Source organism: Collinsella sp. CLA-ER-H10, from assembly GCF_040092475.1.
GTDB lineage: Bacteria > Actinomycetota > Coriobacteriia > Coriobacteriales > Coriobacteriaceae > Collinsella.
Window position 1 is genome coordinate 1 of sequence record NZ_JBBNLM010000008.1, and the last position, 57,671, is coordinate 57,671.

49 protein-coding genes, 7 tRNA genes and 1 rRNA gene (1 of these 57 running past the window's edge) are annotated in these 57,671 nt (G+C 58.2%); 28 read left to right on the forward strand and 29 right to left on the reverse strand.

The features are described 5' to 3' along the window. From AAAX36_RS05120 to AAAX36_RS05175, 12 genes are all read right to left on the reverse strand, one after another. Positions 1 to 95: ribosomal RNA gene (locus AAAX36_RS05120) — 16S ribosomal RNA — on the reverse strand; the annotation flags it as partial. Between the two features lie 885 nt (positions 96 to 980). Beyond that, positions 981 to 1,778 carry a TraX family protein gene (locus tag AAAX36_RS05125; protein WP_349074403.1) on the reverse strand — a complete coding sequence of 266 codons (798 nt, stop codon included), beginning with the start codon at positions 1,776 to 1,778 and terminating at the stop codon, positions 981 to 983. Between the two features lie 193 nt (positions 1,779 to 1,971). Then, positions 1,972 to 2,047, reverse strand: a tRNA-Lys gene (locus AAAX36_RS05130). Positions 2,048 to 2,075: 28 nt separating this feature from the next. After that, positions 2,076 to 3,356: an aminopeptidase gene (locus AAAX36_RS05135; RefSeq protein WP_349074406.1), complete on the reverse strand. Its 1,281-nt coding sequence runs from the start codon at positions 3,354 to 3,356 to the stop codon at positions 2,076 to 2,078. An 88-nt stretch (positions 3,357 to 3,444) separates the two neighbouring features. After that, positions 3,445 to 4,020 carry a hypothetical protein gene (locus AAAX36_RS05140; RefSeq protein WP_349074407.1) on the reverse strand — a complete coding sequence of 192 codons (576 nt, stop codon included), beginning with the start codon at positions 4,018 to 4,020 and terminating at the stop codon, positions 3,445 to 3,447. Beyond that, positions 4,021 to 4,899: a phosphoribosylaminoimidazolesuccinocarboxamide synthase gene (locus AAAX36_RS05145; protein ID WP_349074458.1), complete on the reverse strand. Its 879-nt coding sequence runs from the start codon at positions 4,897 to 4,899 to the stop codon at positions 4,021 to 4,023. It lies immediately after the preceding gene. A 118-nt stretch (positions 4,900 to 5,017) separates the two neighbouring features. Then, the gene (locus AAAX36_RS05150; RefSeq protein WP_349074409.1) at positions 5,018 to 6,583 is read right to left on the reverse strand and encodes a HAMP domain-containing sensor histidine kinase; all 1,566 of its coding nucleotides are present in this window, start codon (positions 6,581 to 6,583) and stop codon (positions 5,018 to 5,020) included. A 12-nt stretch (positions 6,584 to 6,595) separates the two neighbouring features. Further along, positions 6,596 to 7,318, reverse strand: a complete 723-nt coding sequence (locus AAAX36_RS05155; protein ID WP_117716225.1) for a response regulator transcription factor — start codon at positions 7,316 to 7,318, stop codon at positions 6,596 to 6,598. A 153-nt stretch (positions 7,319 to 7,471) separates the two neighbouring features. Beyond that, positions 7,472 to 8,683 carry a twin-arginine translocation signal domain-containing protein gene (locus AAAX36_RS05160; protein ID WP_035136485.1) on the reverse strand — a complete coding sequence of 404 codons (1,212 nt, stop codon included), beginning with the start codon at positions 8,681 to 8,683 and terminating at the stop codon, positions 7,472 to 7,474. Continuing rightward, positions 8,683 to 8,946, reverse strand: a complete 264-nt coding sequence (locus tag AAAX36_RS05165; protein ID WP_006236206.1) for a TIGR03905 family TSCPD domain-containing protein — start codon at positions 8,944 to 8,946, stop codon at positions 8,683 to 8,685. The genes AAAX36_RS05160 and AAAX36_RS05165 overlap by 1 nt, the downstream gene beginning before the upstream one ends. 128 nt (positions 8,947 to 9,074) lie before the next feature. After that, a complete protein-coding gene (gene purB / locus AAAX36_RS05170) occupies positions 9,075 to 10,421 on the reverse strand; it encodes an adenylosuccinate lyase (RefSeq protein WP_055251306.1) in 1,347 nt (448 codons plus the stop codon). Positions 10,422 to 10,714: 293 nt separating this feature from the next. Next, positions 10,715 to 10,789, reverse strand: a tRNA-Gly gene (locus AAAX36_RS05175). Between the two features lie 297 nt (positions 10,790 to 11,086). On the opposite strand from AAAX36_RS05175, the gene AAAX36_RS05180 reads away from it, so the two are divergent. After that, complete coding sequence (locus AAAX36_RS05180; protein ID WP_349074413.1) at positions 11,087 to 14,518, forward strand: SpaA isopeptide-forming pilin-related protein; 3,432 nt, start codon at positions 11,087 to 11,089, stop codon at positions 14,516 to 14,518. A gap of 66 nt (positions 14,519 to 14,584) precedes the next feature. Here AAAX36_RS05180 and AAAX36_RS05185 read toward each other — a convergent pair whose 3' ends face one another. After that, a complete protein-coding gene (locus AAAX36_RS05185; protein ID WP_022094153.1) occupies positions 14,585 to 14,803 on the reverse strand; it encodes a hypothetical protein in 219 nt (72 codons plus the stop codon). 21 nt (positions 14,804 to 14,824) lie between these two features. After that, positions 14,825 to 17,968, reverse strand: coding sequence for a hypothetical protein (locus AAAX36_RS05190; RefSeq protein ID WP_349074415.1), 3,144 nt, complete (start codon positions 17,966 to 17,968; stop codon positions 14,825 to 14,827). Between the two features lie 198 nt (positions 17,969 to 18,166). Here AAAX36_RS05190 and AAAX36_RS05195 point away from each other — a divergent pair, with 198 nt between their 5' ends. Together AAAX36_RS05195 and AAAX36_RS05200 are read left to right on the forward strand one after the other, a co-directional pair. Continuing rightward, on the forward strand, positions 18,167 to 19,189 hold the full coding sequence (locus tag AAAX36_RS05195) for a WYL domain-containing protein (RefSeq protein WP_161155902.1): 1,023 nt from the start codon (positions 18,167 to 18,169) through the stop codon (positions 19,187 to 19,189). Continuing rightward, positions 19,176 to 20,093: a WYL domain-containing protein gene (locus tag AAAX36_RS05200; protein ID WP_161155904.1), complete on the forward strand. Its 918-nt coding sequence runs from the start codon at positions 19,176 to 19,178 to the stop codon at positions 20,091 to 20,093. Before AAAX36_RS05195 ends, AAAX36_RS05200 begins: the two co-directional genes overlap by 14 nt. Here AAAX36_RS05200 and AAAX36_RS05205 read toward each other — a convergent pair. Together AAAX36_RS05205 and AAAX36_RS05210 are read right to left on the reverse strand one after the other, a co-directional pair. Continuing rightward, the gene (locus AAAX36_RS05205) at positions 20,090 to 22,984 is read right to left on the reverse strand and encodes a helicase C-terminal domain-containing protein (RefSeq protein WP_349074417.1); all 2,895 of its coding nucleotides are present in this window, start codon (positions 22,982 to 22,984) and stop codon (positions 20,090 to 20,092) included. The genes AAAX36_RS05200 and AAAX36_RS05205 overlap by 4 nt on opposite strands. Beyond that, positions 22,978 to 23,943 carry a D-alanine--D-alanine ligase gene (locus tag AAAX36_RS05210; protein ID WP_349074419.1) on the reverse strand — a complete coding sequence of 322 codons (966 nt, stop codon included), beginning with the start codon at positions 23,941 to 23,943 and terminating at the stop codon, positions 22,978 to 22,980. The genes AAAX36_RS05205 and AAAX36_RS05210 overlap by 7 nt, the downstream gene beginning before the upstream one ends. Before the next feature lie 85 nt (positions 23,944 to 24,028). Here AAAX36_RS05210 and rlmN point away from each other — a divergent pair, with 85 nt between their 5' ends. Beyond that, positions 24,029 to 25,081, forward strand: coding sequence for a 23S rRNA (adenine(2503)-C(2))-methyltransferase RlmN (rlmN, locus tag AAAX36_RS05215; RefSeq protein ID WP_055287295.1), 1,053 nt, complete (start codon positions 24,029 to 24,031; stop codon positions 25,079 to 25,081). Between the two features lie 198 nt (positions 25,082 to 25,279). On the opposite strand, the gene AAAX36_RS05220 is transcribed toward rlmN, so the two are convergent. The 9 genes from AAAX36_RS05220 to rpmH form a co-directional block, all read right to left on the reverse strand. Continuing rightward, positions 25,280 to 25,534 carry a hypothetical protein gene (locus AAAX36_RS05220; protein ID WP_349074422.1) on the reverse strand — a complete coding sequence of 85 codons (255 nt, stop codon included), beginning with the start codon at positions 25,532 to 25,534 and terminating at the stop codon, positions 25,280 to 25,282. Further along, the gene (locus tag AAAX36_RS05225) at positions 25,524 to 26,429 is read right to left on the reverse strand and encodes a ParB/RepB/Spo0J family partition protein (RefSeq protein ID WP_349074424.1); all 906 of its coding nucleotides are present in this window, start codon (positions 26,427 to 26,429) and stop codon (positions 25,524 to 25,526) included. Before AAAX36_RS05225 ends, AAAX36_RS05220 begins: the two co-directional genes overlap by 11 nt. Continuing rightward, positions 26,422 to 27,222, reverse strand: coding sequence for a ParA family protein (locus AAAX36_RS05230; protein WP_022093800.1), 801 nt, complete (start codon positions 27,220 to 27,222; stop codon positions 26,422 to 26,424). The genes AAAX36_RS05225 and AAAX36_RS05230 overlap by 8 nt, the downstream gene beginning before the upstream one ends. Positions 27,223 to 27,356: 134 nt before the next feature. Continuing rightward, the gene (gene rsmG / locus AAAX36_RS05235) at positions 27,357 to 28,022 is read right to left on the reverse strand and encodes a 16S rRNA (guanine(527)-N(7))-methyltransferase RsmG (protein WP_349074426.1); all 666 of its coding nucleotides are present in this window, start codon (positions 28,020 to 28,022) and stop codon (positions 27,357 to 27,359) included. 168 nt (positions 28,023 to 28,190) lie between these two features. After that, positions 28,191 to 28,760, reverse strand: a complete 570-nt coding sequence (locus AAAX36_RS05240) for a R3H domain-containing nucleic acid-binding protein (protein ID WP_022093802.1) — start codon at positions 28,758 to 28,760, stop codon at positions 28,191 to 28,193. A 44-nt stretch (positions 28,761 to 28,804) separates the two neighbouring features. Next, the gene (locus AAAX36_RS05245; RefSeq protein ID WP_349074427.1) at positions 28,805 to 29,575 is read right to left on the reverse strand and encodes a YidC/Oxa1 family membrane protein insertase; all 771 of its coding nucleotides are present in this window, start codon (positions 29,573 to 29,575) and stop codon (positions 28,805 to 28,807) included. A gap of 29 nt (positions 29,576 to 29,604) precedes the next feature. Further along, on the reverse strand, positions 29,605 to 29,829 hold the full coding sequence (yidD, locus tag AAAX36_RS05250; protein WP_082222962.1) for a membrane protein insertion efficiency factor YidD: 225 nt from the start codon (positions 29,827 to 29,829) through the stop codon (positions 29,605 to 29,607). Continuing rightward, positions 29,826 to 30,164, reverse strand: a complete 339-nt coding sequence (gene rnpA, locus AAAX36_RS05255) for a ribonuclease P protein component (RefSeq protein WP_006236191.1) — start codon at positions 30,162 to 30,164, stop codon at positions 29,826 to 29,828. Before rnpA ends, yidD begins: the two co-directional genes overlap by 4 nt. A gap of 20 nt (positions 30,165 to 30,184) precedes the next feature. Then, positions 30,185 to 30,319 carry a 50S ribosomal protein L34 gene (rpmH, locus tag AAAX36_RS05260; RefSeq protein ID WP_019127408.1) on the reverse strand — a complete coding sequence of 45 codons (135 nt, stop codon included), beginning with the start codon at positions 30,317 to 30,319 and terminating at the stop codon, positions 30,185 to 30,187. A gap of 345 nt (positions 30,320 to 30,664) precedes the next feature. Here rpmH and AAAX36_RS05265 point away from each other — a divergent pair, with 345 nt between their 5' ends. From AAAX36_RS05265 to typA, 14 genes are all read left to right on the forward strand, one after another. After that, complete coding sequence (locus tag AAAX36_RS05265; protein WP_118080023.1) at positions 30,665 to 32,017, forward strand: ATP-binding protein; 1,353 nt, start codon at positions 30,665 to 30,667, stop codon at positions 32,015 to 32,017. Positions 32,018 to 32,032: 15 nt separating this feature from the next. Next, positions 32,033 to 33,757, forward strand: coding sequence for a DnaA/Hda family protein (locus tag AAAX36_RS05270; RefSeq protein ID WP_055287302.1), 1,725 nt, complete (start codon positions 32,033 to 32,035; stop codon positions 33,755 to 33,757). 238 nt (positions 33,758 to 33,995) lie between these two features. Then, positions 33,996 to 35,099: a DNA polymerase III subunit beta gene (gene dnaN, locus AAAX36_RS05275; RefSeq protein WP_022094338.1), complete on the forward strand. Its 1,104-nt coding sequence runs from the start codon at positions 33,996 to 33,998 to the stop codon at positions 35,097 to 35,099. Between the two features lie 9 nt (positions 35,100 to 35,108). Next, positions 35,109 to 36,215, forward strand: coding sequence for a DNA replication and repair protein RecF (gene recF / locus AAAX36_RS05280; RefSeq protein ID WP_148331763.1), 1,107 nt, complete (start codon positions 35,109 to 35,111; stop codon positions 36,213 to 36,215). Next, a complete protein-coding gene (locus AAAX36_RS05285; protein ID WP_349074431.1) occupies positions 36,202 to 36,765 on the forward strand; it encodes a DciA family protein in 564 nt (187 codons plus the stop codon). The genes recF and AAAX36_RS05285 overlap by 14 nt, the downstream gene beginning before the upstream one ends. Positions 36,766 to 36,870: 105 nt before the next feature. Then, complete coding sequence (gyrB, locus tag AAAX36_RS05290; RefSeq protein ID WP_055310298.1) at positions 36,871 to 38,901, forward strand: DNA topoisomerase (ATP-hydrolyzing) subunit B; 2,031 nt, start codon at positions 36,871 to 36,873, stop codon at positions 38,899 to 38,901. A 41-nt stretch (positions 38,902 to 38,942) separates the two neighbouring features. Next, a complete protein-coding gene (gyrA, locus tag AAAX36_RS05295) occupies positions 38,943 to 41,651 on the forward strand; it encodes a DNA gyrase subunit A (protein WP_349074459.1) in 2,709 nt (902 codons plus the stop codon). Positions 41,652 to 41,951: 300 nt separating this feature from the next. Then, positions 41,952 to 42,028, forward strand: a tRNA-Ile gene (locus AAAX36_RS05300). 67 nt (positions 42,029 to 42,095) lie between these two features. After that, a tRNA-Ala gene (locus tag AAAX36_RS05305) sits at positions 42,096 to 42,171 on the forward strand. 4 nt (positions 42,172 to 42,175) lie between these two features. Beyond that, positions 42,176 to 42,252 (forward strand) — tRNA-Ile (locus AAAX36_RS05310). A gap of 159 nt (positions 42,253 to 42,411) precedes the next feature. Then, positions 42,412 to 42,912, forward strand: a complete 501-nt coding sequence (locus tag AAAX36_RS05315; RefSeq protein WP_346979423.1) for a bifunctional nuclease family protein — start codon at positions 42,412 to 42,414, stop codon at positions 42,910 to 42,912. Beyond that, positions 42,913 to 43,299 (forward strand): hypothetical protein, encoded by a 387-nt coding sequence (locus AAAX36_RS05320; RefSeq protein ID WP_349074432.1) that lies wholly within the window; start codon positions 42,913 to 42,915, stop codon positions 43,297 to 43,299. 30 nt (positions 43,300 to 43,329) lie between these two features. Next, positions 43,330 to 43,779 carry a hypothetical protein gene (locus AAAX36_RS05325; RefSeq protein WP_089572580.1) on the forward strand — a complete coding sequence of 150 codons (450 nt, stop codon included), beginning with the start codon at positions 43,330 to 43,332 and terminating at the stop codon, positions 43,777 to 43,779. A gap of 117 nt (positions 43,780 to 43,896) precedes the next feature. Beyond that, complete coding sequence (gene typA / locus AAAX36_RS05330; RefSeq protein WP_152068591.1) at positions 43,897 to 45,735, forward strand: translational GTPase TypA; 1,839 nt, start codon at positions 43,897 to 43,899, stop codon at positions 45,733 to 45,735. A gap of 127 nt (positions 45,736 to 45,862) precedes the next feature. On the opposite strand, the gene AAAX36_RS05335 is transcribed toward typA, so the two are convergent. Both AAAX36_RS05335 and AAAX36_RS05340 read right to left on the reverse strand, forming a co-directional pair. After that, complete coding sequence (locus AAAX36_RS05335) at positions 45,863 to 47,008, reverse strand: polymer-forming cytoskeletal protein (protein WP_349074434.1); 1,146 nt, start codon at positions 47,006 to 47,008, stop codon at positions 45,863 to 45,865. A 107-nt stretch (positions 47,009 to 47,115) separates the two neighbouring features. After that, positions 47,116 to 47,805, reverse strand: coding sequence for a TRIC cation channel family protein (locus AAAX36_RS05340; protein ID WP_252200106.1), 690 nt, complete (start codon positions 47,803 to 47,805; stop codon positions 47,116 to 47,118). 304 nt (positions 47,806 to 48,109) lie between these two features. Between AAAX36_RS05340 and AAAX36_RS05345 the strand changes: the two genes are divergently transcribed. Next, positions 48,110 to 49,117, forward strand: coding sequence for a hypothetical protein (locus AAAX36_RS05345; RefSeq protein ID WP_349074437.1), 1,008 nt, complete (start codon positions 48,110 to 48,112; stop codon positions 49,115 to 49,117). Positions 49,118 to 49,277: 160 nt separating this feature from the next. Here the strand turns inward: AAAX36_RS05345 and AAAX36_RS05350 are convergent. Beyond that, positions 49,278 to 49,368: transfer RNA gene (locus tag AAAX36_RS05350), tRNA-Ser, on the reverse strand. 48 nt (positions 49,369 to 49,416) lie between these two features. Next, a tRNA-Ser gene (locus AAAX36_RS05355) sits at positions 49,417 to 49,507 on the reverse strand. 504 nt (positions 49,508 to 50,011) lie between these two features. Between AAAX36_RS05355 and rpsF the strand changes: the two genes are divergently transcribed. From rpsF to AAAX36_RS05400, 9 genes are all read left to right on the forward strand, one after another. Further along, positions 50,012 to 50,305: a 30S ribosomal protein S6 gene (gene rpsF, locus AAAX36_RS05360; RefSeq protein ID WP_006235831.1), complete on the forward strand. Its 294-nt coding sequence runs from the start codon at positions 50,012 to 50,014 to the stop codon at positions 50,303 to 50,305. 48 nt (positions 50,306 to 50,353) lie between these two features. Next, on the forward strand, positions 50,354 to 50,806 hold the full coding sequence (ssb, locus tag AAAX36_RS05365; protein ID WP_006235830.1) for a single-stranded DNA-binding protein: 453 nt from the start codon (positions 50,354 to 50,356) through the stop codon (positions 50,804 to 50,806). Between the two features lie 72 nt (positions 50,807 to 50,878). Continuing rightward, positions 50,879 to 51,145, forward strand: a complete 267-nt coding sequence (rpsR, locus tag AAAX36_RS05370) for a 30S ribosomal protein S18 (RefSeq protein ID WP_006235829.1) — start codon at positions 50,879 to 50,881, stop codon at positions 51,143 to 51,145. Between the two features lie 15 nt (positions 51,146 to 51,160). After that, positions 51,161 to 51,700 (forward strand): 50S ribosomal protein L9, encoded by a 540-nt coding sequence (rplI, locus tag AAAX36_RS05375; protein WP_022094073.1) that lies wholly within the window; start codon positions 51,161 to 51,163, stop codon positions 51,698 to 51,700. A gap of 218 nt (positions 51,701 to 51,918) precedes the next feature. Next, the gene (dnaB, locus tag AAAX36_RS05380) at positions 51,919 to 53,316 is read left to right on the forward strand and encodes a replicative DNA helicase (RefSeq protein ID WP_349074439.1); all 1,398 of its coding nucleotides are present in this window, start codon (positions 51,919 to 51,921) and stop codon (positions 53,314 to 53,316) included. Between the two features lie 93 nt (positions 53,317 to 53,409). Further along, the gene (locus AAAX36_RS05385) at positions 53,410 to 54,696 is read left to right on the forward strand and encodes an adenylosuccinate synthase (RefSeq protein ID WP_349074441.1); all 1,287 of its coding nucleotides are present in this window, start codon (positions 53,410 to 53,412) and stop codon (positions 54,694 to 54,696) included. Positions 54,697 to 54,814: 118 nt separating this feature from the next. After that, positions 54,815 to 56,119, forward strand: a complete 1,305-nt coding sequence (purD, locus tag AAAX36_RS05390) for a phosphoribosylamine--glycine ligase (RefSeq protein ID WP_055287529.1) — start codon at positions 54,815 to 54,817, stop codon at positions 56,117 to 56,119. Positions 56,120 to 56,140: 21 nt separating this feature from the next. Then, the gene (locus AAAX36_RS05395; RefSeq protein WP_172676360.1) at positions 56,141 to 56,836 is read left to right on the forward strand and encodes an NUDIX hydrolase; all 696 of its coding nucleotides are present in this window, start codon (positions 56,141 to 56,143) and stop codon (positions 56,834 to 56,836) included. Between the two features lie 82 nt (positions 56,837 to 56,918). Then, positions 56,919 to 57,671 carry the beginning of an ABC transporter ATP-binding protein gene (locus AAAX36_RS05400; protein ID WP_349074443.1) on the forward strand. The gene runs 1,020 nt beyond the window's last position, so the window shows 753 of its 1,773 coding nt (coding positions 1-753); it begins with the start codon at positions 56,919 to 56,921; its stop codon lies off the right edge, out of view.

The following is a 57,671-nucleotide window of genomic DNA, read 5'->3' on the forward strand; positions in this document are numbered from 1 at the left end:
CACTCGCTTCCCTCCGAGGAGGGGTGCCGTTCGACTTGCATGTGTTAGGCGCGCCGCCAGCGTTCATCCTGAGCCAGGATCGAACTCTCCGTCCAAATATGTTGGGCTTCGAGCCCGTCCGGTCCTCTCAGTTCATCGCTGATCGGTTCCGTTCGATTCATATGGTTTTAGTATAGGAAAAGGAATTTCTCGGGGCCGCCTCTCGGCGGCCTTGCGAAAAACAAATCCAAGTTAGACCATTTCAAATGGTTCGATGTCTGCCCGGATGCGACACTCGATGTGTCCATCCTCGCAGTATCCGGTTCTCAAGGTGCACGCCCCGCGGCTGATCCGGTTCCACCGGGCCGCGCGGCAAGGAGATATATTGCCAGACCGGAGGGGCCCCGGGGGCGGGAATCCGGTACTCCATATTTTGTTCACAAATGAATAGGTCCCTCAGTCGCATCACTGGGGTTAAAACTGAAGCATTGGCTTCTGATATTGGCGATGACCAGCTGTTTTATGAGTATTGAGGTATCGGTCATCTCTGGAGCGCCACTTTACTCCAAAAGCATCAGCTATTTGTTTCCCATCGGTAAAAGGCGGGTATTGTTCGCCAAGCGTTCTTATATATAGATTGATACGGGTTCGAACCCATGCACCGGCAACAAAAAAGCGACCAACCGGAGTCGATCGCTTTCTGTTTTATGCTGGAGCATCCAGAGGGTGCTTACGAACTCGTTTTCTCGCTGCCATTCATGCTTTCGAAGCATCTTTCGACCTTCGCAGTCTCATGTTTTGAGGATCTGCCGTGTTTATCGCTGTTATTAATGAGTGTGTGAAAGTGATCCTCATACAGATTCATGCGATCCGCCAGAGAACTGAGTAGCATCTTTCTGCAGCCCTCGTTGTCTATCCACGCATCTCTCAGGTCTTCCGGAAATTCACAAGCAGTCTTAGGGTCAATTTGTTTCTGCTTTCAGAGACTTGTTTGAGAGTTTTTAAAGACAGTTCAAAACAATAAGTGAGACACCATAAAGCAGAGCAAGATGTGCCGGATAGAAAATGTAGAAGAAATATTTGAGCTTCAGCCCTCGCTTGCCATTATAAAGATTGATAAGCAGCAACGAAACGACCGCGGCAGCAACATCAGGATTAAATACATTAGCTGTAGCAAACTCAAATCCGCCGCCAACTATATGGCATGACGAAAGGAACACTGCGCATACTGCAGCAAAGAACATCTTGGCCTTGCTGTCGTGGAATAAATAGAATGCAGCCACAAGCAGAATGCCATACACACCGCCATCCAGTTTAGTGTATTCAGCTGCCAGTGCTGTCAAAACAATCAGAGCAGTTTCTGCGATGTACCTTTTCCATTTTGAAAGACTTTGTATCTTTTCCAGAATAATCAAAAAGACCAAGGAAAGCAGGAGCTCATACATAACATTCTGTTGCCGAAGGTCAAATAGCTGCCCGGTTTGAACGAAATCGTATATGGGCTCAGCAATGATTGCGAAGACAAGCATATTTCGCAGGTACTTCTTTATGTCATGAGTATGCAAAAATCCCTCAACTATCAAAAAACAAAATAAGGGAAATGCAATTCTGCCAAGAACATGAAGCACATCCGAAGCCTCGCTTAGAATCGCCCACTGTTCGTCTGATATCTGATTGTACGATGCGTGAGTCATGATTCCATTGGTCAGGACGATCCTGCTTACATGATCGAGAACCATCGAGATGGCCGCTATTATCTTTAATGTGCTGCCGCTAATTCCGTATCTATCTGTTTTCATTTCTTTTTCCTTTCTTTGGGTAGGCCGTCAGGGGTTCAGCCTGCTCCGCAGGCGGCCGCTGCGGCGCTTTCGCGCCTTGCGCGCTGCGCTGGCAAACGCTCACGCGTTTACTCAGCTCCGCGTCCCGACGGGTTCGAACCCGTGCACCGGCAACAAAAAAGCGACCAACCGGAGTCGATCGCTTTCTTTTCTATGGTGGGCCGTCAGGGGTTCGAACCCTGGACCTTGGGATTAAAAGTCCCCTGCTCTGCCAGCTGAGCTAACGGCCCGCGGGTGGCATTGTACCACGGTCTGGGACTATTCCCAACTCCATTGGCCGTTCTGGAAAATCACAACTTCGCGTCCATCGGGCGTAATGCCCGTAATATCGATGTCGTCCGTACCGATCATAAAGTCGACATGCGTGCTCGAAACGTTAACGCCATGCTCCAGGAGCTCCTCTTTGGACATGTCGTACCCGCCTTCGATGCATTCAGGGAAACCAACACCCAACGCAAGGTGACAGCTGGCGTTCTCGTCATAGAGTGTGTCATAGAACAGAACACCGCTTTCGCGAATCGGCGTATTTTTGGAGATAAGCGCGACCTCACCCAGATGAGCAGCGCCTTCATCGGTGTCAATAATGCTCGCAAGTGTTGCCTTGCCCACGCGAGCGTCGTAGTCCACCACGCGGCCGCCCTCGAACTTAATCCAAAAATCGTCAACCTTGTTACCGTGATGAACGAGCGGCATAGCCGAATACACGATACCGTCGGCACGCATACGATCAGGCGAAGTGAAGACCTCCTCGGTGGGAATGTTGGGGAAGAAGGGATGTCCATCGGGCGTCTCGCCCTTGCCGCCGGCCCACTCATGGCCCTTCGTCATACCAATCGTCAGATCAGTTCCGTTCGAAGCGGTGTAGTGCAGGCAATCAAATTGATTATCGTTTAGGAAACGCAGGTTCTTTTCGAACGCGGCGTCATGAAGCTCCCAGTCGCTTTCCGGATCCTGACCGTCAGCGCGGGCGGTGTGCAAAATCGCATTCCACAGCTTATAGATTGCGACCTCATCGGCGTCTCCCGGGAACACCTCGCGCGCCCAAGCCACGACCGGAGCGCCGGCGATACACCACGGGTTGATGTTGTAATCCAGTCCACGGCGAAAGACCTTGCACTGCGTATTCCTTGCCTTGGAAGCCGCGGCTGGCTTGGCGGGATCGATACCCTTGAGAGCTGCAGGGTCCGCGCCCTCGATAAAGATAAAGCAGGCGCCATCTTGGGCCAAGGAATCCAGCTGCAGGCGCTTCCACTCGGACGTCTGCTCAAAATAGCTTTTCTCGACATGCTCGTACGCGAGCCTCGTCACGGCATCATCGGCCCAAATGACCGTCACGTGACCAGCGCCGGCGGCATAAGCCTCCGCGACCACCACGCGGGCAAAGGACGCGCACTCGACCGGAGACTGAACGACAACCTCCTGGCCGGGCTTGACGTTTACGCCCTTGCGGACAACCAGGCGCGCATAGTTTTTAATCTTGGGCTCCAGGGCCTTCATGCCTTCCAGAGCTTCTTCGACCGTCAGGGCAGCTCGAATCATGTGCCACTCCATCTATCTATAGGACAATAAAAAGGCGCGCCGCAAAACGACGCGCCTTATATCTTAGCGATAAGTGTAAATGCAAACGCTACTTCTTCTTGGAGTCCTTTTTGTCCTCCTCGGCAGCTGCGCGCTCGATAAGAGCGTTGAGCTTGTTCTCGGACATGCCCTCGGCCTGCGCGCGATACATGTTGCGCAAGGGACGAATACGAGCGAAGTCGTAGATAAAGTCACCTAGGATGATGACATAGGACAAGACGATGCCGACCATCTGAACGGGACTGGACACCGTGCCGCCGGGAGCGAAATAGAGCGAAGCCCAAATTGCCACGACGAGCACCATGCCGATAGCGAGCACAGCCCACCAAATACGGCGGCGCTTGGTGTAGTCCTCATCCTGCTTGAGAAGGATATTCGACACCGTGTAGATGCGATCCTCGTGGGCGCGCTGCTTGGCCTTGCGGGCGCGTTTTTCCTCCTTGGAAAGGCCTTCCAGATTTTCGCCCTTCTCGAGCTCTTTGCGTCGTGCCTTGGACGATGCCGGCACGACGTGAACAGAGCTCGCTGCCTGACGGGCGGGCTTAGCGGATGCGGCGGACTTGCGCGCAACCCCGGTAACCTCGCGGGATTGCGTGCGCTTGTTCGTGGCGCTACGGGTACTCACTTACGCGTTCTCCTTCATGCTTGTGAACTGGGAGCCCGTGATGATTTGGAAGGCCTCGCGATAGCGCTCGGACGTGCCATCGATGACCTCGGCGGGCAGGTGCGGGGTCTCCCCCGTCATATCCCAGTTGGCCTTGAGCCAATTGCGGACGAATTGCTTGTCGTAGCTAGGCTGGATCTTGCCCTCCTCGTAGCTGGCAGCAGGCCAGAAACGGCTGGAGTCGGGCGTGAGGCACTCGTCGATCAGCGTGACCTTGCCATCGATAACACCAAACTCGAACTTGGTGTCGGCGATGATGATGCCACGGGTCGCGGCGTACTCGGCGGCAGCCTTGTAGATCTTAAGAGACAGATCGCGGATCTGCGTGGCGATGTCCTCGCCAACGATCTCGCAGCAACGCTCATACGAGATGTTCTCGTCATGGTCACCGATCTCGGCCTTCGTGGAGGGCGTGAACAGCGGCTCAGGGAGCTTGGACGCCTCCGTCAGGCCCTCAGGCAGCTGAATGCCACAGACAGTACCGTTCTCGTCGTAGGTCTTCTTGCCCGAACCGGTCAGATAGCCGCGAACGATGCACTCGATAGGAATCGTCTGCGCCTTCTTGACCAGCATGGCGCGACCAGCGAGATAGTCACGGTACTCAGCAAACTCCTCGGGGAAATCCGCCGGGTCGATGGAGACGAGGTGGTTAGGAACAATGTCGGCAAACTTATCGAACCAGAATGCCGAGATGCGGTTGAGCACCTCTCCCTTAAACGGAATCTCGTCGGGAAGAATGAAGTCGAACGCAGAAATGCGGTCGGTGGCGACCATCAGCAGGTTTTCACCGGCATCATAGATATCACGAACCTTGCCACGGGAATCCGGACGACGCTCCATCGTTGTCACGTGAGTCACTCCTTACCTAAATACGACAGTAATGCGGGTTCTTCCCCGCACGTTTTCGCAAACTCGGAGCGGCAGGGACGAAACCCCTCCTTCACCGAATAGCGAAAAGCTAGTGCTCCATTGTAGTAGATGCCGCGTCCGCCGTGTGCTCGCGTGGCAGATGAATCGTAAAAGTCGTACCCTTTCCAAGCTCCGACTCCACGGATATGTAGCCATGGTGGCGCTCGACGATTTGCTTGGTCACGGCAAGGCCCACGCCCAGACCGCCCGCCTCGCGGGCGCGGCAGGCGTCGGCACGCCAAAAACGTCCGAAAATGCGCGACAGGTCTTCCTTGGCGATACCGATACCCGTGTCCGAGACCGCAATATCGACGTGTTTACGGTCACTGAGCACCGACACCACGACCCATCCACCCTCGGGGGTATAGCGCATGGCGTTACTCATGAGGTTGATGACGCATTGCGTGATCATATCGGGATCGGCCTCGACGACATCGTCATGTCCCTGGGTTTCATCTGCAAAGCGAAGACGAAGGTCACGGTCGGCAAACAGACGCTCCTGGCCGTTCACTATCGATCGCACGAACGGAACCATGTCCACCGGTTCGAGATTGAGCGGAGCAGTGCTATTTTCCATGCGTGACAGGTCAAGCATCTGCTGCACCAAACGAGCCAGGCGACGTGTCTCGGAGGCGACTGTCTCCAGATGCTCGTCGTCGGTGGGGTACACGCCGTCTTGCATGGCCTCGACCGTTGCAAGCATTGCCATGAGCGGCGTGCGAAGCTCGTGTGCAACATCTGAGGTCAGGCGCTTCTCGTGCTTCATGTCCTTCTCGAGCGACGTGGCCATCTCATCGAATGTCTCGCCCAGTTGATCGATCTCGTCATCGCCGCGCAGGCCTGTACGAGCGGACAGATCGCCGTCGCGAATTTGCTTGGCCGTGCTCGTAATTCGATGAATCGGCTTGGTAAGCATGCGCGACACAAGCGATCCGATAACGACCGAGATGCAAACCGCAACAACCGCGGCAAGGGCCATGGCGTTAAAGGTCTTTTCCCTAAACGCAGAATCTGCCTTGGTGAGCAAGGCATCGGAGCCGATAGCCCACAGCTTTACCTGTCCGACATGCTCGCCAGAAGACGTTATGATTTCGACGTTGGCAACGCTATCGGAGTCGGTGGGCGCCGACGAAACCGGACTATGCGAGGCCTTTTTACCGCTCGAGCTGCTCGACGCCGATTCGCTCTCGCGCACATCGGCGGTCGCACTTGCCGAGGGCCATGAGTCGTCATAGACGACAACGCCCTTTTTGTTGACGACCTGCATGCCAAGATCGTCGGACACCAGACTCGATGTCGCGACCGTGCGCAGCTCGCCCGCAGCCCAATTGCCGTTTTCCTCGTACGACGTCGCAAGCTTTTCGGCTGCGGAATTGGCGATCTCGACGATATTGGCGCGCGTGTAGTCCGAAAAAACCGTACCCCATACAACGGAGACCACGCCCACCAGCACCAGTACCGTCATGAGTGATGTCAGGGCAAAAGCCAGGGCCATGCGCGAGGGGTAGCTCATCGTTGGCCGCGAATCGGAGCGAGGCGTGTTCCAACTAGCCTTGGAACCCGCCTCGCTCTCCTGCTTATGCTTTTGCCCGATTTCAAAGCGCGCAGGTGTCATATGTGATTTTCCTTATTTCTCGTCCGACTTATCGGTCTTTGCCGGAGCCTCGAAACGATAACCAACGCCGTGAACGGTGTAGAGCCACTTGGGCTTCTTGGGGTCGTCACCCAGCTTGGCGCGAAGGTTCTTCACGTGGCTGTCGATAGTGCGCTCATAGCCCTCAAAGTCATAGCCGAGCACCTTTTCGACCAGCTCCATACGGTTGTAGACGCGTCCGGGATGGCGGGCAAGCGTGGTGAGCAACTTGAACTCGGATGCGGTCAGATCGACTTCCTTGTTCTCGACCAGAATCTTGTGGCCCGAGATATCGATGACTAGATCACCGAAGTCGAGCACCTCAACAGCCGGCTCGTCGGCCTGATGGGCGCGACGGAACAGGGCGCGCACGCGGGCGACGAGCTCGCGCGGCGAGAACGGCTTAATCAGGTAGTCATCGGCACCCAGCTCGAGACCGATAATGCGGTCCTCGATCTCACCCTTAGCCGTAAGCATGATAATGGGCACATCCGAGGTATCGCGAATGGTGCGGCAGACGCGCTCGCCCGGAATCTTGGGGAGCATAAGATCGAGCACGACCAGGTCGAACTGATGCTTCTCGAACTCCTCGATCGCGGACTGGCCGTCGCCGACGCCCACAACCCAGTAGCCTTCGCGCTCGAGATAGGCAGCGACGGCGTCACGGATTGCCTTCTCATCCTCGACCAGCAGAATCTTTTTTGCATCTGAAGCCATAACACGGCCCCCCTGTCTCAATTAGCTAAGAACAAGCCCATTTTAACGCACCTGAGCCCGCCGGATGCCGCTATGACGCGGCAGCTCGGCGGGCGGTACTCACAATTACAACGCGTTTATTCCCCTGTTGGCGCCTTTTTAACCCCTCTAAGCTTAAAGAGAGAATAGACGTGCAGTGACCGTCTCTGGTATACCCTGGCTGTTGCGCACCGTGGCGTACGTAAGGAATGAGTCCGATTTTCCCGCCGTAGCTGGATAATCGCCATACTCCAAAGCGCGGTCGGGCGACAGCAGCGAGCCATAGGTCTTGGCAGAGGTGTCGATCAGGAAATGCGACGCCTGTACCTTAACAAGGTATTTATTCTTCTTGCCAGCCGCACATGCGAGCGGCTCGCGGGACAGGAAGAGGTACGGCCCTCCCTCATTACCGATATATGTGCCCATATTGCCCAGGCTGCCCACGCCACTATAGGCCGCCTCGATAGAAAACACGAAGGTATCGCCCATATATACGGCCTCGAAAGGCGAGACTGACGAGGGAAGGACTAGCTGGGCACGTTTGGTGTTGTTGCCGTCGGTCAGATCGATTGCCGTTATGCCGTAGTAGACGCCCTCGTCGTTGCGGACACGCGGCGAGATGGTCAAAATGCCGTCGCTCGCGCGCGGGGCCGATGCAAAGCGGCCCGTCGATTTCCAAATTACCTCGGCCTTGGATTCATCAAGCGAGCGACGATAGCAAAACGAATCACTACTCGTTTTATTGCCGCCTGCCGAAGGCATTTTATACCAGATGACTGATGCCCCGAACGCCGTAAACAGCGGCGGATCGTAGTCCTTGCCACCTCGATCGAGCTCAACCACGTCGCCAGAGAGCGAAGCGCCCGACAGATTTTGAGCGTAGAGCTTCCACGATGAATTGGCAAAGTTCATCTCAACCCACGCGAATACGCCGTCGCCGGCACGGACATCGTAGAATGCATATCCCGTGCCCTCGATAGGATCCTCGATTAATGTGGTAAGCGAGCCATCGCCCAGGTTGAGCACACCGAGCGTGTTGGCGTGCAGTGCCGATGCGGGCGCCATCATTGCCGCGGCGTAATCGCCGTCGCAGTAGTACAGCAGCGTACCCAGAGGCAGCGTCCACGACGCCGCCGGCTCAAGATCGATGTCGACTGCCTCGTACTCATCCGTAATCGAGATGATTTTGGAATCATCCTTGATAACCTGCGGCTCGCCGGCGGCATCATCGCTGGTGCCCGTTTTTTTCGAGCATCCGGCAAGCACCGTGGCAGCGCCCGCGGCAGCCCCACCGAGTACAAAGCCGCGACGCGATATTCCGTTCTTGATGTGATCGGCGATACCCATTAGGCGATCTCGGTGCGAGCGGCCTCGATAGCGCGTGTAAGCTGGTCGGCGCAGGAGGTCTTTTTCATACCGCAGGTATTACCGGCGAGAACCTCGATTACGCGATCGGCAGGAGCGCCCTCGACCAGCTTGGAGATAGCCTTGAGATTGCCGTCGCAGCCGCCGGTAAATTCAACGCCCATCACCTTGTTGCCGTCATCGGAAAGGTCAAGGTGAATATTGCGAGCACACACGCCCTGAGGCTTGTAATCAAACGAAATCATGCGATCCCCTCTCAGAATGTTATTCGAGACGACTATTATCCCCGTCTTTCCCTAAATGCAACGAGGCGCTTTGCCGGCAACACACATTACCAGCAAAGCGCCCTAAAAAGCTAACGTTATGCCCGAACCTACTCGAAGCTCAGCTGCTCCAGACGATCAAAGACCGTGTCGATACGGGTGAGGAAGTCCCACGGATCAAAGATCTCGTCGAGCTTTTCCTGGCTGACGGTGCAGCGCGGGTCAGCCTCGAGACGCTCCTTAAAGGTAGGGCCGGAGACACAATCCTGTACCTCGTGCCAGGTTGCCATGGCGTTCTCCTGCACAATGGCGTACGCGTCCTCGCGGGTGATGCCCGTGTCGACGAGGGCGAGCAGCACCTTGGAGGAGAAGATGAGGCCGCGGGTCTTATTGAGGTTGGCCATCATGCGGGCAGGGTACAGCTGCAGGCCGTCGATAACGCGGATGAGGCACTGGAACATGTGGTCGAGGGCGATGAAGCTATCGGCCTGGGCGACGCGCTCGGCAGAGGAGTGCGAAATGTCACGCTCGTGCCACAGGGCGACGTTATCGAAGGCAACCTGAGCGTTGGACTTCACGACGCGCGACAGACCGCAGACTTTCTCCATGGTGATGGGGTTGCGCTTGTGCGGCATGGCTGAGCTGCCCTTTTGGCCCTTACGGAACGGCTCCTCGGCCTCGAGCGTATCAGTCTTCTGCAGATTGCGGACCTCGGTAGCGATGCGCTCGCAGGTGGCTGCGGTGGTGGCGAGAACGCCGGCGAGATAGGCGTGATGGTCGCGGCTGATAACCTGCGTGGACAGCGGGTCGTGAACCAGGCCCAGGTGCTCGCAGACATACTCCTCGACGAACGGCTCGATGGAGCTGTACGTGCCGACAGCGCCCGAGATGGCACCAAAGGCAACATTCTTGCGGGCGTCCTCAAGACGATCCAGATCGCGCTTGAGCTCCCAGGCCCAAGAGCCAAACTTCATGCCGAAGGTCATCGGCTCGGCGTGGATGCCATGAGTGCGGCCGGCACAGAGCGTGTTGCGCTCCTCAAAGGCGCGACGCTTGCAAATCTCGCCGAGCTTCTTGACGTCCTCGATGATCAGGTCGCAGGCCTGGGTGAGCTGGTAGCACAGGGCCGTGTCGCCCAGATCCGAGCTGGTCATGCCATAGTGAACCCAGCGGCTGGGCTTGGGGTCGCCCTCGGGAACATCGGCATCGATGTATTCCTTCATGTTGGTCAGGAAGGCAATGACGTCGTGGCGCGTGACTTCCTCGATCTCATCGACCTTCGCCTTCTCAAAGTTGGCATGGTCGCGGATCCACTGGGCCTCGTCTTTGGAAATACCGATCTTGCCGAGCTCCGCCTGGGCCTCGCAGGCCAGAACCTCGATCTCCTGCCAAATGGCGTACTTGTTCTCGAGGGAGAAGATGTGTCCCATCTCCGGGCGGGTATAGCGATCGATCATAGCGGCTCCTTTTTGGTTATTGGCACGTTGGTCGTAACCCATCCATTGTACCGTGCGCAGGTGCAAGTATGGGCAGCAGGCATTAACCTAACATTTTGGAATTGGAGCGGGCAACGGGACGTCCGCGTATTTGCTTCGCAAATACGCACCGGCTGCGGCCGCCTATCGGCGACCTTGCCTGCTCGCTATAAACGCTTCGCGTTTATTTAACGCTCGCACCCTGTCGGGTTCGAGTCCCGGCACTTTATTGAAAAAGGCACGGTAACGAAACGTTACCGTGCCTGAAATTCGAATGGAGCGGGCAACGGGACTCGAACCCGCGAGTGTCAGCTTGGGAAGCTGATGCCTTACCACTTGGCGATGCCCGCTTGTGTGTTGGCTAGTATAACGCGGTTGTCTTGTTCGATACAAGGGTGGCGGTGCTTGTTTTAGCTGTGGAGATTCGTTTGAAAATCGCGTCAATTGTGGAGACGAGGACCTTTAACCTCCTGTTCTCCCTATCTTCTACCTGCACTTTTGCTTGATTGTTGTATTTGAGCTCAATTTGTCAGGAATTGGGCAAGCTTTTGGTCAGGCTCCGGTACTTACCCGCATGAACCTCGGGGGTAGCCTCATCCTACGCGTCGCAGCCTCCCCGTGCGGCGCACGAGGGATAAGGAGCAGCCATGTCCAACGCACCCACGCACTCTGTCCACAGCGCAATTGCAACAGGTCCGCTGCTCCTGCTCCTCTTCCTGCTTTTCGGCTGCCTGGCACCGGGAGCCGCATTTGCCGTCGATGGCTACGACCAGCTCGGCTTCCGCACTATTAGCGATGATTGTGGGCCCTTCTTCATCGGCAAGTATGAAGCTCAAGACGCCTCGATTGCCTACTGCATGAACCAGGAGCGCCCCGGCCCCACCAAGCCGGGCGGCCCATGGCTCAACTTTGATCAAGGCTGGGTGTGGCTCGACGACGAGTTCGCGGCAATCGTTTGTCACGGATATCCTACCGCCACGTCGTTTGGCGGTTACCATCTTTCACCCGATCGCGCCCGCGCCGCCACCCAGCTTGCCGTATGGATGCTCAACGGCACTACCCATGTCGACGGCACCTACTCCTACACGACCGCTCAGGGTAAAACCAAGAGCGGACACTTTACCGCCGACAATGAAGTCGTGGCGGCTGCGCGGTGGCTCCACGACAGCGCAAAATCAGGAAGCATCAAAGCCGCTCCGCACCGCGCGCGACGCTATCTAGGGGCCGTATCGGGCGGCAGCAAACGTCAAGACATGCTCTATGTACTGCCGGCGGTCTCTGTTTCCTTCCAAAAGCAGTCTGCTAACACCGTTATTACCAGCGGAAACAATACCTATCAGTTTACCGGGGCAACATTCGATATTTTTGAGAGCGCCAGCGGCGCGCGTGTCGGCACCATCAAGATGGACAGCAACGGTCGAGCGCAAGCAACACTTCTGCCCAACACGGCATACTACCTAGTTGAAACGAAGGCGCCGGCCGGCTATGTCCCCCGCCACGATCGTATTGCCTTTACCACGGGGAATGACGGCGGGCGGGTCGCCATTGATGAACAGCCCGGCACCATCAACCTGCGTATCGTAAAACTCGATGCCGCGACGAATGCCGGCCCCCAGGTGGGATCTTCACTCGCAGGAGCAGAGTTCACGTGTGTGTCGCAATCAACCCCTGGATGGGCACAAATCCTCACGACCGACGAAAGCGGTCGGGCCGCCCTCGCCGATGTCCCCTTAGGAACCTTTACCATCTACGAATCAAAAGCCCCCGAGGGCTACCTGCCATCCAACGACAGCTGGACCTATACCGTTGGAGCCGACCAGCTCGGCGATTCAGGCGTGGTCGAGATCGAGTCTCGCGTTTCCGATATCCCCATTGCGTTTAACCTTGAGATTTCCAAATTCAAGGATTACGGCAATAGCGACCAATCCGGCCTGGAGCAGCCGGCGGGTGGTGTTGTCTTTGAGGTTGTCAGCAACAGCTCTCAGCAGGTTGTTGGCACACTGATCACAAACATCTATGGCTTTGCCTCCACCAAAGATCAGCCCGAAGCATGGTTCGGCGCAGGCAAGCGACCCGCCGGTGTCCACGGAGCCGTCCCATACGACCGTGCCGGCTACACGGTTCGCGAGGTTCCGGAAACCGTCCCCGAGGGTTTTAAACGTGCAGGGGAATGGACCGTCGGGGCCAATCAGATTTCCGACGGCGCCGAGCTTCAATATATCGTGGACAACCACGCTCTGTCGACGCATCTCCAGATTGTAAAACGCGATGCCCAAACAGGCGCTTCTGTTCCCCTAGCCGGATTCACCTTCCAACTCCTCGACAGCAATCACGAACCTGTCTCACAAACTTGCTGGTATCCAGCACATAACGTAATGGACACCTTTACGACTGACGCGACCGGGACCGTCACACTGCCCGAATCGCTCGTGCCGGGCACCTATTATGTACGCGAAACCTCGGCCAAAGAGCCCTATCTTGTCGGCGAAGAGATCGAGGTAAACATACCCGCCGACATGAACCTAACGCCCGTTGCAATCGCCTCGTATTATGACCACGCCGCGACCGGAAACATCAGGATCGTTAAAACCGATGCCATAGACGGCAGCAGCCTCGCGGGCGCCGTCTTTGAGATCCGTGCCTCGGGTGATATCGTGCGCCCCGACGGTAGCATTGCCGCGCTCGACGGTGAGACTGTCGCGACCGTCACGACGGATGAAACTGGAGAAGCACGCGCGGGCAACCTCCCACTGGGATCTGGCACCGCACGCTACGAGGTTGTCGAGACTCAAGCGCCGGCAGGCTTCTTGCTCGATCAGACAACCCATATTGTCGACCTTACTTATGCCGACCAGAAAACACCCGTTGTAGAAGCACGGCTTAACGTATCCGACGATTACACCAAGGTTGATATCTCCAAGGTCGATGCAAGCGGTGAGCAGGAAGTGGAAGGCGCACAGCTCGCCTTATATGGTCCCGATAAAACCGAAATAGACTCCTGGACCTCATCCGACAAGCCACACCGCGTCGAACATCTTGCACCCGGCACCTACTCGTTGCGCGAAATGATGTCTCCGCGGACCTATGACCTTGCCGAGGAGATAACGTTTGAAATAAAGGATACGGGAGAAGTCCAATCCGTCGCGATGAAGGATGCGCCCATCGAGATCAAGGGGCAGGTCGACAAGCGTCAGGAACTTGTCCAACCTATCGAAAAGGGCCTGTTGGCTAACGGCGATGGTAAAAATCGCGCCGCGACGCAAACTAATACGGATGGACTTTTCTCCTATACCATCGACGCTCGAAACGATTCCGCTACTTGGGTTGATGAGTTTACGATTACCGATGATCTTGAGTGCGCCAAAGACGGCACGGCGAGATTCATCTCAATCGAAACCCCCGTCGCCATCGGCGACCTCAACGGTCTGTGCAACGTGTGGTATCGCACGACGCCGTTGGACTCGACAGACGTCGATGAGCCGGCGAACGCGACACTTGACGATGGACACGAAAATCCTTGGCTTGAGTCCGACGAAGTAAAAGAGAGCCTTGGTGAGGACTGCCGCCTCGTCGATTACGACGGCTGGCGCCTCTGGAAGGCGGATGTCTCGACCACGGAATCCACCACACTCGAGGCGGAAGAGCTCGACCTTGCATCCAATACCGTCGTAACAGGCATTCGAATTGAATACGGTGCGGTAGCCGCCGACTTTACGACTCGAAGCGATGCGGATTCTTGGACCCGCGATGATCTCAAAGATGAGCACGACGACCTTGACGATGCCAAAGCAATCCTTGGCACAGACGCTCGGGGCGCAGTCGTACACATGCAGGCAACGTCGGCTTATACGCCCCAAACCGCACTCACCAACAGCGCGCGCGTCGATCTTTGCCGCAACGGTGGCGGCGATAAACTTGAGTCACATGACGAGGACAGCGTCATTCAACGCTGTACCCTACCGCAGGACCTACCGGCAACAGGATCAGTTCCCATCGCCGCTTGCATCACCGCGCTCCTGACCTCGGGTGCCGCAGCCCTATGGTTCGCTCGCCTTAGGTCGATCCCAAAGAAGCGCTAGCGCGATGAAAAAGCGGGCGAGCCAGTCCCCTGGCTCGCCCGCTTTCAATCATGTAAATCGCCGTATCTACTCTGCAGACGAAGATCCACCATCAACGATTGCCTGCTCGGACTCAGGAATCCCATCGGCACCCGTACTCTGTTCTTGCTCCACCTCTTCGCTGATTGCGGAGGCGGGGGTCGAGCCCTTTGCACCCACGATGTAGGCAGCCCCAAATCCTAACGCAATGGCAATCAAGGTCAAAATCACGTAGACAGGCCAATGGCGCTTAATATACGAAAACACGTTGACTCCTTAGAGCTCCGTCTACGAACGGCGGATAACCTCGGTCACGACCTCGGATACCGTGGCAATGTTCGTCGGGTTGACATTGTGGGGCAGGTCGTCCTCGGTACGAGCGCAAGCCAGACGCGTGCCGTCCACGCCGGCGATGGTGAGGGCTCGGCGGCTCGCCTCGAGCGCGGCATAGGCATCGGTCTTGGCATAGGGCATCTCGAGCGCGCCACAATCGACATGGAACGACTTGCACACCTTGCTGACCAGGTTCATGATGCGGCGATCGCCCTTGAGCAGCTGCTGTTCGCCCTCAACCGTCACAACCGAAAGCCTACCGGCGCCGACGGATTCAAGATTGATGAAGAATACGCCGCGGAGCTTATCGCGATGCGAAGCCAAGAAGGCCTTCATACCGGCGCCATCACAATCCGAGGCGCCCGTTGCCACAAACCAGATATCGTGACCGAGCAGCTCATCATCGCCCATAGAGGCGACAGCCGAGAGCATATCTTCGGAAGAAGCGCCATCGGAAGACGTAGCGCCGCCCTTCCAGCCATCGTTATCGTCCTCGAAGTTATCCCACGAACCGATACCGCGACCGGACTTCTTGGCATCGTAATCGTCTTCGACGCCCAGCCAATCACTCATGCTGTCCTGCTCGTTTTTCCTTTTACGACCGAACAGGCCACCCAGGCCGCGTTTGCGAGACTTGGGTGCCGCCGGGGCGGGAGCCGAAATGGTCTCGATCGGCTGTGCGCCCGACGCAACGGGCATAGGAGGCGCAACGGGTGCCGATGTGGGTTCGGGGCCCTGGGCAGTAGCAAAGGGATCATTGACCTGTGCGGAGGGGTCGGGAAGGTCGAACAGCGACGTGCGAGACGCAACGTTTGCCTGCTTCATAGACGGCAGCGACGGATCGGGGACCGAAGCCAGCGGAGACGAGGAAGGTGCAGGCGACGGTGCCGACGCCGGATCGGGAACATTCATCTGCGGGCGCGGCGATGCCTGGGAGGAAATCTGGGCCATAAGGGAATCGACCGTTTCGTCCTGGGTGGGAGCGACATTGGCAACCGTGGCACCGGAACCACTCGGGGTCGGCATGGTGAAAATCTGCGTGGAATAAGGCCTCGACTCATCCGTCTCGGGAGTCTCGGAAACCGCAGGCACTTCCTCCTGCTCGACCTCGGTCGAATCATCTTGCTCGGCTGCCGCGTATTGCTCTTCGTCAGAGTTGGCCTCGACGGGCTCGTCCTCGGCGGCATCTTGGATTTCGGCAGCATCAACAGGCTCGGCAATCGCGGTGCCCTGTTTTTCAAACGTTATCGTGGAATCGAACTGCGCGGCATCAAACGACATGGTGCTATCGACGTGCTGCTGAGCCTCGAAAGACGTCGTCGCTTCAACAACATCCGCGGACGCCGGTTGCTGGGACTCAAAGGACGTTGTAGCTTCGGCGGCTTCGACGGGCGCGGACTGCATAGCCTCGTTCTGCTCGAACTCTTGCGCCGCGAGCTCACGTGCCGCCTCGGCTGCCTGCTGCTGAGCGATAGCCTCCTGCTCGGCAGCCTCGCGTGCGGCAGCGCGCTTCTCCTCGAAATCGTCGACAAATTTCTTGCCCTTTGCAAACGCACCCTTAAAGAAGTTGGAAGCGCTGGCGCCAATCGACGAGAACGCGGATGCAATGTCGGCATGCGGCGTTGCCGCGGGAATCTCGGCCGAGAAATCAGTATCGCTCTCGTAAGACACGCGCCTCGGTTGTTCAACGTAATCGTCGTCAGACTCGTCCGCAACGTCTTGCGCCGGTGCGGCGGGAGCCAAAATGTCCAGTCCTGCCGCGGGATCGAACGCGGACACCGCCTCGGGATCGGCAACGGCAGCGGTAACCGCGGCAGACTCATCATCCGCAGCGACAACGGGCGCAGGCGCAGCCACGACGGGGGCAGGCTCGGGCTCAAACGTTGGCTCCTCGCCCTCCTCGTAATCGAGCGTGCAGGACTCGGGAAGCATTCCGAGCGCACGGATGGCATCCGAACCAAAGCGGATGTTGCCGGCGGCGTTGCGATAGAGCTTGGGCTCGGGCTCGGCAGACTCCTCCGCCGGCTCGGCAGCGGGAACCTCGTCATTGAACTCTTCGGCTTGGGCAGCCTGATTCTGATCCTCAGGCACGATAGCGCCGATCAGCGTCTCGTCGGCAGACGCACCCTCAAAGCCCTCGATTTGCTCGTCGAAAGCCTCGCCCTGTTCGGGCTCGGTCTGAGCGTCGGGAGCAATCGGCTGACCGAATTCGTCCTCGGCGTAGGTAGGCTCTTCATACTCGATGGTGTTGCCGTAGTCGTTTTGCTGCTGGGCCGCGGCATATTCCGCCGCTGCGCGCGCCATTTCCTCGGCACGACGCTTCTGCTCCCCAAAATAGGTATCGAACGGAACATCGTCGGGAAACTCGTTTTCGCCCTGGAAGGGAGCAACGTTGTCCATAACGCCGAGCATAGCGGCGACAGAAGACTTGTTGCACACCGCGCCAGACGTATAGGGAAGAATGTGGCGGTTAGAGATGATGTTTACCGCGTTGGCGAGTGCAACGAGGGAAGCGAGGATCGCGACAATCCACAGCAGAACCTTGAGCGCGCCGGGGAGCGGCAGAATACGCAGGATGGCAACGGCAGCGGGGGCAACCGTGGCAACGGGCAACAGCTTGGCGATGAGTGCACGATACGAAGCATAAGGCTCGCGGGCGAGCAGCTCAGCACGGGGAGAGTCGTAGTGTGCGACAACGACCACCGGGCGGTTACGCGGGGACGCGAGCGGGCCCGAGGCCTTGTGGTAGGCGATGACATTTTGGCTCACGCCCGTCTTGCCCAGGCGCGAAACCACGGGGTGGCCCGTGCGCTCGAGCACGTAAAGAACGGCGCCGACAATGGCCAGCAAGGTGCCGACCAAGCCGATACCGCCGCCGATGCCCATCAGCAGGGCGCCGGCAAACGCAAGAATACCGGTAACGGCAAATGCCAACCTACTGGGCGCCGGGGCATTGAACTCCTGAACCTCGGGGTCAAAGCCGTGGTTGCGGAAGATCTGAGCGATATCTTCGGCAGCCAAGCGCTCTTCTTCGCTGCATGCCGGCGTAATGCCGGTGTTCTGCAGCAGGTGGTTAATATAGTTCTGGGTGTTCGCCATGTGCGCTCCACATCCATAATCCGACAAATAGGCCCAATGCATGCACATTAGAACCGTATATAGTCGAAAGTATACCCCGAGCGAGCGCAAACGACCGAATTCGGGCCATCTTAACGCCCCGAGCGGACAAGGATATAGCCTAATCTCCATATCGGACTAAAATCATGGCAGCAAACCACCTTCTCATGCGAGGACTCTATGACGGCAAGCGACACGACCGAGACAATTAAAAAGGGAAATTCGGAGCCCAGTTTCGATAAAACGGCTCAGCGCATCCTCAATCTTTTCTTTGTGCTCAATAGCTCCCCCGAACCGCTGACGACCGAGCAGATCGTCTTGGATTCTGACCTGGGATATGGCTCGGGCAATATCGACTCGGATAAGCGCAAGTTTCGACGCGATCGTGACAAGCTGCTCGAACGCGGCATCTTAATCAAGGAGGTTCGCCCCACCGGCGCGCAGGAGACCGAGGAAAGCTCGTGGACAATCGACCGCGAGCACACGTTTGCGGCAGGCGGCCTCATTACCGCAGACGACGCCGATATCCTGCTCAACGCCATCGACCAGACACTAGCGGCCGGCTCATCCACTTTTGCCGCACCGCTTGCCGATATTCGCTCCAAGATTGCCTATCTCACCGGCAGGACGACGGTAGACGAGGCGCCGATCAGCCGCTCTCCCACCGTCGATGCGGTTTGGAGCGCCTTTGCCGAGCGATGCGCGCTGCGATTTTTATATCAGAACGGACGCGGCGAGCAGAGAGAACGTACCGTCTGCGTCTACGGCATGTTCGAGCGCGAGGGCGTGGCTTACTTCTGCGGCCTCGACAACGTCACCGACGACATCAGGACATTCCGCTGCGACCGTATCGTTCGCGCTTGGCGTCCTTCGAAGGCCTACGTCATCCCCGCGGACTTCAACCTCAGCGACTACCTGTTCTTTGAATTCGATTTTGCCGACCGACCGCCCGTTGCAGCCACGTTCTCATTCGCCCCTCAGACGCAGATCGATATGATCAACGGTCTCACGCGTGGGCGAGGTGAGCTCGTACACACCGATGTGGGATGGACCTGGACCGTTGACGTGCGCGATCTTGAAGCCGGCGCCTCATTTTGCATGGCCCACGCCATGGACGGCATGAGGCCCGTGGCCCCCAAATCGCTCAAACAGGCGTGGAACCACCTCATTGAAAGGACGGTGCACGAGTATGCCCGTGCGTAAACTCACCAGCGAGCAGAGACTCTCGCGCGCCATCGACATCATGGAGGCCCTCTACGCCGCCGGCGAGAGCGGCATGACACGGACCGAGATTTGCAGTCGCTTTGACATCACGGGGGTATCGCTCGACGAGATTCTCGAGATCGTCTCGACGCTCGCGGACCGAGAATCGGGCGCGCGCATCATCTGCGAATGCCGCGGCGAGCGTGTGGTCCTCACCGGTGACGCCGGGCGTGTGCTACCGCTGCGCTTGAGTGCCGCCGAGGGCGCTGTGCTCAACCATGAACTTGAATCGTTGGGGATCGAGCCGCATACGGCAGCTCGGATTCGACATGCCCTTCTACCCGAAGAGCTCGGCTATAACCAGCGCGTCTTTGACACCGTCAACCACGGGTCGCACTGGCAGCAGCTGAGCTGCGCCATTCAGGACGGTGTTCGCTGCCGCATCTCGTATCGCTCGATGGACGATGCACGGCCACGTGAGCGTCTGGTCGACCCCTTGCGCATTACGGCAAACGGCGACCAAACATACCTGATTGCCTGGGACATCGCGGTCGATGAGCAGCGCACCTATCGCATGGATAAAATCGAGGGACTCGCCTTGACGGAAGACTCCGTCGTGCCTCATGCACCGGACGTCACATCCCTCCACGATTCCCTTGCTCGGACGCAGCGTAGCGCAAAGCTCTTGATGCCATTCGATATGGCGGAGCATCTGGACTGGGCCGGCATCACCCTAATCGAGCGCAGCGGGGCAGACATGGCAACGGTAACCGTGCATTATGGCTCCGAGCGTTGGCTACTGAGCCAGGTAATCGCAGCGGGCGGAGCCATCCGCATCTTGGATGACCCCGCCCTGTCAAAGCGTCTGTGCGATATGGCAAAAACCCTCGTCTGTCCGCTTTAGCGCCGCCGCTCGTGGCGTGCACGCCACAGTTGCAGATAGTGCCCAATCTGTGCCGATTCGATGCGCTGGTAGGAGCTCGTGGGCAGCGACGTTAAGAACTTCTTTCCGTAGCCCTTCGTCACCAGGCGCGGGTCGGCCAGAATCAGCACGCCGCAATCGGTCGACGAGCGGATAAGGCGGCCGGCCGCCTGCTTGACCTCGAGCACCGCCTCGGGCAGCGAATAGCGCGCCCAAGCGCGGTCTTCACGCAGGTTGCGCTCGCACGAGAGCGGGTCCGTGGGGCTCGAGAACGGCAGCTTGGGAATGATGACGCAGCGCAGCGTCTCGCCGCTGGCGTCGAATCCCTCCCAGAAGGCCTTAAGCGCAAAAAGCGATGAAGTCGGCTCGCTGATAAACCGGTCGCGCAGGCGACGAGGAGATGAGTTGCGCTGCTGGCAGTTGAGTTCCAGACCCGCACGGGCCATCTTGGGCTCAACGCGGGCGTACAGGTCTTCCATGTCGCGCCGATTGGTGAACAGTGTGAGCACCGATCCGCCCATGGCAAGATGGGCGTCGACCAGCACGCGCTCGAGCGCCGTAAGATAGCTCTCGCGATCGCGCGGATCGGGGATATCGCCCGCAACGACTACAGCCATGTTCGAATCGAAGTCGTAGCTCGAGTCCAAGTGCAGCGATGAGGATGTTGAAGCACCGATGCGATCGAGGCCGACCGCGTGGTTAAAGTGTTCAAAGCTTTTGGACACCGTCATGGTCGCCGAGGCAAAGATAGCCGTGTGAACCTCGGGCAGCCACTCGGTTGCCAAGGCCTCGCCAATGTCGATGCGCTCTGCGGTCATTGACTCTCCGCCGGCACGCAACCTGCGATTGACCTGCAGCGAATACACGTAGTGTTCATCGGTGCCGTCGATGATGAGTTTGAGGTTCTCGGCCAACTCGTGCAGGCGGCGCGAGATATCGCCCAAGTCGACAACAACCTCGGGCTTGTCGGTGGCGACGGCTTGCACCAGCGCGTCGACGCACTTGTCAGCTTGTTCCAACGCATCGATGGCAGCGTAGGCCGACTGTAAGAAATCATGCCAGTCGTCAGATTCGCGCAGCTCGGGGCCAATCCATAGATTGGCATTGTCATAACCCCCACGGGCACGGCGGCCGAGCTCGCGAACGCCATCGAACACGTCGGCGATTGCCATGCTCGCGCGCGCAACCGTCGACGTCGCCTTGGCAGTAAGGCCCAGATAGAGCGTAGAGCCCTCAGAGGTTGCCAAATCACGGGAGACCTGGCTTAGCGCACCGGTGCTCGAGCCACCCAGGCGCTCAAACAGAACGCGTGATTCGTCCGCCGACACCACGCGCGCCCACTGACGGCGCGCCTCGCGCTCGATAGAATGAGCCTCGTCGATTACCCAATGACGAATCGGAGGCAAAATCCTGCCCTCGGCCGCAACATTGCGGAACAGCAGGGAATGGTTGGTGACCACCACGTCGGCATGCGCCGCACGACGGCGAGCGCCGTGGACCAAGCATTTTTCAGGGAAAAACGGGCAGAGGCGACGAGCACACTCGCGCGAGGCCGTCGTAAAGTCGGGGCGGTTGACGCTGCGCCACCGAATGCCAAGCGAGTCGAGGTCGCCATCGGCTGATTGGCAGACGTACGCCATAATGACCGCGACCGCCGTGAGCGTGTCCGCCGGATCGCGCTTGGTGGTAATCTCGACCTGGCCGCGGCTCATGCGCTCAAGCTTGCGCAGACACGGATAGTGGTCATACCCCTTGAGAGCACAAAATGACAGACCACCGTCCAGTTGCTCGGCAAGTTTTGGCAGCTCATGGTACATGAGCTGGTCGGTAAGATTGTTCGATTTGGTCGCAATACCAACCGTGATGTTGTTACGGCGTGCTGCCTCGGCAAAAGGCACCAGATAGGCCATCGATTTGCCGACGCCCGTGCCCGCCTCAATTACACGATGAGTGCCCGTGACCAGCGCATCGCGGACCTCGAGCGCCATCGCGATCTGCTCATCACGCGGCTCGTAGGTGGGATACATGCGATTGACCAGGCCACCTGGCGCATAGTCTGCCTCAATCTCCTCACGACTCGGCATCTTGAGGACCGGCAGTTCGTCGGCGTCCACCCGATCGTCGGCGCGATCGGCCTTGAGAACGTCAGCACGAGCGGCGCTGAGAGAGAAGATAGAACCAGGGTTCTGCCCTGCCAAGAATGAGAAGATAGGACGATAGGACCAAGGCACATCCGGATGCATGTCGGCTAGGCGCGCCATGAGGCCCTGAGGCAAGTCGGTGAGCGCCACGAGCAACACGCGCCATACGCCACACAGGGCGTCGACGTCGGCATTGGCACGGTGTGATACCGAGTCACAGCCAAACAGATCGGCCATAAAAGACAGCTTGTGCGATGCCAGGCGCGGAAGCGCGATGCGCGACAGCGCCAGCGAATCGATCCAGATATCGCTCACGTTGACGCCGCCTTTGACCGACTCGATAAACGAGCGGTCGAACGTGGCGTTATGTGCGATTACCGGGCAACCACCGACAAAATCGGCGAGAGCGGCTACGGCCTCAACGGCCGACGGGGCATCTGCCACATCGGCATTTGTAATGCTCGTGAGCTCGGTGATCTCGGCGGGAATCAGCTGCTTGGGATGCACGAAGGTATCGAAGCGGTCGACGACCTCGCGGCCCGAAAGACGGGCCGCCGAGATCTCGATCAGCTCATTGTCCTGCACCGAAAGACCTGTGGTCTCGGTATCGAGGACAATCACATCTTCCTCGATAAGGCCGAAGGACTGCGTTTTGGCGCGTTCGGCAAGCGTGGCATAGGAGTCGATGACAAACTGCGGCGTTCCTGACGAAACCGCGTCCTCGATTAGCATGCAATGCCCGCTCGACGAAGGCCCATACGAATCAGGCTGTCACAGACCTGCGGGAACGTCATGTCGTCGGTGTGGCGAATCTCATCCGGATACAGCGACGTATCGGTCATGCCGGGAATGGTATTGGTCTCGAGGATGACGGGGCCGTCCTCGCTCACGATAAAATCGCTGCGCGAGATGCCCAGGCAACCGAGGGCCTTGTGAGCAGCACAGGCAAGCTCCTGAGCGCGAGCGTAATTCTCGGGTGAAATCTGCGCCGGAATACGATGGATGTCCGTAGGGTCGACATACTTCACGTCCAAATCGTAGAACTCGCAGTCCTCAGGCTTGCGAATCTCGACAATCGGCAGGGCGCGCACGTCGTCCTCGCCGTACACGCCGACGGTGATCTCGGTACCCTCGATGCACTTCTCGACCAGCACTTTGTCGCCGTACTCAAACGCCTTGGCAATTGCCGCGGGCAGCTCGGAGGGCTCATGGACCAGGGAAATGCCATAGCTGGAACCGTTGACGGCCGGCTTCACAAAGCTGCGCTCGCCACAAACCTCGACGATATGATCGATATCGACTTCATCGCGCACCTCGAGCGCAAGGCCGGGGGCAATGGGAATGCCCGCCTTGGCGTACAGGAGCTTAGAGACCTCTTTGTCGGCACCGCAGGCGCTAGCAAGCACGCCCGAGGCCGTGTAGGGGATACCCAGGGTCTCCATGGCGCCCTGCATGGCACCATCCTCGCCGCCGGCACCGTGCATGGCGATAAACGCCACGTCAAAGCCGCCGGTCGCCATGGTTACCATAAAGTCATCAGCGGCCGTATCAAGCAGCTCCACCGAGGCGTAGCCGGCTTCCTTCAGTGCCACTACAACGTTCTTTCCCGAATTGAGCGAGATCTCGCGCTCAGCGGAATGACCGCCCGCCAAGACCGCTACGTGCATGTTCTCTAGGCTTTTACCCGGCATGGGCAGACTCCTCCTCTATAATTTCTGCAGCTGATACCATATTGTAGCGATACCCTCTACGTTTCCCCAAAATCGAAAGGCTTCCATGAATCCCAGGACTAAATCTCAGGACATTCGCGACTTGAGCCAAAACGATATTCGCGAGCTTGTGGCCGAACTTGGCCAGCCCGCCTTCCGCGCGAAGCAGCTCATCGAATGGGTCTTCGAGAAGAACGTTTGTTCGTTCGACGACATGACCAACCTTCCCAAGGCTTTCCGCGAGCAGCTTAAAGAGGCTTTTGCCTTTGACACGCCGACTGAACTCACCAAGCAGGTTTCCAAAGATGGCTCTCGCAAGTATCTGCTCGAGTACCACGACGGCGTTTCCGTCGAGACTGTCGGCATGCCCCGTCGTAACAAGCTTTCCGTCTGCGTTTCCACCCAAGCTGGCTGTGGCATGGGCTGCGCCTTTTGCGCTACCGGTCTCAACGGCCTCAAGCGCTCTCTGACCGCTCAAGAGATCGTCGACCAGGTACTTCATGTATCCAACGACTTTGGCGAGCGCGCCACGAGCGTTGTCTTCATGGGCCAGGGCGAGCCGTTTGCCAACTACGACGAGGTTCTCAAGGCGCTGCGAATCCTCAATGACCCCGATGGCATCGGTATCGGCGCTCGTCACCTCACCGTCTCTACCAGTGGCGTTATTCCCGGTATTCGCAAATTTGCCGACATCCCCGAGCAGTTCACGCTTGCTGTTTCACTGCATTCCGCCATCCAGTCGACGCGCAATAAGCTCATGCCCGGTGTTAAGAAGTACACGCTGCTTCGCCTTCACGAAGCGCTTCAGCTCTACACCGAGAAGACCGGCCGCCGCCCAACCTATGAGTATGCCATGATCGAAGGCGTCAACGATACGAATCCGGAAATGCAGGCGCTCTGCGACTTCTGCGAGGGAACGCTGTGCCACGTTAACCTCATTCAGCTTAACGACATCGAGGGTAGCCCGCTCAAGCCGTCGCCGATTCATAAGGTTGAGGATCTTCAGCGTCGCCTTGAGTCCCGTGGCATCGAGACAACGATTCGTAACTCCCGTGGTAACGATATTGACGCCGCTTGCGGACAGCTGAAGCAGCGCTTCAAAGTTCAGAAGAACGCATAGGGGAGTCGCACCCCAAAACGTTTCATGTGAAACATCGAACGACCCCGGTTGCAGGATATGCAACCGGGGTCGTTTCATTTATTGACCTTAATTTTGAATCAGCTGCTACTGGTTCCATTTTTACGGGCAAAATAAGGGGTCCTTGTCTCGTGAATCAGACAAGGACCCATCACAATATGCTAAGTAATTGTTAGGTACCTAATAGCCTACATTTTCCCATTGGTTGCTGACCCAACCCTGATTAATCTTGGGATTCTTCGTTACCTGAGCGGTACGCATTGCAACATCTTCTGTCATAACATCCATTTTCTTCTTGGATGTATCGACAATATCTTGCGCACTACGAAGCAAACGACCTCGAAGTTCATCGTCTGTCGCGATCTTATAGCCAGCAAAGGCACCAGCCGCGACAGTCGTCGCCAATGCAATCGCAGTTAAAAATCTATTCCTCATCTTGGCCTCCTTGATCAAACTGAATCATTTCGCCAAGAATACGAGAGAGCTCTTCCTCGTCTTTAAACTCAATCTCAATCTTATTCTTTCCACGCGAGCTCTTCACACGCACGTTGGTATTAAAAACCTGACGAAGCACGCGGGCTGCCTTTTTAAAAGACTGAGGGGTTGCAGGCCTCGGCGTCTTAGGTGTCTCTCCGGCAGAAAACAACGGAGCAAGATTTTCTGTCGCTCTTACGGAAAGGCCCTCTGCAACAACCTTCTCTGCAAGTCGAATTCGAGCATCCTCATAGGGAACTGCAAGAATCGCACGTGCATGACCAGCAGTAAGTTTACCCTCAAAAATCATCTGCTGAACTACTTCGGGGAGATCGAGAAGACGCAGCGAGTTTGTAATTGCAGAGCGTGACTTGCTTACTGCCTTCGACAATGCCTCCTGGGTCATACCGCTGGCATCGATGAGCTGTCGAAAGCCCTTAGCCTCTTCGACGGGATTCAGATCTGAACGTTGAAGGTTTTCGATAAGAGCAAGAGCCAGCATCTCTTCATCATTTACCTCTTTAATGATGACTGGCAATTCTTCAAGGCCAGCAAGCTTTGACGCCTGGTAACGACGCTCACCAGCGATGATCTCATAGCCGTTTCCATGCTTGCGAACCAAAAGCGGCTGCAAAACGCCATGTTCTTGGATTGACTCGCTCAACTCGCGAAGTTCAGTTTCGTTAAAGTGAATTCGGGGCTGATTTGGGTTGGGAACGATATCCTCAATAGGTAATTTTGTTTCAGACGCAGCATTCGAAGCCGATGCAGCCGAACCACCAGTCTCATACTCGGCCTCTGAGACCAAAGCATTGAGTCCACGTCCCAATCCGCCACGTTTCTTTACACTAGGCACGCTTGATCACCTCTTTTGCAAGGTTCATATATGCTTTTGCACCCTTATTTTGAGGTGCATAGGTAATTACCGGTTCTCCAAAAGACGGAGCTTCCGAGATTTTAACCGTACGGGGGATTAGCGTCTTAAACGCCTTATCACCAAAGTACGATTGAACCTCCTCAACAACCTGATTCGATAGTGAAGTACGCGAGTCATACATGGTCATAAGCACACCATAGGTGTCTAAGCCCTTGTTCAGCCGTGATTTGACCATCTTCATTGACTCAAGCAGCTTCGTAACGCCCTCGAGTGCGTAATATTCGCACTGGATCGGAATCAAAACGCTGTCTGCTGCGGTCAAAGCGTTGATAGTAAGCAGGCCGAGCGAAGGAGGACAGTCAATAAAAATAAAGTCAAACTCGTCCTGAATTGGCTCAAGCAAATCTTTGAGGCGGGTTTCACGAGCAATTGCGCTTACGAGCTCAATTTCCGCGCCTGCAAGTTGAATTGTAGCCGGAATAACGAATACCTTTTTACAATTTGTATCAAGAACAAGCGATTCTGCCGGCACATCATTCAACAATGCATCATAGATGCAGTGATCAAGGTCTTCTTTTTCAATTCCGAATCCACTGGTGCTGTTTCCCTGCGGATCAAAATCGACAATCAGCGTCTTACGACCCTGCTCACCCAGTGCTGCTGCAAGGTTTACAGCCGTCGTTGACTTACCGACGCCGCCTTTTTGATTGATGATTGCAATAATACGCGTGTCTTTTGCGCTCTTAGAACGCTTAACGTCGCGAAATCCCACGGTCCCTCCTGGTGTGTATTAAAGCTGTCAAACGGAGGATGTTTCACGTGAAACAATCCGAATCGATATCAACCGCCATGTTTCACATGAAACACTGCAAGTTGTTAGTATCCATTATGTTTCACGTGAAACATCTAGGCAAGCGGATTCTTCTTTGCCACGCCATTTGCACGAGGCAATGAGACGGATGCTGGATGACTCTTCTTAAGAACAATGAACTCCCTGTGACCCAAGCCTTGAGGCAAATCAATTGCATCATTCAGAAGCAAAGTGAAGCCGCAAATCTTAGCTGCTGACATGCCGGAAGCAAGCTCCTCATCCGAAGGATTGCCCTTGGTTATAACAAATAGCCCTCCATCCTTCAGATACGGAGCCGCATACTCAACAAGAATCGGTAGAGGGGCCAGTGCGCGGGCGGTTACAACAGAGAACTGCTTCTTATGGCTTCGAGCATATTCTTCAAGACGATCATGAACCGCATGAGCATGTTTCAATCCAAGAGCATGGACAAAGGAATTAACCGCATCAACCTTCTTGCCAACAGAGTCAATATAAGTAGCTTTACGATGTGTGGCTATGGTTAATGGAATACCAGGGAAGCCCGCACCTGTTCCCATATCAAGCAAAGCTCCCTCAGGAGCCTTGTTGATATAGGGGAGCAAAACAAGTGAGTCGAGGATATGAAGTACTGCAGCATCTTCTACGTTAAGAATACGGGTGAGATTGGTTGTCTTATTTGTTTCTAGAACCAAATCCAAATGCTGAATACATTTCCTCAGCTCAACATCAGTTACGCTCAAGGAATACTCTTTGCAATAGGAAGTTAGACGACTCAACATCTCGTCAGCCTGCTGATCAGTAAGTACTAACAACGAAAGCTCCTTTCTGACAAAAATCAGTGTATCGAGAACTTTTGACAAAAAAAGGGGACGTGGAAACCACATCCCCTTAGCATAAGCTCGAGAAGATTATCGAGCAACAATCACCACATGGCGATCAGGGTCAGAACCCTCAGAATGAGTATCGACGGCATCATTGCCACGAAGTGCAATGTGAACCAGTCGACGCTCGTAGGCATTCATGGGCGGAAGCGAAACACTCTTATGAGTGCGGATGGCACGCTCGGCAGCAGACTGAGCCATGGAAGCAACCTTGTCCTGACGGCGACTCTTGTATCCCTCTACGTCCACTACAACCGGATACCTAAAGCCAAGTTTTCGGCTCACCAGCAAAGAGAACATAACCTGAAGGGCATCAAGGGTGCGACCATGACGGCCAATGAGAACAGCAAGGTCGGGAGCCGTTACATCCAAAATCAGCTCACCCTCGTCGCCCTCATACTCATCGATAGGAGAGTTGGCGGCATCGAAGTGCGAAAGGATGGAACGCAGGATGGAAATCGCAACATCGGCAATGGTGTCGAGCTCCTCATCGGTCAGCTCTTCACCAGCCTTGTAGCGCTGTGCAATCTCGGGATAATCGCCCGCGACCTGCGGGGCAACCTCCTCAAGCATATCCTCGATGATCTCTTCAGACATAACGTACTCCAAAAGTTAGGTACCTAAATAAGATTGATATCCCGTTACTTCTTCTTGTGCGGGCGCGGCTTCTTCTCTCGACGAGTGACCTCAACCTGCAGCGGAGCGTTCTTAAGACGCTCCTCCTCATCGGCCTTCGCCTTGTCGATGACCTTCTGCGTCACAAAAATCTGCTGGATAACCTGCCAAGCAGACGAGACGTCGTAGTACAGCAGAACACCAACGGGAAGGCTCCAGCCCATCCAAAGCATCATGACCGTCATGACAACGGCCATCATACGCATGCTCTGAGCCTGCTGGCCGGTCTGGTTGCGCGACATATAGAGCTGCGGAATCAAGGTCAGGACGGCAAACAGAATCAGGCAAACCAGCGCGGGCAGTGCAACCATAAAGCCATCGGCAAAGGAAGCGCTCGGCGTGGTGGTCAGGTCGGGCAGGATGTTGAAGAACGAGAACGTGCCGTCGTTAAAGTACTGCGGCAGGTTGCGCAGCAATGTCAACAGGGCGAACAGGATAGGCATCTGAATCAGCAGCGGCAGACAGCCAGCCATGGGGTTGAACTTGTTCTCGCTGTAGAACTTCTGCATCTCCTCGGCCTGACGCTGGGGATCGTCGGCATAGCGCTCCTGGATCTCGAGCATCTTGGGCTGCAGCACCTGCATGCGAGCCGTCGACTTGGTCGACTTGAGCATGAGCGGCGTCAGCAGCAGACGGATGATGACCACCAGGATGATGATGGACAGGCCCCAGTCGACCGCAAAGGTCTGGATGAGCTTGAGCAGCTCGAAAAGGATGTTAACGATCCAATCCCACATGTAAGTTTTCCTCCGATAGCGAGTGCCCGCTAGGGCACAGGGTCATAACCGCCGACGTGCAGGGGATTGCAGCGAGCGATGCGCCTCACGGCAAGCCAGCAGCCTCTCAAAACACCGTGCTTCTCAATCGCCTGGATGGCGTATTGCGAGCACGTTGGGTAATAAATGCAGGCGTCAGGCAATAAGGGCGAAATAACCTGTTGATATATGCGAATAGGAGCGATGGCAACACGTCGCAAAACGTGATTGCTCATCGCTCCTCCCCGGCAACGCCGGCGCGCTTCATAAGCGAACGCAACGCCTTGTCCATCTCCTGCGGCGAGGAAACCCTCGTCTTGGGAGTTGCAAACAAGATGATGTCATAACCCGCAACGGGAAATCCGCAGCTGCGGGCGGCCTCGCGCATCACACGCTTAGATCGGTTGCGCACGACGGCACAACCGAGTCGCTTAGCACCAACGAAGGCGACCCTTCCGGAGTCGCCTTCGCCAACCGATTCACATATGGTCATTCGAATCAGAGGGTGATTGAAACGACGCCCCTGACTGAACACATGCTCGAAATCTTGCCGAGACTTAATAGTCTTCATGCGAGATGTGTGTATCGCTGCTAGACAGTGAGACGCTTGCGGCCCTTGGCGCGACGACGGGCGAGCACGGCACGACCACCCTTAGTGGCCATACGGGCACGGAAGCCATGGGTCTTGGCACGCTTACGCTTATTAGGCTGATACGTACGCTTCATCTTAAGTTCCTCCTGCTGCATTTCGAGTGTCCGCGGGGACGCGGACGCAGATATAGACACGTGAGCTTGAAGATTGTAGGGAAATCAATGTTCAAATGTCAAGAAATCAAAGGTAAAAGGTTGCGCAGTTCACACGGTTCCCCCATAAGCACAACCGAAATTTGCGCCTCATGGCAACCTTTCACGATATTTCATCGAGTTTTCAACAGGTCATGTTGGCAATGTTGAGAACTTTTCGCCCGTTTTCCAAAGTTTTCAACAGGTTTTGAAAAGTTGTCGAAAGATGAGAAACATTGCACGGTGAGCTACTATTTGTTCGAAACCTTTTGAAAGATTGCGAGCAGCATGTCTGACGACTTTTACACCATGGTCGATTCCGGAGACCCGGCACCCGACAACGAGCACATCACCGGCGTGCGCGAAGAGCGTGCGGAAGGCGAGCAGACGACCACGCAGGCGCCAAAAGCCATGTACGCCGCGCGCATCGCCGTCTATGACGACATGCTGTCGACACCGCGTGTGATCGTCATTGATCCGCAAGATGTCCGCACGTATTTGGAAGAGACGACCAACACCGTCTACCAGTGCATGAAAGAACAAGGTGGCCATATCTCGCTCATGGTCATCCGCGAGATTGTCGAAAACTTTATCCACGCGCACTTTGCCGAGCCCATCATCTCGATTCTGGACGGCGGAGACACCATCCGCTTTGCCGATCAAGGACCCGGCATCGACGACAAGGAGCGCGCTTTCGACTTTGGCGTTACCAGCGCAAACAGCAAGATGAAGCGCTATATCCGTGGAACCGGAGCAGGGTTTCCCATGGTGCAGGAGTATTTGGAAAACGCCGGCGGTGCCGTATCCATCGAGGACAACATGGGCAACGGCACCGTGGTTACGGTAAGCCTGAACCCTAAACGCGTGCAGGAAATCGAGCGTGCCGGCGGACGCGGCGCTGCCGTGCGGCCCGAGACGGAGCAGCCCACATATCCCCTGCCGGGAGCTTTTGCGCAGCAGCCCGTGGCAACGCAGCAGATGCAGCCCCCCGTGGGACAGATGCAGCAGCCCGGAATGCTTCCCACACAAGAACCCCAGGCGGCATCTATGTCGATGCCGCCAAACATGCCAGAGGCCATGCCACTGGCTGATCAGGATGCAGCAGCAATGCAGCAGGCGACGGGGGCGCCGGGTGGCCAGCAAATGGGCTATCAGCCGTACCAACAGGGATATCCATATCAGCAGATGCCGCCACTGGGGTATGGCCAGCAGTTCCCGCAGCAGTACCAGCAGGGATATCAGCAGCCGTACCAGCAGATGCCGCAGCAGCAGTACAACCCCTGGGCCCAGCAGACGCCTCCGCAGCCTTACCAACAGTGGCCTCAAAGTTTTCAACAGCAAATGCCGCCGACGCAGAGTTCTCAACAACCAGCAGCTCAAATGATGTATCCTAATGCAGTAAATCAGTATGCACAGCCACAACCGGACGTGTTCGTAAGCGATCGCGGCAACGCCGCGCTGGGCTATCTGGCGCAAAATCAAGCGTGCGGCGCAACCGATCTTGCGAGGGCGTTTGGAAACTCGGCCCCCACTTGGTCACGCACGCTCAATGACTTGGCGCAGGCCGGCTTGGTCATCAAGCATGGCCAGAAATACCATCTGACCGAACTCGGCGCCGCTCGCGTGCGAGCTCAGAGCTAAAGAACGGGAGAGACAGTGGACGAGGAAGCAAGCATCATCCTGGGGGATGCCATCGCCTTTTGCCAGCGCGACGGCCAAGATGCACGCCTCATCAACATGCTGGGGCAATCGCGCGCCATAAGCCTGACCGAAGATACGCTCACGATCGAGGCCCCCTCGCGCTTTGCCATCGCGCAGCTCAAAAAGCATCAGCCGACTATTGAGGCTTATCTGGAAGAAATCGCCTTTGCACCGATTGCGCTCGACATCGTGGCGCCGCAAGGCGCCGCGACGGAATCCGCTGCCGCGACGGCGCCCGCCACGGCTCCCGCTGCTTCCCCGACGGTACCAGCCTCCGCAAGCGACGTGCCGACAATCGAGCACCAGCACAGCGATGTTTCCCGTGAAACCATGGCGCCGTTGCCGACCGCGGCGGCGACGTCAACGAACGCACCCGTCACGCACATGCCCATCGCTCACGACGCAGCGGCGGGCGCGGATTCGGGCATTGCAATCAAGAACACGCTCTCGGCCGATGATTTTCGTCGCATGATGAACCAGATGAAGGGCGGAGCGCCGACCAAATCCACGCAAGCTGCGACCCCCGCTTCACCCATGCCAGCACCGACCGTGCCGGCCGAGCAGAATACGGATGGAGCCCCGCTCGCCGCGAACTCAAAATTTACCTTTGAGAACTTTGTCTACGGCCCCGAGAACAGCCACGCCTATCGCTCGGCACTCAAGTTTGCCGCCCTCGCGGACGAGCGCGGCACATGCACATCCCTGTTCATCTATGGCAAATCGGGGCTGGGCAAGACCCATCTGCTGCTCGCCATCAAAAACGAGCTCGCCGAGAAGTCGCCCGAGATCAAGGTCAAGTATGCCAACTCCCAGGCATATCTGGACGACCTGATGACCGAGTTCGACCGTCAAAAGAAGAGCAACGCCCCCATCATGCAGGCGTACCACGGCGTGGACGTGCTCATCATCGATGACATCCAAAACATCATCGGCAAGCGCGCGAGTGTGGACTACTTTTTCCAGCTCATGGACGAGTTCATCCGCAACAACAAGAAGGTCGTCATCGCGGCAGACCGCGCCCCCAAGGACCTGAGCATGGACGAGCGTCTGACCAGCCGCTTCAACGCCGGAATGCTCTGCCTGGTCGCAGAGCCCAGCTACGAGATGAAATACAAGATCTTGCAGCGCTATTACGAGAACACCATCGTCGCCGCTCCCGAGGCAGGCGACGACTCGCTGCTGGCGGCCTATGGGGGCGACGGCGGGCACCTGACCGACGAGCACTTTAAACACATGGCCGAGGTCTCGGGCACCAACATCCGCGAACTCGAGAGCTTTTGCGAGCGCTGCGCCGGCGAGGCGGGCGACCGCGAGCGCGAGGGCGGGGAGCTCACCTTTGACGATATCGACGCCATCGCCAGCCAGTACTTCGACACATCGGCCAAAAAGATCAACGTCCAGACGGTTCAGTCCGTCATCGAAGAGCAGTACGGCGTGACGCACGAGGAGCTCATCGGCCCGCGTCGCAACGCCAATATAGCCAAAGCACGCCATATCGCTATCTACCTGGCCATCGAGATGTGCGAGATGACGACCACGGCGGTGGGCGCCGAATTTGGCAACCGCAACCACTCGACCGTCAGCACGAGCTACAAAAAGGTCCAGAAGATGATCCAGGAAGACCGCACCGTCACCGAAGACCTCAAGTCGCTGCGCGATAAAATTACACTGCGCTCGTAGGGAAATAGAGACACCTGTTGAAAACTTGTCGAAACCACGGGCATAAGGTGTCTAAAACCCAACCCGCGGTGATGAAAAGTTTTGCGCAGGTTTTGAACGTGGAAAACCACCCCTGTTGCACACAGGTTGCTGTCGATTCTCTTTTTGGGTCTGACCTGCGTCTTTGGGAGTAATCAACAGTTTCGTCAGTGCTATTACTATTATTAAGATATTTATATCTATAGAAAGGTATTAAAAGATGAAGTTCACCGTCAGCCAGAGCTCGCTTACACAAGCCATCGGCGTCGTTATGAAGGGTGTCGCTTCGGCATCCACCCTCCCCATCCTGTCGGGCGTGCTCGTTAAGGCCCAAGACGGCATCTTGGAATTCCAGACCTCTAACTACACCATCTCGATCCGTCATCGCATCGCGGCGCATGTCGAAGAAGAGGGCGAGATGGTTATCCCCTGTAAGATGCTCTCCAATATCACTAAGACCCTCCCCGATGCCCCGGTCACCTTTGAGCTGTCCGAGCGCCAGGTGCTGATTGGTTGCGAGAAGAGCTCGTTCCGCCTGAACACGCTCGATGCCAATGACTTCCCCGAGTTTCCGGCCTATGCCATCGAGAGTGCCGTGGAGCTGCCGACCGATATCTTGTCCGAGATGGTCGGGCGCGTATGGCGCGTCACCTCGACCGACAAGGCCCGCCCCATCCTGGGCGGCGTGCACATGAAGGTCGAGAACAACACCGTGCGCCTGGTGGCGACCGATTCCTTCCGCTTGGCCGTGTGCGATACGCAGGTTGAGACCTCGACCCTCGAGGGTTCCTTTGAGCTCAATGTTCCGGCTGACGCCTTTAACGACGCGCTGAACATCATGGCCAGCCAGGCGACCATCATGATCGGGGCTACCGACACCCAGGTCGTCTTCGAGGCCGGCAATACCACCTACGTGTCGCGCCGCATCGAGGGCGTGTACCCCAACTACAAGCAGCTCATCCCCGATTCGTGCGTGACGAGCGTCAAGATTGACGTCGCCGCCTTTAACGCCGCCCTCAAGCGCGTGGCCGTTATCGCGAGCGCCAACCCCGCCGTCAAGTTCGAGATCGATGTCGAGAACGGGCAGATGGGCCTGTCCTCCATTTCCAATGACCAGGACCTTGCACAGGAGACGATCGATGTCGAGGCCGAGGGCGAGTCGGGTACCATCGCCTTCAACTACCACTACATCTTCGGCTGCCTCAATGCCCTGTCCAAGGAGAAGGAGATCACGCTGGAGCTCAAGAGCTACTCGCAGGCGGGCATCTTCAAGTCCTACGACAAGATCAACTACCTGTACCTGGTCATGCCGGTCCGCATCTAGCGTTGCGCCATGACCATGTTCGCCCGCGATCTTTCCGTCGCGCACTACCGCAGCTTCGATAGCTATCGCCTTGCCTTGGACGAGGGCGTGACGATACTTGCGGGACCCAACGCGGCGGGAAAGACCAATCTCATAGAGGCGCTGCAGCTGCTGACGAGCGGCGCCTCGTTTAGGCATCCGACCGCAGCCGAGCTCGTCCGTGACGGCGTGGGATCGTGCAAGGTCGAGCTGAGGCTCGAGGGCGACGGCCGCGTGCTTGATATGGGATTGAACGCGGAGGACGGTAAGCGCTCGTTTAGCCGCAACGGCAAGAGATGTTCTGCCGCCGGTGTGCGCGGGGTTCTGCCGAGCGTGCTGTTTTGCCCCGACCATCTGGACATGGTTAAACGAGGCGCCAGTGTGCGCCGCGCTGCCCTCGATGACTTTGGCATGCAACTGAGCGCACGCTATGCCGATCTTGCGAGCACCTATGGGCGCTGCGTGACCCAGCGTAACGCCTTGCTCAAGGAGACCTGGTGCTGCCGCGAGATGCTCGGCGCGTGGAACGATTCGATTGCCCGCGCGGGCTCGGCTCTGCTTGTGCACCGGTTGGCCCTGCTCGACCGGCTGGCGGGCCATGTGCACACTGCCTACGGGCAAGTGGCATCCGGTGAGGCCGCCAACGTGACCTATACGTCCACGCTGGGGGATTTGCCCCAGGTCGAGGATCGCGAAGAACTGAAGGGCTGGGCGTACGAGCGCATGCTGGCTGCCCTTGATGAGCACGCCGACGAGGAAATTCGCCGCGGCGTGACGTTGGTGGGACCGCATCGCGATGAGATTGAGTTTACCGTGGCGGGTCGCTCCGCCCGTTCATTTGCCAGCCAAGGTCAGCAGCGAACGTTGGTTCTGGCCTGGAAGGTGGCGGAGGTGGCCGTGGCTCGCGATGTCCTGGGCACCGCCCCACTGCTGCTTTTGGACGACGTGATGAGCGAACTCGACGGCGAGCGCCGCGGTGCTTTTCTGCGGCTGATCGGCGATGATATCCAGACGGTCATAACCACGACCAACCTGGGGTACTTTACCGATGACCTGCTTGATCGAGCCAAGGTGGTGAGCATGGGTGAGACGTGCTAATTACGAGCGCGAGAGCGAAACGGTCGCCTTCAGTGGCTTTTTGAACGCAGAGCGCCAACGCATCCTGGCGGCTGCGATACCTGAGCGCCGTGCGCAGATGGAGGCTGCCGAGGAGTCGCGCGCGGTCTATCGCGCGTGGAACGCGGTGTGCTCGGGCACGCGCGAGGGGCGGCATGTGACGGGGCTGCGTTACCTGCCCGAGTCCAATGAACTGCTGGTGTATCTCGACTCGCCCTCGTGGACGCAGGAAATGACGCTGTTGCGCGAGATCATCCGCGCGCGCATGGAGCGCGCCGGTGCGCATGTGGACGGCCTGGTGTTCAAAACCACCGCACCCGGTCACACGCCGCCCGCCGCCAAGGAGCGCCTGCGCCCGCCGACGACAGAGCGCCCGCCGGCCCCGCATGCCGACCTCAGCGATGCCGAGCGCACCGAGATTGAGTGCCAAGTGGCGCCCATCGAAGACCAAAAACTGCGCGAGGCCCTCGAGAACGCCATGAGAGCCAGTGCCGAGTGGGCCAAGGGCGTGCAAAGCAAAAAAGAGCCTTAAATCGCATCTGGTGGCCTTGTAGAGCCAAATACCCTCGTTCCCGAGGGTATTTTTTTACGATAAACTAGTAAGGCTGTACACATTTTCTTGACTGAAGGAGGACGTGTGGCAAACGAAAACGATTACGATGGCGGCGAGATTAAGATTCTCGAAGGTCTCGAGGCCGTTCGTAAGCGCCCGGGCATGTATATCGGCTCGACGAGCGCCAGCGGTCTGCATCACCTGGTGTGGGAGATCGTTGACAACTCCGTCGACGAGGCCATGGCCGGTTTCTGCACCGAGATCCAGGTGACGGTCCACGCCGACAACTCCATCACGGTCGTCGACAACGGGCGCGGCATCCCCGTCGACGAGCACCCTGTTAAAAAGATCCCGACGCTCGAGGTCGTCATGACGATCTTGCACGCCGGCGGTAAGTTCGATAACTCGGCCTATAAGGTTTCGGGCGGCCTGCACGGCGTTGGTATCTCCGTCGTCAACGCACTGTCCAAGCGCGTGGTCGTTCAGGTTCGTCGCGACGGCAACACCTACGAGATGGAGTTCTCGCGCGGCAAGACCGTTAAGAAGATGGAGGTCGTGGGCACCTCGGATTCGACGGGCACCACCGTCACCTTCTGGCCCGACGACGAGATCTTCGAGACCTGCATCTACGATTTCGATACGCTGCACAACCGTCTGCAGGAGACGGCGTTCCTCAATAAGAACCTCAAAATCGTGCTGACCGACGAGCGCGAGGCGACTCCCCATGTGGAGGAGTTTTGCTACGAGGGCGGCATCATCGACTTCGTCAAGTTCCTCAACGAGGGCAAGGACGTCCCCGAGGCCTTTAAGGAGCCCATCTACATCGAGGGCAAATCGGACCCGGACGCGCCTGTGACCAAGATGGGCGAGGTCGAGGTTTCCCTGCAGTGGAATAGCGGTTACGGCGAGAACGTCATGTCGTTTGCCAACGACATCTACACCCCCGAGGGCGGCATGCACCTTGAGGGCTTCCGCACCGCGCTCACCCGTGTGATCAACGACTACGCGCGCAAACAGAACCTGCTCAAGGAAAAAGACGCCAACCTGACCGGCGACGATGTGCGCGAGGGCCTTTCGGCCGTTATCTCGGTCAAGCTGCCCGACCCGCAATTTGAGGGCCAGACCAAGGCCAAGCTCGGCAGCTCCTATATGCGCGCGCTGACGCTCAAGATCGTGACCGACGGCCTCGCCGATTACCTCGAGGAGCATCCCAAGCCCGCTCGCGAGATCGTCAAGAAGGCCCAGCAGGCATGCAAGGCCCGCAACGCCGCCCGCAAGGCGCGCGAAGCGACCCGTCGCAAGAGCCTGCTCGAGACGGCGTCCCTGCCCGGTAAGCTCGCCGACTGCTCGGTGCGCGATGCCGAGCTGACCGAGCTCTTCATCGTAGAGGGTGACTCGGCAGGCGGTTCAGCCAAGGACGGCCGTCGCCGAGACATCCAGGCGATTCTGCCCCTGCGCGGCAAGATTTTGAACGTCGAACGCGTTGGTGACCATCGCGCGTTCTCGAGTGACACCATCCAGTCATTGATTACCGCGATCGGCTGCGGCGTCACGACGAGTGCCGGCGACGGCGGCGACTTCGATATCACCAAGGCGCGCTACCACAAGATCATCATCATGACCGATGCAGACGTCGACGGCGCGCATATCCGCATCCTGCTGCTGACGTTCTTCTACAAGTACATGCGTCCGCTGATCGATGCCGGCTACGTCTATGTTGCCTGCCCGCCCATCTTTGGCATTAAGGTGCGCAACAAGATCCACTACGTGTATCCCAACGGCCGCCAGCCCGAAGACGAGATCCTGCGCGACACCATCCAGAGCCTGGGCCTGAACCCCGACGATAACGACGAGGACGGCAAGGCCAAGGACGGCAAGATCACCAAAAAGCGCAAGGGCTATACCGTCCAGCGCTACAAGGGCCTGGGCGAGATGGACCCCAAGCAGCTTGCCTCGACGACGATGGACCCCAAGACCCGCATCCTGCAGCGCGTGTCGATCGAGGACGCCGTGGTGGCAGACCGCGCCGTGCGCGAGCTGATGGGTTCCGAGGTCGGCTATCGCCGCGAGTACATTGAAAAACATGCGCATGATGCGCGTTTCCTTGACGCTTAAGAGGAGGTAACGTGGCAGACGATATCAACAATAACGAGGGTATGGACGAGGCCGGCGATGCCGGTATGCCCGATGATCTGAAGCGCCTGCTTGCCCGTGCTGAGCAGGGCGAGGACGGCGATCCGGACGCCTATAACCCCGATGCCGATGATGATGAGGAAGAAGACGACGCCGAGCTCGAGGAGAGCTTTGGCGAAGTCGATCGCGGCGCCTCGGCCGGCGAGGATATCAACGGCGGCCAGCTCCAGATTTCGGAGTTCGGTCGCGAGATGAAGCAGTCGTTCATTGAGTATTCGATGTCGGTTATCACAGCGCGCGCCCTGCCGGACGTGCGCGACGGCTTAAAGCCGGTGCACCGCCGCATTCTGTACGCGATGAACGAGAGCGGCATCTACCCCAACCGCCCGCACAAGAAGTCAGCTTGGACGGTCGGCGAAGTTATCGGTAAGTACCATCCGCACGGTGACTTCGCGGTCTACGAGGCCATGGTCCGCCTGGCACAGTGGTTCTCCATGCGCACGCCGCTCATCGACGGTCACGGCAACTTCGGTAACATCGACGGCGACGGCGCGGCAGCCATGCGTTACACCGAGAGCCGCCTGGCAAAGCCCGCCATGGAACTGCTGCGTGACTTGCAGAAGGATACCGTCGACTGGCAGCCCAACTACGACGAATCACTCGCCGAGCCCGTGGCGCTGCCTGCGCGCTTCCCCAACCTGCTGGTCAACGGCAGCCAGGGCATCGCCGTCGGCATGGCCACCAACATCGCTCCGCATAACCTCACCGAGGCGATCGAGGCCACCTGCTACCTGATCGACAACCCCGACGCCACCGTCGACGAGCTCATGCAGATCATGCCCGGTCCGGACTTCCCCACCGGCGCCATCATCATGGGCAGCGCCGGCATTAAGCAGAGCTACGAGACCGGCCGCGGCTCCATTACCGTGCGCGCCAAGGCACACGTTGAGTCCACCAAGACCGGTCGCAGCCGCCTGGTCTTCACCGAGATTCCCTACATGGTCAACAAGGGCACCCTGCAGGAGAAGATTGCCCAGCTCGTCAACGACAAGCGCATCGAGGGCATCTCGGATATGCGCGATGAGTCCAACCAGAAGGGCATCCGTCTGGTCATCGAGCTCAAGAAGGGCGTCATTCCGCAGGTCGTGCTCAACAATCTGTATAAGTACACCTCGCTGCAGACGACCTTTGGCGCCAACAACCTGGCACTCGTCAACGGCGTTCCCAAATGCCTGAGCCTGCGCGAGATGCTGCAGCACTACATCGACCACCAGGTCGACGTCGTCACCCGCCGCACCCGCTTCGACCTTAAGAAGGCCCAGGCCCGCGCGCATATCCTCGAGGGTTACCTGATGGCCCTTGACCATATCGACGAGGTCATCAGCATCATCCGCTCCTCGCAGACCGACTCCGAGGCCAGCAGCCGCCTGATCGAGCGCTTTGGCTTTACGCCCGAGCAGACCACGGCCATCCTCGAGATGAAGCTGCGCCGCCTGACCGGCCTGGAGCGAGACAAGATCCAAGAAGAGCTGGACGGCCTGCGCCGCGCCATCGCCTACTACGAGGACCTGCTGGCGCACGAGGAGAAGATTCTGGGCGTCATCAAGGAGGAGATGCGCGAGATCTCCAAGAAGTTCGGCGATAAGCGCCGCACCGAGATCAGCCATGTCGAGAAGGACCTGGACGTCGAGGACCTCATTGCCGACGAGGATATGGTCGTGACCATTACCCATACCGGCTACGTTAAGCGTATCCCGGTGGCTGCCTACCGCGCCCAGAAGCGCGGTGGCAAGGGCGTGTCGGGCGTCAACCTCAAAGAGGATGACGTTATCGATGAGATGTTCATCGCGTCCACGCACGAGTACGTGCTGTTCTTCTCGAGCAAGGGCAAGGTCTATCGCCTGAAGGTGCACGAGCTGCCGGTGGGTACGCGCCAGGCGCGCGGTACCGCGATTGTCAACCTGCTGCCCTTCGAGGAAGGCGAGAAGATCGCGAGCGTCATCAGCTGCCGCGAGTTCCCGGCCGACGAGTACCTGATGTTTGCCACTAAGAGCGGCATGGTCAAGAAGACCGTGATGAGCGCATATGACCGCAGCCGTCGCGACGGCCTGATTGCTATCAACCTGCGTGACGACGACGCGCTGCTGAACGTGCGCCGCGTGCGCGAGGGCGACAAGATTATCCTGGCCACCACCGCGGGCAAGGCGATCATGTTCTCCGAGGAGCAGGTGCGCGCCACCGGCCGCGACACCAGCGGCGTTCGCGGTATCGGTCTGAAGGACGGTGTGAGCGTTCTGGGCATGGAAGTCACTAACGGCAACGGCGATCTGTTCGTCATCACCGAGCGCGGCTACGGCAAGCGCACGCCGGTCGCGGACTATCCGGAGCAGAATCGCGGCGGTCAGGGCGTCTACACCATCCAAATGACCGAGCGTAAGGGTAACCTCGCGGCCATGAAGACGGTGGGCCCACAGCACGAGCTGTTCATCGTGACGGAGGGCGCGACGGTCATTCGCGTCAAGACCGACGAGATCAGCCAGACCGGCCGTGCCACCCAGGGCGTCAAGATGATGACCGTCGACGACAACGACCGCGTATGCGCCGTAGCCCGCATGACGGCAGCCAAAGAGAAGCCCGAAGGCGAAGCAACAGAAGACGGTTCTGCCCCCGAAGAAGCCCCAGTCGATCTAGGCGATGGCAACGACATGCCAGAAGATCTCCTAGACGAGTAAGAGGCTCTAGCTGGTAAAAATCATCAGACCCCATATATCGGCGGTCGGCGCACTGCGCGCCGACCGCTTTTTTGAAAACCTTTGAACCCCACGTCGCCCCCGGCTGCCCGGCGGCATGCGAAGTCGATCGCGAGTTCCGCACGAGCAGGAGAGCACTTAATGTGCTCTCCGTGCGAGCAGGACTGTCCGAGCAGGCGACTTCGCATGCCGCCGGGCAGCCGGGGGCGACACCCCTCAAAGATTTTCAAAAAAGTTGTTGACGCGCGCGTAACGACTCGTCTAATATATCCCTTGCGCGATGGACCTGTAGCTCAGTTGGTTAGAGCGTCCGGCTGATAACCGGGAGGTCACAAGTTCGAATCTTGTCAGGTCCACCACTTTCTTTCGCAATAAACACCCCAGCGAGAGCCGAGTCGCCGCTGGGGTGTTTATTACTGTCTCCGTGGGGGTTTAGCTCAGCTGGGAGAGCGCGGGCTTTGCAAGCCTGAGGTCAGGGGTTCGATCCCCCTAACCTCCACCATGATGGACCTGTAGCTCAGTTGGTTAGAGCGTCCGGCTGATAACCGGGAGGTCACAAGTTCGAATCTTGTCAGGTCCACCATCAAAACTGTGAAGAGCCCTGGGGCGTTGCCTCGGGGCTTTTTTCTTGTCTGCGATAAATCTCATTTTGGTTTTGTGTGCTGTGCGAAAGATTGGGTAGTATAGCTATTCAATGCGGCGACCTTGCCGCGTGTTAACCGCTACGTACCGGAGGTGTTCCATGGTTCGTGTCGACATAGAGACCATCGTCATGGCCGCCGGTCCCGTGCCATCGCTTATCGTGCTTCGCGAGCGCTGCAGCAAATCGGACTCGCCCGCGCCACTGCGTTCCCTTTCCATTCAAACTGGTTCGTTTGAAGCCGCTGCCATCAGCCGCGGCATCGATAGCGGCCGCGCCGAGCGCCCGATTACCCATGACCTGTTGCTCGATACTGTTGGCGCCCTGGGTGCCAAGCTCGAACGCATCGAAATCGTTCGCGCCGAGCCGCCCGTGTTTTACGCGACGGTTGTCGTGTTGGCCGATGGCAACGAGCATAAGATCGATGCGCGTCCCAGTGATGCCATTGCCCTTGCCGTGCGCAGCAATGCCCCCATGTTTGTGGAGGACGACATCATGAATCGCCTGGGCACCGTTTCTGCCCATGCCGAGGAAGTCGACGACGAGCAAGAGTTCGAGAAGTTCGACGAGTTCGTCCATACGCTCTCCCCCGATGATTTCTAAATGTCTGGTACGCGAGCGGAGAGGTCGCTGATGGGTGCCCGCGTATCGGCTGAGGCGGCTGCGATCGCCCGCGAGGCCCAGATGCGCTCTGAGGCGTCCGAGGCGGCGCGCATTGCCTATGTGACGCAGGCCCGCACGATTCGCGAACGCCGCGGCTCGTTTATCAAGATGGTTGTCGTCTCCGCCCTTGTCGCGGCAATCTGCTCGCGCCTTCGTGGTACAGTTGGTGCGCTTGGGTTTTCGATCTCTACGGGCCTGGTGATCTGGGGCGTGGTCGACGCGGTAATGCTGACCAGTCAGATCAAGGTGCTCGACAAGCGCGCGATGGATATGATGCGCGCCCGCGACGCTGCCGCTAAGATCGCCGCCGAGGCGCAAGAACTGTAACGACGCCAGACTCGATGGGAAGGTCTAAAGATGGCACAGGATATGCAGGACGCCGGTAACGTCTCCGCCGAGCTCGACGCTATGGTGTGCGATCTGATCGGTGCGTTCTTGGACGACCTTGCCGCCGGTGAAAACCCCGGCGTGGTCGTGGCAATTGAGGACGCCGCTTCCAACCGTTATCTGGCAGCGCTCGATGAGGATGGCGAAGAGGCGTGCCTCGAGGCGGCCACCAACTTTATCTCCGAGCACAAGATGGGTCTTAAGGACGAGGGCCTGGGCCGTATCGCTCGCTATGCCATCGGCTACACCGGCTGCGTCGAGATTGACGGCGGCTATCACGATGCTCTGCTCGTGAGCTTCTTCGAAACCACGCTCGAGAGTGGTTTTTCGGCATATGTGCTGTATGAGGGCATGGGCGCCGGCGATGGTTTTATGTGGAGCGACCCTGAACCTGCAGGTGAGGAAACCCCTCTCATCTAAAATCGCTAAAATAAACGAGTTTTCGGTAAAAGGCTCAATATTCCCGCTGAGCGTTGTATCGCTGGGCGGGCCGCATACGCGTGCCGTTTGTATATGGATAGAAGATAGGGGAACTACATGCGCGTAGACAATCTGAGGAACATCGCCATCATCGCCCACGTCGACCACGGCAAGACGACGATGGTCGACAAGCTCCTGCGTGCCACGGACGCCTTCCGTGCCAACCAGCAGGTCGAGGACCGCGTCCTGGATTCAAACGACCAGGAGCGCGAGCGCGGCATCACGATTCTCGCCAAGAACATCTCTATCGAGTACAAGGACGTTAAGATCAACGTCATCGACACCCCGGGCCACGCCGACTTTGGCGGCGAGGTCGAGCGCGTGCTGCGTATGGCCGACGGCGCCCTGCTGCTGGTCGATGCTTTTGAGGGCCCCATGCCCCAGACCCGCTTCGTGCTGCGTCACGCTATCGATACCGGCCTCAAGATCATGATCGTCATCAACAAGATCGACCGTCCGGGCGCCAACCCCGAGAAGGCCTACAACGACTGCCTGGACCTCATGGCCGACCTGGGCGCCACCGACGACCAGCTTGAGTTCGCCATGGAGCACGTGGTCTACGCCAGCGCCATGAATGGCTTTGCCCGTCTTGACCCCAACGACGGCAATATGGACATGTACCCGCTGCTCGATATGATCATCGACGATATGCCCGCCCCCGAGGTTGACGAGAACGCCCCGCTGGCCATGCAGTGCGTGACCATCGACCACTCCAACTTCGTCGGCCGCATCGGTATCGGTCGCGTGTACTCCGGCGCCATTCACCAGGGCGACCAGATCCTGGTTGTGAAGAACGACGGCTCCAGCGCTACCGCCACCGTCAAGCAGCTCTTTACCTTCGACTATCTGGGCCGCACCGAGTGCCAGGAAGTCGGCGCCGGCGATATCGCTGCTGTCGTGGGTATTGAACGCACCGATATCGGCGATGTCTACACCGACCCCGAGAACCCTGTCGAGCTCGAGCCCATCGAGATCGACCCGCCGACCCTGTCCATCGTCTTTGAGGCTTCGACCTCCCCGCTCGTCGGCCGTGACGGCGACATCGTGGGCGCCCGTCAGCTCAAGGAGCGCCTGTTCAACGAGGCCGAGAACAACGTGACCATGAAGATCGAGGAGCTCGAGGACAAGAGCGGCGTCGAGGTCTCGGGCCGCGGCATTCTGCACCTGTCTGTTCTGATGGAGTCCATGCGCCGCGAGGGCTTTGAGTTCCAGGTCGGCCGTCCCCGCGTTCTGTTTAAGAAGGACGAGAACGGCAACAAGATGGAGCCTGTCGAGCAGGCCGTCGTTGAGTGCCCGGACGAGTACTCGGGCAAGGTCGTTGAGGTCTTCGGTACCTCCGGCGGCATCATGACGAGCATGGACACCTCGGGCATCGTGACGCACCTCGAGTTTAAGATCCCGACGCGCGGCATCATGGGGCTTAAGAACCGCATCATGAACGTCACCCACGGCGAGGGCGTGTTCTACCACACCTTCCTGGAGTATGGTCCTTACGCCGGCGAGATCGGCAACCGCCAGAACGGCGCCATGATCTCCATGACCACCGAGAAGGCCGTTGCCTACGCTCTGGGTACGCTGCAGGAGCGCGGCCAGCTGTTCGTTGAGCCGGGCACCGAGTGCTACGAGGGCATGATCGTGGGCGAGCGCAGCAAGGCCGGCGACATGGTCGTCAACATCGCCCGTACCAAGAACCTGGGCAACCAGCGTTCCTCGACCTCCGATATCTCCGTCCAGCTGGTGCCGCCCCGCACCTTCTCGCTGGAGGAGGCGCTGGAGTACATCGCCGACGATGAGCTGGTGGAGATCACTCCCAAGAACATCCGCCTGCGCAAGCGTCTGCTCAACGCCACCGACCGCAAGAAGGCTGCCGTCCGCGCCGGCCAGGTCAACAAATAAGCGCTGGGCTTTATAGCGTCTAACGAGAAAGGGTGTCGACCGCGATGGTCGGCGCCCTTTTTGGTGCAGGGGGCAGGTTCGTTTGCGCCGCCACAAAGGTGCTTGGCATCTTTGTGGCGGTTAGCTGCTAAGCGGTGGGGAGTCCCGGCGTGTTAGTCGGCTGCTGCGGCTTGAGGCGGGCGTTGCGCCAGATGATCTGGATGATGTAGCCGAGCATAAAGACAAAGGCCACGCCGCTGATGAAGCCGCCTACGAGGGGAAGCCCTGTGAGGGCGCCTGCGGCGATGCCACCCACGGCTGCCATGGCGTAGCGGTTTTGGCTGTGTCCGACCATGCGGGCGATCGCGCACCCCGCAAAGGCGTTCGACACCAATGCGATGCCGATAACGCCGCACATGAGGGCTCCGGCAAGCGATAGACCAGCGATGGAGATAATCAGCAGTAGGACGGCGGGGACGATAGCAATCGTGCCCAGAAGACCGCTCACCCACAGGGGCATGGGGCGCTGGTGGAGCATACCGGCGGCGCTGGCAGTCGCACGCGGAAAGACGAGCTCGAGCAGCAGAGCGACAAAGCAGGTCGAGAGTGCCGCGGCGACGATACCGCCGATGACATCGTTAACGGTGGAAGTATCCTCGTTCTCGGTGCGGTCGATCTTGAGTGCGCCGACCTCGGCTCCCGCGGCGCGCTCGGGGTCCTCGGAGACGTGCGCGTTCACGGTGCCGGTGATGTGGGCGTTCTTGCCCAGGATGAGCTTGTCGGCCCAAACCTCGACATCGCCCTCGACGGTGCCATCGATGGTCACCGTGTTGCCCGCAAGCGCTGCCGACTTGGTAGAGCCGCGCAGGGCAACCGTCTCGCCTATCGCGTAAAAACAGTTGGCGGTGCTGTCGGAATTGAGCACAACGTGCTGACCGACGACCGTGACGCTGCCATCAACCGTGGTCTTGGCGATATCGATAGTGCGTGCCGCCAAGCGGACGGCGCCGCCCACCGTGCAGTCGCGGATAGAGAGGGTATCGCCCGCGGCGATGATATCGCGGTCAATGGACGCATCGTCCAAGTTGAGGGCCTGGCCGGCCCAGTACAAGTCACCCTCGACGCCAGACGGATCGACGTCATTGTCGGTCGCAAGTACGTTTCCTGCGGTGTCCGTGCCGGCGAACGACGCCGTGGGAAGTGCGGTGAGCGCGAGCGCGATGAGCGCGAATGCCATAAGCAGGCAGCGACGCATCTTGTGTGACGGCGCCGCCGCGGTTTGATTGAAAGTCATGGTTGATCCTTTTGTTAGGAGTTCGGCATATACCTAACAGGGTACCCAACGCGCGGGCGCTCTAAAAGAACCTCTCGGTTGCATTTCGAAGGATGGGCCCGCGCCACCTATTTTTTGCGGTGCAAAAAGCGTGCGATGTCTTCTTCGGTGGGGCTTTTGATGTCAAAGCGCAGCGAGAGCCAGCGCAGACCCATGGTCACGACAACGCATACGATCAGCGCGGCGACATTGCTCATGATGCCGCTCATAACGAGACACACGTAGCTTGTCGATCCGGCGATGGCCGCGATGGCATAAAAGTTAGTGCGTTGGAAAATACCCGGAACCACGCCCATAAAGCCGTCGCGCAGCATGCCGCCACCTACTGCGGTGAAGAAGCCCATCATGATGCACACCGCCGGCGCAAAGCCGTAGACCAGCGCCTTGTCTGCTCCAGTGGCGGCGTAGATGCCGACCGAGATGATATCGAGCAGGGGAATGAGTTTTTCGGGTTTGTCGACGATTGCCGGGAAAATATAGATGATGGCTGCCGTGGCAATGGAAAGCGGCAGCGCCATCGGCTGGTTGAGGATGTAGACGTTGCCGACCTGGAGCGTCATATCGCGCAAAAGACCGCCGCCCAGACCGCAGACCACCGCGAGCGCGACCGCGCCCACCAGGTCGAGCTTGTGCTCGCGCGCAACCAGCACACCCGAGATCGATGCAGCGACAACAGCGAACATCTCGAGCCAAAACGGAATAGCGACCATGGCATCCGAGGCGTGTGAAGTAACGGTTATAGCGGCGACGACGGGCAAGATGGGGTCCTTTGGATTACGGATTTGGACAATGCCCGTACATAGTACATGTTCAGCGCCGATTGCGACCCTATTGCTCGGTAAACGGTTGGCAGCGGATGCTGACATGGCATTGCTGGAATGCCAGGGGTCCAAAACATGTACGTCGCCCTCCAAAAACGACATTTTTCGACATCTTTGGAGGCTGACGTACATGTTTGGATTGAACTCACAGCATGAGTGAGTTGATTTACTCACATCCGGTATATTTCCCCACTTCAACGGACATAAGAGTTGGATACCGGCTCAGAGCGAGAGGCCCTCAATGGATACCCCTGTTCTCATTTCGCATAAAACCGCATGGCTTGTCCATCATGCACCCCAGAATTTGGTGCAGTCTCTTGCGCAACGCGATTACAAGATAGGTGCGCAGGGCCTCTCTACCCAGCAACGCGTTGCGCGCATACGGCAGGCCCTAGTCGACTGCGGCATTCCACCCGATATGCTCAAGGCTATCGACATCTCGGTTGTATTCGAATTCGAGCGAATTCGCACCAAGGGCGTCAATTGCCACATTCTTGGACAAAATCTTCCCTATGAGCATATTGACGAGTTGACGCCCGGAATCTTCATCATCGACGAAGCCTTCACCTTCGTGCTCGCTGCCGAGTGGATGGATAGGATCGAATACCTCGAATACGGCTACGAAGTTTGCGGCGATTATTGCATAGGACTCAAACCCGCCGGCCCTTATACCGAGCAGCCAGCCACCACCTCCAAGGATGAAATAACCGAACTGCTCGATCGGCACCCCGGCAAACCCGGCGCCACGCGTGCACGGCTCGCGCTCAGGCACATCTACGATCACTCAGCCTCGCCTATGGAAACCGCTTCGGCAATCGCTCTCTCGCTCTCAACAAGCGAAGGCGGCGTTGGCATCCGACGTATCGAACTCAACAAACCGCTCGAGATCCCTCAACGTCTCTGGCATTGCACCAAAGGTCGATTGCTCAAAATCGATGCGCTCGTTGCCTATAAGCGCAAGGAGCTCGGTATCGAATATAAGGGTGGCTTTCACGATGAGTTCGAGCGCAAGGGAGCAGATGCGGAGCGAGAGGCCGTCCTCTCCCAAATGGGATATCGAATCGTTACGCTCACTTCGGCTCAGTTCGGCAGCCAGCTCGCCTTTCACCGCGCCATGAACAACATTCGCGAAGCACTCGGCATGCCTCGCTGTACCGACACCGGGTACCAGAGAAAACAAAACGAACTACGCAAGGCACTTATCCGCAACTGGAAAAGCATACGAGACGAGGAGGCACCTTCCGAATAGCGCCGCTCCCGTGAGCTCAATCCAAACGTGTACGTCAGCCTCCAAAGATGTCGAAAAATGTCGTTTTTTGAGGCTGACGTACATGTTTGGGGAAGCGTGGGATCGAGACGTATTTCGATAACAAAAAAGCTCCCATTCTTGGGAGCTTTCTCAACCAAAATGGCGGAGGAGGAGGGATTCGAACCCTCGTGACCTTATACAGGCCAAACGGTTTTCGAGACCGCCGCATTCAACCACTCTGCCACCCCTCCGCGTGGGGTAAAAACAAAGCAGGCTCAAAGGCCTGCTTTGGAATTAACTGGCGGAGAGTCAGGGATTTGAACCCTGGAGACGCTTTTGACGCCTACACGATTTCCAATCGTGCTCCTTCGGCCACTCGGACAACTCTCCGTTAAATGCGAAAGTTAGTATACACGAGGAATCGCAAGGTGCAAGCCGAAAACTTAGCATTTTTTAAAACGCTTGGCCGCACTTGGCGTTGCAGTGGGGTTTGAGGTGCCAAAAAACGGCTTCCGACCAGCGTGGTTGATCAACTCAATTGTTCAAAAAGGGTATTCATAAGCGACTTGGCAATGAATTTAAAAATCTTTGATTGGTGCTGTGGGCCACTGGTATGCATTTTGCGACCACAGCCTTGTGCCCGTTGACCTGCGGCTTGGCTCAGCTTGTCCCCGCGGCACCGTATCTTGTCCACAAATCCGTCAAGCATTTGGTCGGCATTTGGTTGGAATGCGCATGAAACACCGTGCGAGTATGGGCATATGTGGAGGTCATGAGGTTGTAGCTGCATATTCTTGCAGCCTAGGAGGTTGAAAGATATTATTACCAAGTCTTTTCCTGCTTCAGGCGCACCTTCACGACCTGAAGCCACATTTGCCCAGAGGAGGTGACAATATGAAGGCTTATGAACTGCTGTTCTTTGTTGACCCGTCGCTCGACCCCGAGACTCGTCTCGCTGTTATGAAGCGTATCGATACCACGATCGCTGAGGGCGCTGGCAAGGTCGACTCCGTTGACGAGTGGGGCAAGCGCAAGCTCGCCTACGAGATCAACGACCTCACCGATGGTGACTACACCCTCATCAACTTCCACGCAGATCCTACCCAGATCGCCGAGCTTGATCGCGTCCTGCGCATCACCGACGCTGTGGTCCGCCACATGATCGTCCGTCGCGACGACCAGGAGTAAGACTGTCGTTTTGGACTGGGCTTGTGCCCCAAGAGGAAGTAGTGAGTTATGAGCATCAATCGAGTGAACATCACCGGTAACCTCACCCGCGATCCCGAGCTGCGCGCCACCGCCGGCGGAACCCAGGTTCTGTCCTTTGGCGTTGCCGTGAACGATCGTCGCCGCAACGCGCAGACTGGCGAGTGGGAGGACTATCCCAACTTTGTCGACTGCACCATGTTCGGCACCCGCGCCGAGGCCGTGAGCCGTTTCCTGGCAAAGGGAAACAAGGTCGCGATCGAGGGCAAGCTGCGCTACAGCTCTTGGGAGCGCGACGGCCAGCGCCGGAGCAAGCTTGAGGTCATCGTCGATGAGATCGAGTTTATGAGCTCCCGTGGTGGCCAGGGTGGCTACGATCAGGGCGGTTACGCCCCCGCAGCTCCCGCGCCCGCAGCACGTCCTGCCGCGCCGGTGGCTACGCCGCCCGCGGTCGACGTCTACGATGAGGACATCCCGTTCTAAGGGTTGTTCACCTATTTTTGAGTGAGAGGCGGCTTCGGTTCGCCGAAGTTGCCAAATGAAAGGTATTTTGACATGGCTAATGATTTTTCTGCACGTCAGCCGCGTCGTAAGTACTGCCAGTTCTGCAAGGAGAACACTGAGTTCATCGACTATAAGGACACTCAGCTTCTCCGTAAGTACATGACCGACCGTGGCAAGATCAAGCCCCGTCGCGTCACTGGCGCTTGCACGCAGCATCAGCATGACATCGCCAATGCCATCAAGCGCGCCCGCGAGATGGCTCTCCTGCCGTACACCGTCCCCGTGGTTTCCTCTCGTGGCAACCGCGACCGCGGCTAAGAAGGGAGACGCATCATGAAGGTTATTCTTCTCGATGAGATCAAGGGCAAGGGCGGCGAGGGTGACGTCGTAGAGGTCGCTCAGGGTTACGCTGAGAACTTCCTGTTCCCCAAGAAGCTCGCTGTTGCCGCCACCAAGGGCAACCTCAAGCAGCTTGACGAGCGTCGCAACAACATCGCCAAGCGCGAGGCCGTCCGTCTGGCTACCGCCAACGAGACCAAGGCTGCCTTCGAGGGCAAGACGGTCACCGTTGACGTCAAGGTCGGCGACGAGGGCATCCTCTTTGGCTCCGTTACCGCCGCTATGATCGCTGATGCCATCAAGGCTCAGCTCGGTATGGACATCGACCGCAAGCGCGTCGAGCTCGGTAAGCCCATCAAGGTTGCCGGTGCCCACACCGTTGCCATCTCGCTGTACCGCGAGATCAAGGCCGAGGTTGTCGTTCTCGTCGGCGTTACCGCCGAGGAGCTCGCTGCCGAGGCTGAGGTCGAGGAGGCCGCTGAGGTCGCCGAGGCCGAGACCGCCGAGGTCGAGACTGAGGCTGCTGCCGAGTAGCATTTGCTGCAACGCAACAATCTTGTTCTAAGAAGGGCGCTCTGGGAAACCAGGGCGCCCTTTTGTTTTTTGCGCTGAGTGAGTGTCATGGTGAACGTTGCGTCGAAGTCCTATACACAGGACCGTTCATCCGTTTGGTTCGGTGATGATTGTCGGCGTGCGGCGCGTTTTGGGACCGTGGCTGATACTATGGATGCTCGCAAGCGATATGAATGAGGATGCTCATGGCATATGACGATAGGGAGACCGGGCTGACGGTCGAGGACCGCGGCTCAAAGTTGGGTCTTCCCCAAAACCAAGATGCAGAGGCCAATGTACTGGCCGCTATGCTGCTATCGCCCGAGGTGGTCGAAGAGGCCCAGGTCGAGCTGCAGCCCGATGACTTCTACCGGCCCATTCATAAGACCATCTATGCCGCGATGGTCGATATGTACAACAGCCGCATTCCCATCGACTCCATCTCGCTGATCGATTACCTGCGAAGCATCAACAAGCTCGATGCCGTGGGCGGCGAAGCGTACATTTTGGAGTTGATGGGTCAGACCCTGTCGCTCGTCAACTGGCAGCACCATGCCGCCATCGTTCGCCGTGATTCGATGCTGCGTGAGCTGATCGGCGCCACCAACGAGATCAACGCGCTGGCCTATAACGCCCCCACCGACACCAAAGAGGTTGTCGAGCTGGCCGAGAGCAAGCTGCTCAAGGTTACGGCGCGCGAGGTCAAGTCGAGCTACAAGACGCTGACCGAGTTTATGGTCGAGGCCTATAACGAGGCCGAGGAAGTGTGCCAGGCCGGTGGCCAGGCTGCGGGCGTGCCCACGGGCTTCCCGTCGCTCGACCGTATGCTCATGGGCTTCCGCGAGGGTCAGCTCATCATCATCGGCGCCCGTCCTGCCGTGGGTAAGACGTCGTTCGCTCTGAATCTGGCGCTCAACGCTGCCGCTGCTGGTTATACCGTCGGCTTCTTCTCGCTGGAGATGTCGGGCAAGGAAATTGCCCAGCGTCTGATTTGCGCCTACGCCATGATCTCGATCAGTGACTTCCGCATGGGCCGCATTAGCCCCGAGCAGTGGGCCAATATCAACGAGGCTACGCAGACCTTGTCCAAGCTCGATATTCTGATTGACGATACGCCCGGCACCACAGTGACCGAGATTCGCGCCAAGAGCCGCCGTATGCTCCATAACAAGGAGAAGGCAATCATCATCCTGGACTACCTGCAGCTGGTGAGTCCTCCGCCGGGACGCCGCTCTGAGAGCCGTACCGTCGAGGTTTCGGAGATGTCGCGTGGTCTGAAGATCATGGCCAAGGAGCTCAAGATCCCGCTCATCGCGCTGTCGCAGCTCTCGCGTCAGGTCGAATCCCGTACCGGCAAGCGCCCGCAGCTTTCCGACCTTCGTGAATCGGGCTCCATCGAGCAGGACGCCGATATCGTTATGTTCTTGGACCGCTCCGCCGACGAGGCCGAAGCCTCGCGCGACGATCGACCCGACGAGGGCGTTACGCGTATCGTCGTGGCCAAGAACCGTTCGGGCCCGATCGGCGACGTCGACCTGATGTTCCTGCCGGCATCCACCAAGTTCTATGAGCTTGATGGGGCACATGCCGAGGAGTAGGACAGGCGCCCGTTGCACGGGTATACTGGGAATGTTTTGTGCTTCTGCGTGCCGCCGTGGCGCGTAGACAGTCCATGAATGTAAGGAGTAAACATGCCGTCAACCGTTTTGGTCGGTGCCCAGTGGGGCGATGAGGGCAAGGGTAAGATTTGCGACCTGGTCGCCGGCGACTTCGATGCCGTCGTGCGCTACTCGGGCGGCAACAACGCCGGTCACACCATCGTCGTCAACGGCAAGAAGTACGGTCTGCACCAGGTGCCCTCCGGCATCATGTATTCCGACCACGTGTCGGTGATCGGTAACGGCTGCGTCGTCAACCCCAAGGTTGTCCTTGAGGAGATCGACATGTTCGAGGCCGACGGCATCACCACCAAGAACCTCAAGATTAGCGGCAACGCGCATATCATCATGCCGTACCACATCGATCTGGATGGCGCCTTTGAGCAGAAACTCGGCAAGAAGAACATCGGTACCACCAAGCGCGGCATCGGTCCGTGCTATCAGGACAAGATGGCGCGCATTGGCCTGCGCATGCAGGACATGCTGGACGAGGCACTGTTCCGCGACAAGCTGGAGACCGCTCTCGCCCGCGTGAACCCCGAGCTCGAGCTCATCTACAACCTGCCCACCTACACCGTGGACCAGATTTGCGACGAGTACCTGCCGATGGCCGAGCGCCTGCGTCCCTACATCACCGAGACGAGCCTGCTGCTCAACAACATGATCGATGAGGGCAAGAACCTGCTGTTTGAGGGCGCCCAGGCGACGCTGCTCGACATCGACCACGGCACCTATCCGTACGTGACGTCTTCCAACTGCACCGCCGGCGGTGCCATCACTGGCTCTGGCGTGGGCATGAAGAACGTCGACCGCGTGCTGGGCGTCATGAAGGCCTATATCACCCGCGTCGGTTCGGGCCCCATGCCCACCGAGCTTTCCTATGAGTCCGAGGCCGGCCACACGCTGACCGAGGAGGGCTATGAGTACGGCGTGACTACCGGTCGCCGTCGTCGTTGCGGCTGGTTTGACGGCCCTATCGCCAACTATGCCTCGCGCGTCAACGGCCTCACCGACATCGCCGTGACCAAGCTCGACGTGCTTTCGGCTTTCGACACCATCAAGGTGTGCGTTGCCTATGACGTCGATGGCGAGCGTTACACGAGCGTGCCCGAGCACCAGGTGCGCTTTGAGCATGCCAAGCCCATCTACGAGGAGCTTCCTGGCTGGAAGTGCGATATCACCGGCTGCCGCAGCTTTGAGGAGCTGCCGCAGGAGGCTCAGGACTACGTGGCGTTTATCGAGGATCTGGCACACACCCGCGTGACGTTCATTGGCGTTGGCGCTGGTCGCGAGCAGATTATCAACCGATTCTGGAAGTAATCGGGACTATTTGGTTATTGCGATATACCCCTTTGCAGCCCGGACGGGCGGCCGAGGGGTATATTTGCTTGCAAAGGGCTCGCGCGGAGCGGGCCGTTCATCCATAGAGGAGGCACCCTTGAAGGCGGACACTCAAACCATCGACATCCTGTTGTTGGGCAGCGGCGGCCGTGAGCATGCTTTGGCAGCTAAGCTCGCGGCATCACCGCGCGCCGGCAAGCTCTACATCGCGCCGGGTAACGGCGGCACCGCGAGCTGCGGCGAGAACGTTGTTCTCGACGACTGCGATCCTGCGGCCGTGGCGGCGTTTGCGCAGAGCCACGGATGCGGACTCGTGGTAATTGGCCCCGAGGCTCCGCTCGTGGCGGGCGTGGCCGACGCCGTGCGCGCGGCGGGTATTCCCTGCTTTGGCCCGGGTGCCGAGGGCGCCCAGATGGAGGGCTCCAAGCTGTTCTCCAAGCAGCTCATGGAGCGTGCGGGCATTCCGACGGCAGCCTATGGTTCGTTTACCGACGAGGCTTCGGCTCTCGCCTACGTGCGCGAGCAGGGCGCCCCGCTGGTCGTCAAGGCCGACGGCCTTGCCGCGGGCAAGGGCGTTATCGTGGCGACCGAACTTGAGCAGGCCGAAGAGGCCGTGCGCGAGTGCTTTGGCGGCACCTTTGGCGATGCCGGCAACACCGTGGTTATCGAGGAGATGCTCGTTGGTCCCGAGTGCTCGCTGCTGGCCTTTACCGACGGCAAGACCGTGCGCCCTATGGCCACCTCGCAGGACCACAAGCGCGCGCTCGAGGGCGACAAGGGTCCCAACACCGGCGGCATGGGTGTCTACAGCCCGGTGCCCATCGTGACCGATGAGGAGCACGCCACGATGGTGAAGGTCATGGAGCAGACCATTGCCGAGCTTGCTGCCGAGGGCATCGACTACCGCGGCTGCCTGTATGGCGGCTTTATGCTCACCCCCGCCGGCCCCAAGGTGCTGGAGTTCAACGCCCGCTTTGGTGATCCCGAGACGCAGGTCGTGCTCCCGCGCCTTAAGAACGACCTGGTCGAGGTTATGCTCGCCTGCGCCAACTGCGAGCTTGATCAGATTGAGCTCGATTGGCGTGACGAGTGGGCCGTGGCTGTTGTCCTGACGAGCGCGGGCTACCCCGGCAGCTACGAGAAGGGCAAAGTCATCACCGGCATCGCCGACGCCGAGGCCATGGAGAACGTGACCGTTTACCATGCCGGCACCGCCGTGGTGGACGGTCAGCTCGTGACCAACGGCGGTCGTGTGCTTGCCGTGACCGCGCTGGGCGACACGTTCGAGAACGCTCGCAACCTTGCCTACGAGGCCTGCGAGAAGATTGATTTTGAGGGCAAGACCCTGCGTCATGACATCGGCCTGCGCGCGCTGCGTGGCCGCGACGCCTGGGATGCCTAAAGTCCGAGAGGGATGAGACGGATGGACGAGAAGAACGAAGAGCTCGTGGACGCGCAGATCGTCGAAGAGGACAGCCGCATGTATGGGCACGCCGAGGGCGAGCCTGGTGGCAAGGTCGCTGACGAGCCGGCGCTGGTGCTGGGCGACGACGACCCGCACGATGTCGAGCTGCACGAGAAGATTCTTTCGGAGGAGTGCGCCTGGAAGGGCAAGATCCTCGACGTCCACCGTCTTGAGGTTGAACTGCCCAACGGTCACCGCAGCGCCCGCGATATCGTTCGCCATCCGGGTGCGGCGGCCGTTGTGGCACTGACCGAGAGCGGCAAGATCGTACTGGTGCGTCAGTACCGCACCGCCATCGACCGCGTGACGGTCGAGATTCCTGCCGGCAAGCTCGATCCGGGCGAGGACCCGCTCGATTGCGCCAAGCGCGAACTGCATGAGGAGACGGGCTTTAGGGCCGGTCGTATTCGCTTTTTGACGTCGATTGTCACGTCCTGCGGTTTTTGCGATGAGATCATCCACATTTACTTGGCTACCAAGCTCGAGTTTGATGCGCCCAACCCCGATGATGACGAGTTTGTCAACGTGGACCTGGTGCCGCTGCACGAGCTGATCGACGCCGTGCTCGACGACAAGATCGAAGACGCCAAGACCGTCGTGGGCGCCTTGGCCTGCGACAGCATCGCGCACCGCCTTGGGGGCGCGGAGCTTTAACGAGTGGGGATAGCCCTGGGACAAGTACTACTGATTGCTTTGTCCCAGGGCCTTACGTTGCTGATATTTCTTTGAGGATCACATGCTGAAGAGGTTTCTTTCGTATTACAAGCCCCAGATGGGGCTTTTTGTTGCTGATACTGTTTGTGCTCTGGTGCTTGCCGCCATTGACCTGGCGTTCCCCATTATCCTGCGCAATTTGACCGGTGGGCTATTTACTCAGGGTCAGGCTGCCATTATGCAGGCGCTCGGCATGATCGCGGTGGGCTTGGTGCTGATGTATGTCATCCGCTGCGCCTGCCGATACTTTGTGAGCTATTGGGGCCACGTGATGGGCGCGCGCATGGAGTCCAAAATGCGCGAGGACCTGTTTGACCAGTACGAGCGCTTTAGCTTTGCGTACTTCGACCGCAACAGCTCGGGCGACATGATGAGCCGCGTGGTCAACGACCTGTTCGATATCTGCGAGGCGGCGCATCACGTACCCGAGTGGATCATCATCTGCGGTATCGAGATTATCGGCTCGTTTGTGATCCTCTTTACCATCGCCCCGGTGCTGGCGCTCGCCATGGCCGTGGTGACGGCGGCGTTTGCGGTCATCATGTTTTGGCAGAACATGCGCATGCGCGAGGTCTTTAGCGACAACCGCAAGAAGATCAGCGGCATCAATGCGCAGCTGCAGGATTCGCTGGCGGGCATGCGCGTGGTCAAGAGCTTTGCCAATGAGGAGACCGAACGTTTCAAGTTCCGCGCCTCCAACAATCGCTATCTTTCGTCCAAGGAGAACATGTATCACGCCATGGGCGTCTATACCGCGACGTATGGCCTGCTCTCG

Coding starts and splice junctions, on each gene's coding strand:
- AAAX36_RS05125 (WP_349074403.1), bottom strand. CDS start 1,778: ATGAAAACAGATAGATACGGAATTAGCGGCAGCACATTAAAGATAATA.
- AAAX36_RS05135 (WP_349074406.1), bottom strand. CDS start 3,356: ATGATTCGAGCTGCCCTGACGGTCGAAGAAGCTCTGGAAGGCATGAAG.
- AAAX36_RS05145 (WP_349074458.1), bottom strand. CDS start 4,899: ATGGAGCGTCGTCCGGATTCCCGTGGCAAGGTTCGTGATATCTATGAT.
- AAAX36_RS05150 (WP_349074409.1), bottom strand. CDS start 6,583: ATGACACCTGCGCGCTTTGAAATCGGGCAAAAGCATAAGCAGGAGAGC.
- AAAX36_RS05155 (WP_117716225.1), bottom strand. CDS start 7,318: ATGGCTTCAGATGCAAAAAAGATTCTGCTGGTCGAGGATGAGAAGGCA.
- AAAX36_RS05160 (WP_035136485.1), bottom strand. CDS start 8,683: ATGGGTATCGCCGATCACATCAAGAACGGAATATCGCGTCGCGGCTTT.
- AAAX36_RS05165 (WP_006236206.1), bottom strand. CDS start 8,946: ATGATTTCGTTTGATTACAAGCCTCAGGGCGTGTGTGCTCGCAATATT.
- purB (WP_055251306.1), bottom strand. CDS start 10,421: ATGATCGATCGCTATACCCGCCCGGAGATGGGACACATCTTCTCCCTC.
- AAAX36_RS05180 (WP_349074413.1), top strand. CDS start 11,087: ATGTCCAACGCACCCACGCACTCTGTCCACAGCGCAATTGCAACAGGT.
- AAAX36_RS05190 (WP_349074415.1), bottom strand. CDS start 17,968: ATGGCGAACACCCAGAACTATATTAACCACCTGCTGCAGAACACCGGC.
- AAAX36_RS05195 (WP_161155902.1), top strand. CDS start 18,167: ATGACGGCAAGCGACACGACCGAGACAATTAAAAAGGGAAATTCGGAG.
- AAAX36_RS05200 (WP_161155904.1), top strand. CDS start 19,176: ATGCCCGTGCGTAAACTCACCAGCGAGCAGAGACTCTCGCGCGCCATC.
- AAAX36_RS05205 (WP_349074417.1), bottom strand. CDS start 22,984: ATGCTAATCGAGGACGCGGTTTCGTCAGGAACGCCGCAGTTTGTCATC.
- AAAX36_RS05210 (WP_349074419.1), bottom strand. CDS start 23,943: ATGCCGGGTAAAAGCCTAGAGAACATGCACGTAGCGGTCTTGGCGGGC.
- rlmN (WP_055287295.1), top strand. CDS start 24,029: ATGAATCCCAGGACTAAATCTCAGGACATTCGCGACTTGAGCCAAAAC.
- AAAX36_RS05220 (WP_349074422.1), bottom strand. CDS start 25,534: ATGAGGAATAGATTTTTAACTGCGATTGCATTGGCGACGACTGTCGCG.
- AAAX36_RS05240 (WP_022093802.1), bottom strand. CDS start 28,760: ATGTCTGAAGAGATCATCGAGGATATGCTTGAGGAGGTTGCCCCGCAG.
- AAAX36_RS05245 (WP_349074427.1), bottom strand. CDS start 29,575: ATGTGGGATTGGATCGTTAACATCCTTTTCGAGCTGCTCAAGCTCATC.
- yidD (WP_082222962.1), bottom strand. CDS start 29,829: ATGAGCAATCACGTTTTGCGACGTGTTGCCATCGCTCCTATTCGCATA.
- rnpA (WP_006236191.1), bottom strand. CDS start 30,164: ATGAAGACTATTAAGTCTCGGCAAGATTTCGAGCATGTGTTCAGTCAG.
- rpmH (WP_019127408.1), bottom strand. CDS start 30,319: ATGAAGCGTACGTATCAGCCTAATAAGCGTAAGCGTGCCAAGACCCAT.
- AAAX36_RS05265 (WP_118080023.1), top strand. CDS start 30,665: ATGTCTGACGACTTTTACACCATGGTCGATTCCGGAGACCCGGCACCC.
- dnaN (WP_022094338.1), top strand. CDS start 33,996: ATGAAGTTCACCGTCAGCCAGAGCTCGCTTACACAAGCCATCGGCGTC.
- recF (WP_148331763.1), top strand. CDS start 35,109: ATGACCATGTTCGCCCGCGATCTTTCCGTCGCGCACTACCGCAGCTTC.
- gyrA (WP_349074459.1), top strand. CDS start 38,943: ATGGACGAGGCCGGCGATGCCGGTATGCCCGATGATCTGAAGCGCCTG.
- AAAX36_RS05315 (WP_346979423.1), top strand. CDS start 42,412: ATGGTTCGTGTCGACATAGAGACCATCGTCATGGCCGCCGGTCCCGTG.
- AAAX36_RS05320 (WP_349074432.1), top strand. CDS start 42,913: ATGTCTGGTACGCGAGCGGAGAGGTCGCTGATGGGTGCCCGCGTATCG.
- AAAX36_RS05325 (WP_089572580.1), top strand. CDS start 43,330: ATGGCACAGGATATGCAGGACGCCGGTAACGTCTCCGCCGAGCTCGAC.
- typA (WP_152068591.1), top strand. CDS start 43,897: ATGCGCGTAGACAATCTGAGGAACATCGCCATCATCGCCCACGTCGAC.
- AAAX36_RS05335 (WP_349074434.1), bottom strand. CDS start 47,008: ATGACTTTCAATCAAACCGCGGCGGCGCCGTCACACAAGATGCGTCGC.
- AAAX36_RS05345 (WP_349074437.1), top strand. CDS start 48,110: ATGGATACCCCTGTTCTCATTTCGCATAAAACCGCATGGCTTGTCCAT.
- rpsF (WP_006235831.1), top strand. CDS start 50,012: ATGAAGGCTTATGAACTGCTGTTCTTTGTTGACCCGTCGCTCGACCCC.
- ssb (WP_006235830.1), top strand. CDS start 50,354: ATGAGCATCAATCGAGTGAACATCACCGGTAACCTCACCCGCGATCCC.
- rpsR (WP_006235829.1), top strand. CDS start 50,879: ATGGCTAATGATTTTTCTGCACGTCAGCCGCGTCGTAAGTACTGCCAG.
- rplI (WP_022094073.1), top strand. CDS start 51,161: ATGAAGGTTATTCTTCTCGATGAGATCAAGGGCAAGGGCGGCGAGGGT.
- dnaB (WP_349074439.1), top strand. CDS start 51,919: ATGCTCATGGCATATGACGATAGGGAGACCGGGCTGACGGTCGAGGAC.
- AAAX36_RS05385 (WP_349074441.1), top strand. CDS start 53,410: ATGCCGTCAACCGTTTTGGTCGGTGCCCAGTGGGGCGATGAGGGCAAG.
- AAAX36_RS05395 (WP_172676360.1), top strand. CDS start 56,141: ATGGACGAGAAGAACGAAGAGCTCGTGGACGCGCAGATCGTCGAAGAG.